This is a genomic window from Pseudomonas sp. B21128 (assembly GCF_044218865.1).
GTDB classification, from domain to species: domain Bacteria; phylum Pseudomonadota; class Gammaproteobacteria; order Pseudomonadales; family Pseudomonadaceae; genus Aquipseudomonas; species Aquipseudomonas iridis.
This window is the reverse complement of sequence record NZ_CP162590.1, coordinates 3,280,598-3,338,268: the sequence shown is the minus strand read 5'-3', so window position 1 is coordinate 3,338,268 and position 57,671 is coordinate 3,280,598. Positions and strand designations below refer to the sequence as shown.

The following is a 57,671-nucleotide window of genomic DNA, read 5'->3' as shown; positions in this document are numbered from 1 at the left end:
CACCCGTTGGGGCAAAGCGGCTTCTTTTTCCTTGAGCGTAGGTTCTGGCAATAGATCCAGAATGCCGTCAGACATCAGCGTCAGGCTGAACGTCGGCGGCAGCTCAAGCACGTGATCTTCGTAGGTGGCTTCATTGAAGAGGCCCACCGGCAGACCGCGCCCTTCGAGATATCGAACACTGTCAGGCGTGTACAACACAGGCAACGGCAGATGGCCGCCGATGCTATAGGTCAACAAACCGGTCTCCTCGTCGATGACTCCACCGACCATTGTGACGTGTTTACCCAGCTTACAGCTGATCAGCCCCCGGTTGATATGACCAAGGACTTGCGAAGGCTTGAATTCTGGCAAAGTGCCGTTGCGCCTGGATTCGAAGAGCAATCGCGTGGTCATGAACTTCAGCAGCACGGTGACGAAGGCTGAGGAGGCGCCATGACCCGATACATCCGCCAGATAAAACGCCACCCGGCGCTCGTCGACACGGAAATAGTCGACAAAATCACCCGACAGGTACAACGACGGGATGATCTGGTGAGCAAACTGGAACTCGTCGATGCTCCACGGACTTTCCGGCAGCATGTTCATCTGCACCTGGCGACCGGCGTTCTGGTCTTCCTGAAGCAGGTTCAGGCTGGCTTCGAGCTCGCGGTTGGCCTTTTCGAGCTTCTCGCGGTAGCGCTGGTTTTCCAGCAGCAGGCGCGCACGATCCAGGGCCCGGCGCACAGAGTGCTCGAGCACAGCCAGATCTTCGAGAGGCTTGATCAGGTAATCCGCCGCGCCCAGGCGCAGCGCTTCGACCGCGTCGTTCATCACACCCGCACCCGACACCACGATCACCGGCGTTTGCGGTGACAGCTCGGTGACCTGACGGATGAGTTCGAGACCGCCCATCTGCGGCATGCGCAGATCGCAGATGACCAAGTCGGGCTTGTCTTGCTCGAATACCTGAAGACCCTGTTGGCCGTTGCTGGCCTGCAGGACGCTGAAACCACTGTCTTCCAAATAGGCCGCGAGGCTCGCGCGCACTACTTCGTCATCATCGATTATCAGCAGCGTGGCACTGGTTTTTGGCATGTGGGCAAACGGCGCCAGAATTAGGTTGGCGTAGTTGGCGGGGCAACGGCCCTGCGCAGACTACTGGATTCGCTTTCTAGCCTCTCTGCTGCACCGCTTTCGCGCGTTAGCTGCGTACACGGTTGCACCAGAGGTGCCCTTCTAAGGCGCAGACGGTACTCCCATCCGCGGGGCGTTTCAAGCATGCGCCGATGGTCGCTCGACGACTTTGGTTGTCAAAGCACCGAGAGTTATAAGAACGGCTGAAACCGTAACTCGATGGAAGGTCCACGACGATCGTCGACAACGATGTGGCGCGAACAAAAAAGGCGACCCGCAGGTCGCCTTCTTCACACGATCGATCGAGATTTAAAAATCGTCTTCGACCTGACCGTCCTTCACCTTGAACTCGCGGTTTTGCAAGTAGGCGTTACGAATGAAGGTGTACTTGTCGCCGCTGATCAGCTTTTCGCTGGACAGCAGGCTGGCGCGGGTGTCGACGATGTTCAGGCCGAATATCGAGTTACGCACGGGCACATCGTTGATGTAGCGGTACATGCCGGTGAAGCCGTCGACATACTTGGACGGTGCGTCACGCAGGGTGCTCGGTCCCATCAGCGGCAGCATCACGTACGGGCCGCTGCCCACACCCCAATAACCCAGGGTCTGACCGAAGTCTTCGTCGCTGCGGGTCAGGCCCATGTGGGTGCCGACGTCGAAGAAGCCGAGCAGGCCGAACGTGGTGTTGAAGATCAGGCGCGCGGTGTCGACACCCGCCGCAGCGGGTTTGGCCTGCAGAATGTTGTTCGCCAGGTTGGTGACATCACCGACGTTGCGGAACATGTTGTGGATACCGTCTTCGACAAATTGCGGCGTCACGAACTCATAGCCCTGCGCCAAAGGCTTCAGCGCGTAGGTGTCGACGAAGTCGTTGAACTGGAAGATCGGACGGTTGACGCTTTCCCAAGGGTCTTCTTCCGTTGCCGCTTGAGTGGCGAACGGCGCCAGCACCAGGCCGGCATATACACAAAGCTGAGCGAGCGAAGGGCTCAAGCGCATAGAAAAACTCCTTGGATTGGTACTGGCACAGGCATCTCGACCTGGGCGGTAAGGCCGCTAGTATAAGCGCAAAAGGGCTTTTGAGCAGTGCGGGAATGCAGTGACTGGCAGGACCTTCTCGAGCCCTCCATTCACACGGTCGTCATGCAACTGTCATCGACAGGTTCTAGTCTCGTGAATATTTCAGGGACGTTGCCATGTCACACGCCGAAACCTTGCCCGTCGCCGCGCCCGGCCTGAACGCCATACTGTTCGGACTCAGTGGTTGCCTGGTGGATTTCGGTGCCCGCGCCCGACAACAGAGCGCCGCCCTGCCCGAACATGCCGAGACCACACCGGGCACGCTCGAAAGTCTGCAGAGCCTGCAGCGCCAGCAAATTCCTTGCGCATGGCTCGACGACCTGCCCCCTGCCCTTGCGCAACCGCTATCGGCTGCCTTACCGGAGTGGATCAAGCCTGCGCAACATTCGGCAACAATCAATCCCTGGCCCGCTCCCAACGCCTGCTGGCAAGCGCTGATGGACTTGAACGTTGGCAGCCTGGACGGTTGCGTACTGGTCAGCGGCGAGCCTCGACTGCTGCAATCGGGCCTCAATGCCGGCTTATGGACAATCGGCCTGGCATCCTGCGGTTCACTGTGCGGCCTGGCGCCGGGCGAGTGGCAAGCCTTGAGCCAAAAGGAACGGGAGCAGTTGCGCGGCAAAGCGACGATGCAGCTGTTCGGCCTCGGCGTGCATTCGGTGATCGATCATCTGGGCGAGCTGGAAACCTGCCTGGCGGACATCAGCCTGCGCCGCCTTAAAGGCGAAAAGCCCTGATCGGGATCATGCAGGGTAATCGAGAGTGGATTAATCTTAAGGTCAGCCATAGACCTTTGGCGCGTGGCTGCGGTCAATGCCAGTGCCTCTCGATAAAAAGGAAACCACCATGCCCGCTCAAGAACTTCAAAAACAGCTCGATACCCTGCGCGAGCAGCTGGATCAGAATCCGCCGCTGTCGGAAGCCGAACGGGAAGATCTGCGTGCTCTGATGGTGCAGGTTGAATCTCAAATCCAACTGGAGGCTGCAACCCAGGACGCCAGCATCGTCGATGGGGTGAATCTGGCAGTCGAACGTTTCGAAGTCGATCACCCGACCATCGCCGGTACCCTGCGCAACATCGTCAATACGTTGGGCAGCATGGGGATCTGATCCCCGCCAGACAAAAAAAGCCCTGCCAGCGATGGCAGGGCTTTTTCATTTCCGCGATTGGCGACGCGGTCACATGTGGGAGCGAGCTTGCTCGCGGATGCGGTCGATCATTCAACGATGATGGCGACTGACACGACGTCTTCGCGAGCAAGCTCGCTCCTACCGTGGTTATTCCACACCCTGGATCCTTATTGACGAACCAGACGATGGTTCGGCAACTGCACACTCTCAGTGCTGCGATACGGGTTGATATCCAGCCCACCGCGACGCACATACCGCGCAAACACGGTCAACTTCTCCGGTTTCAGCAACCGTTGCAGGTCGAGGAAAATCCGCTCGACGCACTGCTCATGGAAGTCCGAGTGCTGACGGAAGCTGACGATGTATTCCAGCAGACTGGCGTGATCCAGCGCCGCGCCGCGATACTCCACCACGACACTGCCCCAGTCCGGCTGACTGGTCACCGGGCAATTGGACTTGAGCAGGTGGCTGTGCACGCTCTCCTCGACGACGCGCGAATCATCGCAACGCAGCAGCTCTGGACGCGGGTGCTCATAGTTACTGACGCTGATTTCCAGGTCATCAATGCACACACCCGGCAACGCCACGACACCTTCGGCTTCAACCTCTTTGAGGCTGCGAACCCGCACGCCGACCGGTTTGCCGGCCGCTGCCGACAGATCCTTGACCAACGTCGCTTCCAGCGTAGCGCTATCGGCAAACGGTGTCTGGTTCAGCGAGTTCAGATACAGCTTGAAGGACTTGGATTCGATGATATTCGGCGAGTCCGCCGGAATGCTGAATTCACCGATGGCCACCACCGGTTTGCCGGAGGGCAACAGCCACGACAGTTCAAAGCAGTTCCAGAAATCCACGCCTTTATACGGCAGGGTTTCGGCGGTCAGGCCCAGCTCCGCCCATTTCGCGGTGCGCGGAATCGGGAACAGCAAGGACGGTGTGTAGGTGGCGATGTATTCGCTGGATTTGCCCAGCGGCGAGTGTTCGGCTGCGGGATGCATGGCGGAAACCTGACTGAAGAATCAGCGGATTCTACCAGTCTTTGTCCGCTCCTTTGAGTGCTTACTGACTGACAGTCAGTTTGCCGACCATACCAGCCTGATAATGCCCGGGGATGTTGCAGGCAAACTCCAGACCGGTAGCCTTGCTGAAGGTCCAGGTCAACTCAGCGGTTTTACCTGGCTCGACCATCACACTGTTCGGATCGTCATGCTTCATGCCATGGCCCATCGCCGCGTGATCCATGCCCGCCATGTCGTGGGACATTTCTTTCATGCCAGTAGGCGTGAGCATGCCGCTCTGCTGCATCTGCAACATTTCCTTCTGATGACTGGCATGCATCGCCGCGTTACCGAGGTTGAATTCATGCAGCAACTGGCCTCTATTCACCAGCACAAAGCGAACGGTCTCACCGGCCTCGACCTTGATAGCCTTCGGCTCGAACGACATATCGCCCATCACCACTTCAATACTTCGGGTGGCTTTGCTGGCCGCGGCCGGTTGACCGAATTCGTAGGTGTGCCCTGCCCCGGCCGACACTGACGCGCTCAATGCCAACAAACACGCGGTCAACACCAGGGATTTGCGCGAAAACATGGTCGTACTCCAACAAGATAAGGTTCAGCCTGTGGGAAACTCTAGCCGGCCTGCGCTGGCATCTACCTGACAGGCAGATTACAACTTTGTCAGGTTGGCGGATGCCGCCTGCTCTCGCGGTATAAAGCATCCGCTCCTACACATTGAATCAGCCCGAGTCGCCCATGAAACTGTTGATCGTTGAAGACCAAGCGAAAACCGGCCAATACCTGCGTCAGGGCCTGACCGAGGCCGGCTTCAACACTGAACTGGTGGCCGACGGCGACAGCGGCCAGCAACTGGCCTTGAGCGGTGATTACGCATTGCTGATCCTCGACGTGATGCTGCCCGGGCGCAATGGCTGGCAGATTCTGCAAACAGTGCGCAGCGCCGGCCTGGATACGCCGGTGCTTTTTCTGACAGCAAAAGACGCGGTGGAGGACAGGGTTCACGGCCTGGAGCTCGGCGCCGACGATTACCTGGTCAAACCGTTCGCCTTCTCCGAACTGCTGGCCAGGGTACGTAGCCTGTTGCGTCGAGGCAGTGCCACACCCCAGGAAACCAGCCTGCAATTGGCCGATCTGCGTCTGGACCTGATCCGCCGTCGAGTCGAACGCCAGGGCCAGCGCATCGACCTGACCGCCAAGGAATTCGCCCTGTTGGAAATGCTTCTGCGCCGCCAGGGGGAAGTCCTGCCCAAATCGCTGATCGCCTCGCAGGTCTGGGACATGAATTTCGACAGCGACACCAACGTCATCGAAGTGGCGATCCGGCGCCTGCGCCTGAAGGTCGACGACGAATTCCCCAACAAGCTGATCCACACCGTGCGCGGCATGGGTTATGTGCTTGAAGAGCGCCCAGCCTGATGCGCCGGTTGTCGTTGAGTTCACGCCTGGCCTTGTTGTTTGCGGCCTGCACCGCTGTGGTTTCACTGTTCGCCGGGGTGCTGTTCAACCGCGCCAGTGAGGCGCATTTCATTGAGCTCGACCAGCAATTGCTCGACGGCAAACTGATCGGCCTGCGCCGCGCCTTGCAGGATGTTAAGGGCAGTGAGGCTGAGACACGGCTGGCGGACGAGCTGAGCCGACAAGCCGATCTGTCGTTGCGCATCACTGGCGGTGACGGGCAGCGCTGGTATGACAGCTCGATCAAGGTGCCAGACGTCTTGCCGCAACAATCCGGCCTGTCGACCGTGAGCAATAACGACACCGAGTACCGCGTGCTGAACGCCCCGCTCTACCCGGACAAACCCGACTCGCCAACATTGACGCTGTTGCTGGACATCACCCATCACCAGCACTTTCTGCAACGCATGCAACATCTGATCTGGCTGACCGTCGGGCTTTCGGCGCTGGCTACCGCGTTACTCGGTGCCTGGGCAGCGCGCAGCGGCTTGCGTCCATTGCGGCGCATGAGTGCGGTGGCGCGTGGGATTTCGGCGCAATCGCTCAATGCCCGACTGTCGGAAGCGCAAATGCCTCTAGAGCTCGCGGAAATGGCCCACAGCTTCAACGCCATGCTCGCACGCCTCGACGACTCGTTTCAGCGGCTCTCGGCGTTTTCGGCCGACATCGCCCATGAACTGCGCACGCCACTGTCGAACCTGCTGACCCACACCCAGGTCACCCTCACCCGCCCGCGACCGATCGAGGATTACCGCGAAGCGCTGCACAGCAACCTCGAAGAACTGCAATGGATGGCGCAACTGGTCAATGACATGTTGTATCTGGCCAAGGCCGATCACGGTTTGCTGATGCCCAAGCGTGAACCACTAACGTTGGCGGATGAGGCGGATGCGCTGTTGGAGTTTTTTGCGCCGTTGGCCGAGGACGCCGCAGTGACGTTGAGCCGTGAAGGCACTGCGCAAATCGAAGGTGACCGCAGTATGTTGCGCCGAGCGCTGTCGAATCTGCTGGATAACGCGCTGCGTTTTACACCCGCCTCGGGGGAGGTTCGCTTGGCGATCCAGGACCTGCCGAATGCTGTGCGTGTATCGGTCGAGAACACCGGCGGTGAGATTTCAGCGCAGCTGTTGCCGCGATTGTTTGACCGTTTCTATCGGGCCGATCCGGCGCGGCAGGAAGGTAGCAGCGAACATGCGGGCTTGGGATTGGCGATTACTCAATCGATCGTTCGGGCCCATGGTGGGCAGATTCATTGCGAATCGGATCGGCGCTGGACGCGGTTTGTGATTGAGTTGCCCAAGGGGAATTGAGGCCAACATTTCTGGCCCCTTCGCGAGCAAGCTCGCTCCCACATTGGATCTGTGTCGTTCACAAATCCCCTGTGGGAGCGAGCTTGCTCGCGAAGGCGATATCGAAGGTTACGAATATCTCAGCGCATGCGCCGGCTCGATCTTCGCCGCCCGCCACGCCGGATACAGCGTCGCGAGGAAGCTCAAGACAAACCCGGCGGAGCAGATCAGCAACACATCACCACCCTGCAATTCAGACGGCAGATTGCTGACGAAATACACATCGGAGCTGAAGATATGCTGCCCGCTCACGCGCTCGAACCAGCCGACCAGTTCACTGACATTCAGCGCCGCGATCACGCCCAGCACACCACCAATCAGCGTGCCGACAATGCCGATCACCGTGCCCTGCACCATGAAGATCGCCATGATCTGCCGGGGCGTGGCGCCGATGGTGCGCAGGATCGCAATGTCCGCGCCCTTGTCGTTCACCACCATGATCAATGTGGCGATGATGTTGAACGCCGCCACCGCGACGATCATCAGCAGCAACAGGCCGATCATGGTTTTCTCCATCTTCATCGCACTGAACAGACTGCCCTGAGTGTGGGTCCAGTCGTCCGCCTTGAACTCGGCGCCAAGACCGGCGGCGATGTCTGCAGACACTTTCGGCGCGGCGTACAAGTCTTTGACTGCCAGACGCACGCTCTGCACCTGATTCGGCTCCCAGCGCTGCATGGTCGCGGCATCAGCTACGTGAATCAGGCCCATCGAACCGTCCAGCTCGGCCCCCACCTTGAACACGCCGACCACGTTGAGCCGCTGCATTCGCGGGGTAATCCCGCCCGGCGCGGTACTGACTTCCGGGACGATCAGGGTAATCTTGTCGCCGACATTCAGGCGGAAACGGCGAGCGGTAATTTCACCAATGACCACACCGAACTCACCTGGTTTCAGCGCGTCGAGACGGCCCTGCACAATGTGCTGGGCGACGATCGACACCTTGCCTTCCTGCGCCGGATCGACGCCGCTGATCTGGATCGGCTGCATCAAACCCTTGTAGGAGAGCATGCCTTCCATTTCGGTGAACGGCACGGCGGCAGTCACTTCGGGATTTTTCATGGCCGCGGCGGCTACCGGCTGCCAATCGTCAATCGGTTTGACGCCAACGATGGTGGCGTGCGGCACCATGCCGAGGATGCGCGAGCTCATTTCGCGCTGGAAGCCGTTCATCACCGACAACACCACGATCATCGCCAGCACGCCGAGGGCGAGGCCGATCATCGAGGTCATCGAAATGAACGAAACAAAGCGATTGCGGCGCTTGGCGCGGGTATAGCGCGTGCCGATAAAGATCGATAACGGTCTGAACATTCGCTGGGGCACCGTATAAAAATAAAAGACCCGACGCCTTTTCAGACGCCGGGTTTCAACGCATCAGATGGGCGTCAGGCAACCGTTTTGCAGGTGCAGGACGCGATCCATCTGGCGAGCCAGGTTCATGTCGTGGGTCACCACCAGGAACGCCGTGCGCATCGAGGTGCTGAGCTCCAGCATCAAGTCCTGAATGCCCTGGGCGGTGTGGGAGTCGAGGTTGCCGGTCGGCTCGTCGAGCATGACCAGCCCCGGCTTGTTCACCAGTGCGCGGGCAATCGCCACACGCTGGCGTTCACCGCCGGACAGCTCGGAGGGTTTGTGCTCCAGGCGATGGCCCAGCCCCACGCGCTCCAGCAGCGCCGTGGCGCGCTGACGCGCTTCCGGGATCGACGTCTTGCCGATCAGCAGCGGCATGCAGACGTTTTCCAGCGCGGTGAATTCCGGCAGCAAGTGGTGGAACTGATAGACGAAGCCCAGCGAGCGGTTACGCAGCAGACCGCGCTTCTTCTCGCTCAGCGCCGACAATTCTTCGCCATCGAGCCAGACACTGCCCTGGGTCGGCGTGTCGAGGCCGCCCAACAGGTTGAGCAAAGTACTTTTGCCCGAGCCCGAGGTGCCGACAATTGCCACACGTTCGCCCGGGTTCAACTCCAGTTGCAGACCGGCCAGCACTTCTACCGACTCCGGGCCTTCCTCGTAGGACTTGCCCAGGTTGCGGCAGCTCAAGATTGCTTTTTCACTCATGCCCGACTCACTCATAACGTAACGCCTCCGCCGGCTGGGTGCGCGCGGCACGCCAGGCGGGATACAGGGTGGCGAGGAAACTCAAAACCAACGCAGCGGCACAGACCATGACCACATCCTGGCTCTGCACCTGCGACGGAAGATAATCAATGAAATACACGTCAGCATTAAGGAACTTGTGCCCGAGCAGCCCTTCGAGGGCCGAGATCGCTGCGCTGACGTTGAGCGCGGCGAGAATACCGAGCACCGCGCCAATGGCGGTACCGACCACACCGATGACCGTGCCTTGCACCATGAACGTGCGCATGATCGTCCCCGGCGTAGCGCCGAGGGTGCGCAGAATGGCGATGTCGCCCTTCTTGTCGTTCACCACCATCACCAGCGTGGAAATGATGTTGAACGCCGCCACCGCAACGATCAGCAGCAACAGCAGACCGATCATGGCCTTTTCCATGCGGATCGCCTGATACAGATTTCCGTGGGTTCGGGTCCAGTCACGGGCGTAGAAACGGTCATCGCCAAGTTGCTGGGCGATGTTCCATGCCGCACGCGGTGCCTGAAACAGGTCGTCGAACTTCAGACGCAGGCCCTGCACCTGATCAGGCTTCCAGCGATGCATTTTCGCCAGATCCTGCAGGTTGGTGACGCCCAGGTAACCGTCGAGCTCGCCGGCGCCGACATGGAAAATGCCGACCACGGTGAAGCGCTTCATGCGCGGGAACATCCCGGCCGGGGTAACGCTGACCTCCGGGGCGACGAAGGTGACCTTGTCCCCCAGACCCACGCCGAGCTTGGTCGCGGCCTTGTCGCCGATGACGATGCCGAAGCTGCCGGGCGTCAGGTCGTCGAGTTTGCCCTGCTTCATGAAGTTGTCGATGATCGACACATTGCGTTCGAGCGCAGGGTCGATGGCGTTGAGCAACACCTTGGAGACCTGACCGTTATTGGTCAGCAGGCCCTGCATCTGGGTGAACGGCGCGACGGCCGCCACCTGCGGGTTCTGTTTGACCTGGGTGGCCAGGCTTTGCCAATCGTTGATCGGATCAGTGGATTCAATGGTCGCGTGGGGCACCATGCCCAGCACGCGGGTGCGCATCTCATGATCGAAGCCATTCATCACCGAGAGCACAACGATCATCACGACCACGCCAAGGGCGAGCCCGATCATCGAAGTCAGGGAAATGAATGACACAAAATGATTGCGACGCTTTGCACGGGTATAACGCGTGCCGATAAATACGAAGAGAGGTCTGAACATGTCGGGGCTTGTTCGGAGGGAAAAGGAACGTCCTTGTGGCGGGGGTCGATAACCAGCTTTACACTCAGACCACCGCCGCTACCATGGGTTCGCCATGTCGACATTAGATGAAGAAGATCGCCGCGAATACTACCGTATCGAGGACACGATCGCACTGGAAATTCGGCCCCTGTCCGCTCCCGAAGCCGCAGGCCAGGAAGTGTTGCAGGATGCTTCCCCTCTATTCAACCTGCTCAGCGAACTGCACCTGAGCGAATTCGAGTCGCAGCACCTGTTGCGCCAGATCAGCGAGCGCGATCGGGCCATCGCCGCGTTCCTGAAATCCCAGAACAAACGCATCGACCTGCTTAGCCAGGTGGTCGCCCTCACCGTGCTCGGCCACATCGGCGAGCCGCAACCGGTGGTCATCTCCGAGGGCGGGATCGACTTCCAGCACCCGACGCCCATCGCAGCCGGTGCACACCTGTCGATCAAACTGGTGCTGATGCCCCAGGCGCTCGGCCTGTTGCTGCGCGCCCGTGTCACCCATTGCGAGCGCAAGGGTGAGGGTTACGACGTCGGGACCGAGTTCGAACACCTGACCGATGCCCAGCGCCAGCTACTCGCTCGCTATATCTTGCAGAAGCAGGCTCAGGAACGGCGTCTGGCCCGCGAACAGAACGAATCAGGCATTTAAATTAAGGAAGAACCGTGACCCTCATCTACGGCCACCGCGGCGCCAAGGGCGAAGCACCGGAAAACACCCTGACCGGTTTTCAGGAATGTCTCAAGCACGGCGTGCGCCGCTGCGAACTGGATCTGCACCTGTCAAAGGACGGCGAGCTGATGGTCATCCACGACCCGACGCTCAAGCGCACCACCGACCGTCGCGGCAAGGTCGTCGAGCAGACGGCCGCCGACCTGGTGACATTTGATGCGCGTAAGGGCGGCCCGGGCTGGATCAAGCCGTGCCCGATTCCGACGCTGGAAGAGTTGTTCGAGAAGTGCGATTTCGAGCACTGGCAGCTTGAAGTCAAAAGTGCATCTCGCACCCGCGCTGCCACCACCGTGTTGGCGATTCGGGAAATGGCGCAACGCCACGGCTTGCTCGACAAGGTGACCATCACCTCGAGCTCGCGGGAAGTGCTGAAGGCGGCGCTGGATCTGGTGCCGGATGTGTCGCGCGGCCTGGTCGCCGAGTACGCCTGGCTCGACCCGTTGAAGGTCGCGCAAAGCTACGGCTGCGAGATTCTGGCGTTGAACTGGACGCTGTGTACGCCTGAACGCCTGCAAAAAGCGCAGCGTCAGGGCCTGCATGTGTCGGTGTGGACCGTCAACGAGCCTGCGCTGATGCGCAGACTCGCCGACTTCGGCGTTGACAGCCTGATTACAGACTTTCCCGGTTTGGCCACTGCCACCCTCGAGAATTGCTGAAATCGGTCTCCCCGGCCGGCTCAGGCCACCGGCCGGAGCCCGTCAAAAAAGCCGGTTGAGGCCGTCGTACGCCGCTACCCGATAGGCTTCGGCCATGGTCGGGTAGTTGAACGTGGTGTTGACGAAGTACTTCAGCGTGTTCAGCTCGCCCGGCTGGCTCATGATCGCCTGACCGATGTGAACGATCTCCGACGCCTGATAACCGAAGCAGTGAACGCCCAGCACTTCCAGGGTTTCACGGTGGAACAGGATCTTCAGCATGCCCTGCGGCTCGCCGGCAATCTGCGCCCGTGCCATGCTCTTGAAGAAGGCCTTGCCGACTTCGTATGGCACTTTGGCCTGAGTCAGCTCCTGCTCGTTCTTGCCGATCGAGCTGATCTCCGGAATGGTGTAGATGCCGGTCGGCACGTCGTTGACGAAGCGCCAGCTATTGTTATCAACAATGCTGCCAGCGGCCGAACGGCCCTGGTCGTGAGCAGCACTGGCCAGGCTCGGCCAGCCGATCACGTCGCCCGCGCCGTAGATGTTCGGCACGCAGGTGCGATAAGCCTCGTCGACTTCGATCTGGCCACGGCTGTTGACCTTGACGCCAATGTTTTCCAGACCCAACTGATCGGTGTTGCCGGTACGCCCGTTGCACCAGAGCAAGGCGTCGGCCTTGATCTTCTTGCCGGACTTCAGATGCAGGATCACGCCGTTGTCGACGCCTTCAACGCGATCGTAATCTTCGTTGTGGCGCACGGTGATGTTGTTGTTGCTGAAGTGGTAGCTCAACGCCTGGGAGATTTCCGAGTCGAGGAAGCTCAGCAACTGACCGCGGTTATCCACCAGCTCGACCAGCACGCCCAGACCACTGAAGATCGACGCGTATTCGCAGCCGATCACGCCGGCGCCGTAAACGATCAGTTTGCGCGGGGTGTGGCCGAGGCTGAGGATGGTGTCGCTATCGTAGATACGCGGGTGGTGGAAATCGATGTCCGCCGGGCGATACGGGCGCGAGCCGGTGGCGATGATGATGTGCTTGGCCACCAGTTTTTCGACCACGCCATTGGCGCAGACCACTTCAATGGTTTGCTCGTCGGCGAAGCTGCCGGTGCCGAAGAACACGTCGACACGGTTACGGGCGTAGTAGCCAGTGCGCGAGGCGACTTGTTTGGAAATGACTTTCTCGGCGCTTTTCAACACGTCCGGGAAGGAGAACCAGCGCGGCTCGCCGATGGCCCGGAACATAGGGTTGGTGTTGAACTGCATGATCTGCCGCACCGAGTGACGCAGTGCCTTGGACGGGATGGTGCCGAGGTGGGTGCAGTTACCGCCGACCTGACGACGGCTGTCGACCATCGCGACCTTGCGCCCTGCTTTGGCGGCGTTCATTGCCGCGCCTTCTCCTGCCGGGCCGGAACCCAGCACCACCACGTCGTAGTTGTAGACAGCCATGCGTACTCCTCAGAACAGGCCGCGGTGCCAGCAGCACCGGCGGCTAAATCACGCCGAACGGCGGCGTGAAGGAACAATTGGGGGTCAGTAAAGAACCCGGACACAGTCTATAGAAGCGTCAACGCCGCGCACATTAACCCTTGGTCGCGTCGTAGGCTACTTTTGCCTGCACTACAACGCCAGCTTTCGTATTGTTCTCAGTCAATTTTTTGCGCCAGCGAGTCGATCGAAAGCCTTGCTGGTGCGGATGACAAAACCTGTATCGGCACGAATGACAAAGAATGCACCAATGTCATGTTTTTCGGCATAGGCCCACGCCCTTTCAGGCCCGAGAATCAGCAACAGCGTCGATAGTCCATCGGCCATCAATGCTGAAGGATGAATGACCGTGACCGACGCCAGGTCGTGTAGGACGGGCGCGCCACTGCGGGCATCGAAGGTGTGGGAATAACGCCGACCGTCCTGCAGGAAATAGTTGCGGTAGTCACCCGAGGTGGACACGCCGTAGCCGTCGACGTTGATGATGCGCTCGGCGACCTGCTGATCGTCGCGAGGCGCTTCCAACGCAATGCGCCAGGGTGAACCGTCAGGTTTTTTGCCCTTGGCCTTGAGCTCGCCAGTGGCCTCTGCGAGGTAATTGTGGATGCCCATGGCGTCGAGCCTGGCGGCAATCGTGTCGACGGCATAACCGGCGGCGATACTGTTGAAGTCGACTTCGACGGCGCCGTCCTTGCACAGCTGCTCGCCATCGATGCGCAGATGCTGATGACCGACCCTCTGCAACACCTCCGCCAACGCAGCGGCGCTCGGGACCTTTTCTTCGCGACCTTGCGGGCCGAAACCCCACAGGTTCAGCAGCGGCTCAACGGTCAGGTCGTAGGAACCTTCGCTTTGCTCTGACAGCTGTTCGCCAACGCGGACCAATTCGAGGACAGGCGCGGGCATTTTCTGACACGTACGGGCGGGCAATGCGTTGAAGCGCTCGATATCCGAGTCACGGCGATACGTGGACATTTGCCGCTCGATTTCGCCGAGGATGCCCTCCACTTCGCTGCGCACGCGCGCAGCATCCACCTGACCTGCATGACGCACGTACTTGATCGAATACGTGCTGCCCATGGTCGTGCCGCCAAAGTTTTCCAGGCTGTCGCCGTTGCCGCAGCCCGACAAAATAGCGGCCAGCACCACAAGCCCTCTGCACCGTCCAGTTAACAAATCTTCATCTCCCTGCAAAACCGCGGCGGCCATTATGGACTACAGAGCGCGCTCGCTCCGAAACGGATGCAACGCCTTCATACAAATTCAATAGTGAGAATCTGCAAATGTCCTCGACCACGGGCAACGGCAAAGCGATTTTTCGCGTTGTCAGCGGCAATTTCCTCGAAATGTTCGACTTCATGGTCTACGGCTTCTACGCCACGGCCATCGCCAAAACCTTCTTCCCCGCTGACAGCGCCTTTGCATCCCTGATGCTGTCGCTGGCCACATTCGGCGCCGGCTTCCTGATGCGTCCATTAGGGGCGATTTTCCTCGGTGCCTACATCGACCGTCATGGCCGGCGCAAAGGCCTGATCATTACCTTGGCGATGATGGCCGCCGGCACTGTGCTGATTGCCTGCGTCCCCGGCTATGCAACGCTTGGCGTAGCCGCACCGTTGCTGGTGCTGTTCGGACGCCTGCTGCAAGGCTTCTCGGCCGGCGTGGAACTGGGCGGCGTGTCGGTGTATCTGGCGGAAATCTCTACCCCCGGCCGCAAGGGCTTCTTCGTCAGTTGGCAGTCCGCCAGCCAACAGGCGGCCGTGGTATTCGCCGGCCTGCTCGGTGTCGGCCTCAATCACTGGCTAAGCCCGGAGGAAATGGGCGAATGGGGCTGGCGCGTGCCGTTTCTGATCGGCTGCATGATCGTACCGGTGATCTTCGTCATCCGTCGTTCGCTGGAAGAAACCCCAGAATTCCAGGCGCGTAAACATCGCCCTACCCTGCGCGAAATCGTCCGTTCGATCGGTCAGAACTTTGGCATGGTCATCGCCGGCATGGCGCTGGTGGTGATGACCACCGTGTCGTTCTACCTGATCACCGCCTACACCCCGACTTTCGGCAAATCCGAACTGCATCTGTCGGACCTGGACGCCTTGCTGGTGACGGTCTGCATCGGTCTTTCGAACTTCTTCTGGTTGCCGGTGATGGGCGCGGTGTCCGACAAGGTCGGACGTAAACCCCTACTGCTCGCGGCGACAATTCTGGCGATTCTGACGGCTTATCCGGCGCTGTCGTGGCTGGTGGCAAACCCGAGCTTCAGCCATCTGCTGATCGTCGAGCTGTGGCTGTCGTTCCTGTACGGCTCTTATAATGGCGCGATGGTGGTGGCGCTCACGGAGATCATGCCGGTGGAAGTTCGTACGACCGGGTTCTCGTTGGCCTACAGCTTGGCGACGGCAACGTTTGGTGGTTTTACACCGGCAGCGTGCACTTATCTGATTCATGTGCTGGGCAACAAGGCTGCGCCGGGCATCTGGCTCAGTGGTGCGGCTGTATTGGGGTTGATAGCGACGCTGGTGTTGTTCCGTGGCAACAGGCATGAACTGAGCACTGCGCAAGCGGCTGTGGTTGGTCGCGTCTGACAGGACGCCATCGCTCCACAGGTTTCTTGAGCGATTGCACAATCGCATTCACGCCCGAACCCCCTGTGGGAGCTGACTTGCCAGCGATGAGGCCGGTACAGGCAAAAGAGATTTACAAGGCATAAAAAAACGCCCCGACCTAAGTCGGGGCGTTTTCATGTGCAGCTAAGGCTTAGCGCGGAAATGCTGGCGGGTTTACACCGGCCATGTCTTCCATCACGCGAACCACCTGGCAGCTGTAACCGAACTCGTTGTCGTACCAGACGTACAGAACAACGCGGTTATCCTGAGTGATGGTCGCTTCAGCGTCGACCACACCGGCGTGGCGCGAGCCAACGAAGTCGGTCGAAACCACTTCCTGCGAGTTGACGAAGTCGATTTGCTTATGCAGATCGGAGTGCAGCGCCATGTAGCGCAGGTACTCATTCATCTCTTCACGGGTGGCGGCTTTCTCAAGGTTGAGGTTGAGAATGGCCATCGACACGTTCGGCGTTGGAACACGGATCGCGTTACCGGTCAGCTTACCGGCCAGCTCAGGCAGAGCCTTGGCAGCAGCGGTGGCAGCACCGGTCTCGGTGATGACCATGTTCAGCGCGGCGCTGCGGCCACGGCGATCGCCCTTGTGGAAGTTGTCGATCAGGTTCTGGTCGTTGGTGTACGAGTGAACGGTTTCGACGTGACCGTTGATGATGCCGAACTTGTCATTCACAGCCTTGAGCACCGGCACGATGGCGTTGGTGGTGCAGGAAGCGGCAGACACGATCTTGTCGTCAGCGGTAATTTCACCGTGGTTGATGCCGTGAACGATGTTCTTCAGCTTGCCTTTGCCAGGCGCGGTCAGAACAACGCGGTCGATACCCGGGCACGCCAGGTGTTGACCCAGACCATCAGCGTCACGCCAAACACCGGTGTTGTCCACCAGCAGCGCGTCTTTGATGCCGTACTGGGTGTAATCCACTTCAGTCGGGTTCTTCGCGTAGATCACCTGGATCAGGTTACCGTTGGCGGTGATGGTGTTGTTTTCTTCGTCGATGGTGATGGTGCCGTTGAACGAACCATGGACCGAATCGCGACGCAGCAGGCTGGCGCGCTTGGTCAGGTCGTTGTCGGCGCCTTTACGCACGACGATGGCACGCAGACGCAGACCGTCGCCACCACCGGTTTTTTCGATCAGGATGCGCGCCAGCAGACGACCGATACGACCGAAGCCGTACAGCACAACGTCAGTGCCTTTGCGGGCCGAGGCGTTTTGCTGGCCAACCACATCAGCCATTTCTTCACGAACGAACTGCTCGGCGCTGCGGCCGTTGCCTTCGTTGCGGAATTTGAACGCCAACTTGCCCAGGTCTACCGAAGCCGCGCCGAGCTTGAGCTCGCTCATGGCTTTGAGCAGGGGGAATGTTTCGTGGACGGAGAGTTCGCTGTCGTCGGAAGAACGGTGGCGCGCAAAGCGGTGAGCTTTGAGAATCGCGATGACAGACTGGTTGATCAGGCTGCGGCCATAGATCGAGCTCACCACGTTGTTATTGCGGTAGAGCTGACCGATAAGCGGGATCATCGCTTCTGCGAGTGCTTCACGGTCGATCCATTCACCAAGACACTGGTCGGGCTTCTGAGTCACGGTAACCTTCCACATGTAGGGGCAGAAAAAAGGGGCTACATTATGCCGCTCAGAACCTCTCGTAGCAATGCGCGCTTGTCGCACAAACGCTAACAAATTTCCGTTCAAAAAAATTACGCCCTTCTCCAGCCCAGTAAATACGCGGCCTCCAGCACAGTCAATTTTTCGACGACTGTTAGACGATGTCTGTAACCCTCCGAAACACCACACGGTTTCGGCACTACATAACCGCTAAAAAAGTGCTGGTTTTTATGGTTACCACTACATTTCACCCAAACATCGAAGATAGACACAGTCTGCAACTGACAGGCAGCATCGGACGCCGCTACAATTACCGACTTTGTCGCAACGCCTGGAGCTCAACCTTCCGTGCCTGTTCTGCGTCTACCGCTTCTCCCTGCTGCGGCAGGTAAACAGCATTGGGGCAATTTGCCCGGTGCCGCCCTCAGCCTGGCGATTGCCGAGGCTGCCAGCGCTGCCAAGCGCTTCACCCTGCTCCTGACCGCCGACAGCCAAAGTGCCGAACGGCTGGAACAGGAGCTGAGTTTCTTCGCCCCGGATTTGCCCGTGCTGCATTTCCCCGACTGGGAAACCCTGCCCTACGACCTGTTCTCGCCGCATCAGGACATCATTTCCCAGCGCATTGCCGCCTTATACAGGTTGCCGGAACTGGCGCACGGCGTGCTGGTGGTGCCGATCACGACAGCACTGCATCGTCTGGCGCCGACCAAGTTCCTGCTCGGCAGCAGCCTGGTGCTGGATGTCGGCCAGAAGCTCGACGTCGAGCAAATGCGCTCGCGACTCGAAGCCAGCGGCTATCGCTATGTAGACACCGTCTACGAGCACGGCGAATTCACCGTGCGCGGCGCGTTGATCGATTTGTTCCCGATGGGCAGCAAACTGCCCTATCGCATCGACCTGTTCGACGACGAAATCGAAACCCTGCGCACCTTCGATCCGGAAAACCAGCGCTCCATCGACAAGGTCGATTCGGTCAAGCTGCTGCCGGCCCGTGAGTTCCCGCTGCAGAAAGATGCGGTCACCCGCTTCAAGGCGCGTTTCCGCGAACGCTTTGATGTTGATTTCCGGCGCTGCCCGATCTTTCAGGATTTGAGCAGCGGCATCACACCGGCCGGCATCGAGTACTACTTGCCGCTGTTCTTTGACGAAACCTCGACCCTGTTCGATTACCTGCCCCAAGACACGCAAGTGTTCTCGCTGCCGGGCATCGAGCAAGCGGCGGAGAATTTCTGGAACGACGTACGCAATCGTTATGAAGAACGCCGCGTCGATCCTGCTCGTCCTTTATTGCCACCGGCGGAATTGTTCCTGCCGGTGGAAGATTGCTTTGCCAGGCTCAAGAGCTGGCCGCGCGTGGTCGCCAGTCAACAGGACGTGGAAGTCGGTGCCGGTCGCGAGCGCTTCCCGGCGCAAACGCTGCCGAATCTGGCGATCGAAGCCAAGGCCACGCAACCGCTGGCAGCGCTGGCAGGTTTCCTCGATGAATTCCCCGGACGCGTGCTGTTCACGGCCGAATCGGCGGGCCGTCGCGAAGTCCTGCTGGAGTTGCTCGAACGCCTGAAACTGCGACCGAAAACGGTCGACAGCTGGCCGGATTTCGTCGCGAGCAAAGATCGTCTGGCGATCACCATTGCGCCGCTCGACGAAGGCCTCATGCTCGACGACCCGGCGCTGGCATTGGTCGCCGAAAGCCCGCTGTTCGGTCAGCGAGTCATGCAGCGCCGCCGTCGCGAGAAGCGCGCCGACGGCAACCACGACGCGGTGATCAAGAACCTCACCGAACTGCGCGAAGGCGCGCCGGTGGTGCACATCGATCACGGTGTCGGCCGCTACCTGGGGCTGACGATTCTGGAGATCGACGATCAGGCTGCCGAATTTCTCACCCTCGAATACGCCGAGAACGCCAAGCTCTACGTGCCGGTGGCCAACCTGCACTTGATCGCCCGCTACACCGGCAGCGACGATGCACTGGCCCCGCTGCACCGTCTCGGCTCCGAGACCTGGCAGAAAGCCAAACGCAAAGCGGCCGAACAGGTGCGCGACGTTGCCGCCGAACTGCTCGACATCTATGCCCGCCGCGCCGCTCGCGAAGGTTATGCGTTCGCCGATCCGAAAGCCGACTATGCGACATTCAGCGCCGGCTTCCCGTTCGAAGAAACGCCCGACCAGCAAACCACCATCGAAGCAGTACGCGCCGACATGCTCGCGCCGAAACCGATGGATCGCCTGGTCTGCGGTGACGTGGGTTTCGGCAAGACCGAAGTGGCCATGCGAGCAGCGTTCATCGCTGTGCACGGCGGCCGCCAGGTTGCGATTCTGGTGCCGACCACCCTGCTCGCCCAGCAGCATTACAACAGCTTCCGCGACCGCTTCGCCGACTGGCCAGTGAGCGTGGAAGTGATGAGCCGCTTCAAGTCCGCCAAGGAAGTGAACGCGGCGATTGCCGATCTGGCGGAAGGCAAGATCGACATCGTCATCGGCACGCACAAATTGCTGTCCGACGACGTGAAAATCAAAAACCTCGGGCTGGTAATCATCGACGAAGAGCACCGTTTTGGTGTGCGTCAGAAAGAACAGCTCAAGGCCTTGCGCAGCGAAGTCGACATTCTGACCCTGACGGCCACACCGATTCCGCGCACGCTGAACATGGCGGTGTCGGGCATGCGCGACCTGTCGATCATTGCCACACCGCCGGCGCGACGCCTGTCGGTGCGCACCTTCGTTATGGAGCAGAACAAGAGCACGGTCAAAGAGGCCCTGCTCCGCGAACTGCTGCGTGGCGGACAGGTTTATTACCTGCACAACGATGTGAAAACCATCGAGAAGTGCGCCGCCGATCTGGCCGAACTGGTGCCGGAAGCACGGATCGCCATCGGCCACGGGCAGATGCGCGAGCGCGAACTTGAACAGGTGATGAGCGACTTCTATCACAAGCGTTTCAACGTGCTGATTGCCTCGACCATCATCGAGACCGGTATCGACGTACCGAGCGCCAACACCATCATCATTGAGCGCGCCGACAAGTTCGGCCTGGCGCAACTGCACCAGCTGCGCGGCCGTGTCGGTCGCAGTCACCACCAGGCTTATGCTTATCTGCTGACGCCGCCGCGCCAGCAGATCACTTCGGACGCGGAAAAGCGTCTGGAGGCGATTGCCAACACCCAGGACCTCGGTGCCGGTTTCGTGCTGGCCACCAACGACCTGGAAATCCGTGGCGCCGGCGAACTGCTCGGCGATGGCCAGAGTGGCCAGATTCAAGCCGTGGGTTTCACGCTGTATATGGAAATGCTTGAGCGCGCGGTGAAATCGATCCGCAAGGGCGAGCAACCGAACCTCGATCAACCGCTTGGCGGTGGCCCGGAAGTCAATCTGCGGGTACCTGCATTGATTCCGGAAGACTATTTGCCGGACGTCCACGCCCGCCTGATCCTGTACAAGCGCATCGCGTCGGCCACCGACGAGGAAGGTTTGAAGGATCTGCAAGTCGAGATGATCGATCGTTTCGGCCTGCTGCCGGAGCCGACCAAGAATCTGGTGCGCATCACGGCGCTGAAGTTGCAGGCCGAAAAGCTGGGCATCAAGAAGGTCGACGGTGGACCGCAGGGTGGACGCATTGAGTTTGAAGCGCAGACCCCAGTCGATCCGATGACCCTGATCAAACTGATTCAGAGCCAGCCAAAACGCTACAAATTCGAAGGTGCCACGATGTTCAAGTTCCAGGTGCCGATGGAGCGCCCGGATGAGCGCTTTAATACTGTAGAGGCGCTGTTTGAGCGCCTTATCCCGAAAACTGCTTGAAGGACGCCGCATGCGCCTGTTTCGTTCACTGACTTTGCTACTCACCTTGGTAGCACCTTCGGCGTTTGCCGCTGACCTGTATCAGGTCGAAATGATTCTGGTGCGCCAGAACGCTGTGCCGGCGATTGTCAGCCGCGCCGCGCCGGAAGACTGGGCCGCGGGCGCCCAGCGTTTGGGCGACGACAGCAAACGTACGCCGGCGCTGAACGACGTCGTAACCAAACTCACCGCCAGCGGCGAGTACAGCGTGTTGATGCACAAGGCCTGGCAGCAAACCCTCGGTGAATCACCGGCAAAAGTCGCGGTCAGCGAAGGCAACGAGCAATTCGGTCAGTTCCCGATCGAGGGTACGCTTGAGATGAAACTCGGGCGCTTCACCGACGTGGCTGCGGATTTCTGGGTCAATCAGATCGACGCCAATGGCCTGGTCACTGCCAGTGAGCGCCTGAAACAGGACAGCCACACCAAAAACGGCCAGCTCAATTATCTCGATAACGGCCATCTGGCCCTGCTGATCAAGATCACTTCCCTGACCGCGCCTGCGCCACGGGAAGCGCCTGAAGTCGTTCCGGACTGATCGAAGTCCTTATGTCCCCGCCCCTGAGTAAACCGTTGGCACCCTCCTGGGTCAGCCGATTCAAGGAACAGAGCCTGGAGCGTGGTCGCCGCTACGCCCTGGAAAACCGGGTACGCATCGCCCAGGTCGGCGACGCGACCATTACCGCCAGTTGCGAAGGCTCTGGCGGTAACGTCTACCGTCAGACCATTCACCTGCGCGAGTCAGCCAAAGGCACTTTGCTGTTGGTCGATGCCGCGTGCACCTGCCCGGTTCGCAGCAACTGCAAGCATTGCGCTGCGGTGCTGCTGAAAATCCAGGAGACTCTCGAATACCCCGCTGCCGCAAAAGACGCCGAGCTGCTGGAAAAACTCCAGGCCGTGCTGGAAAACCGTGGCCCGAAGGCACCTCCGCAAGTGTTGGTCGACAACGTTCAACCAATGCCTCGCCTGTGGCTGGCCAGCGTCGAGTTCAGTGCATTTGAACCGCGTAACGGCAAGATGCAGCGCTACATTCAGCATCGCGCGGCGTTGTCGTTCAGCTATCTGGACGAATACGTCAGCGGGCAGAAAAACAGCGACATCCTGATCCGCCAGGAAAACCAGACGTTGCGGATAAAACGTCACCCGGAAGTCGAACAGTCCTACCGCGAACAGTTAAGAATCCTCGGCTTCCGTATCGCCACCCGGCAGAGCAAAGCCTTGCCGGAAAGCGCTGGCGAACTGTATGAAATGGTCAATGACAGCGCCTGGCTGACCTTTACCCTCAACGAACTGCCAAAGCTGCGCACCCAAGGCTGGGAATTGCAGATCGACGAAGAGTTCGGCTTCGACCTGACCGCCGTGGATGACTGGTACGCCACGGTTGAACAGGCGCCGGAGCGCGACTGGTTTGATCTCGAGCTGGGGATCATCGTCAATGGTGAGCGCCTCAGTTTGCTGCCAATCCTGCTCAACCTGATGCGCTCGCACGCGGAAATCCTCAATCCGGAGCGCCTCGCGCGGCGCCGTGACGACGAGCTGATTCTGGTCAACATTCCACAGCGCAACCTCGAGCATGGGCCGTTGCAGGTGGCGTTGCCGCTGGGCCGGCTGAAACCGGTGCTGGCCACGCTCGGCGAGTTTTATTTGCAGGAACCTGGCGAAACCACCCTGCGCCTGAGCAAGGCTGACGCCACGCGCCTTAATTCGCTGGAGGGCCTGCCGCTGCTGTGGGAGGGCGGCGAGCAGATCCGCACGTTTGCTCAACGCTTGCGCGACATTCGTGATTTCAGCATCGAGGCCCCCGCAGGCCTGAACGCCACATTGCGTCCTTACCAACTCGAAGGCTTAAGCTGGATGCAGTCGCTGCGGCAACTGGAAGTCGGCGGGATACTCGCGGACGACATGGGTTTGGGTAAAACCCTACAGACGCTGGCGCATATTCTCAGCGAGAAAATCGCCGGACGCCTGGATCGCCCGTGCATGGTAGTGATGCCTACCAGCCTGATCCCGAACTGGCTCGATGAGGCGGCGCATTTCACGCCGCAACTGAAAGTGCTCGCGCTTTATGGCGCCAGTCGCAAAAAGCACTTCGACAATCTGGCTGACTTCGACCTGATCCTCACTACCTACGCGCTGCTGCCCAAGGACATCGAACGTCTGGTGCAACAGCCTTTGCATGTCTTGGTGCTGGACGAGGCGCAGTACATCAAGAACCCCAACAGCAAAGCGGCGCAAGCGGCGCGTGAGTTGAATGCGCGTCAGCGCCTGTGCCTGAGCGGTACGCCGCTGGAAAACCACCTGGGCGAGCTGTGGTCGCTGTTCCATTTCCTGCTGCCGGGCTGGCTAGGCGACGTCAAAAGCTTCAACGCCGACTACCGTGTGCCGATCGAAAAACGCGGCAGCGAGGTCAGACTTCAGCACCTCAATGGTCGGATAAAACCGTTTCTGTTGCGCCGCACCAAGGAACAGGTGGCCACCGAGTTGCCGCCCAAAACTGAAATCATTCACTGGGTCGATCTCAACGAAGCGCAGCGCGACGTGTACGAAACCATGCGCTTGGCCATGGACAAAAAAGTCCGCGACGAGATCACCCGCAAAGGCGTGGCGCGCAGCCAGATCATCATTCTTGAAGCGTTGCTCAAGCTGCGTCAGGTTTGCTGTGATTTGCGCCTGGTCAATGGCGCCACCCTGCCCGCCCGCGGCAGCACTTCCGGCAAGCTCGACAGCCTGATGGAAATGCTCGAAGAGCTGTTCGAAGAAGGTCGGCGGATTTTGCTGTTTTCGCAGTTCACCTCGATGCTGTCACTGATCGAGGACGAACTGAAGAAACGTAAAATCTCCTACGCACTTCTGACCGGCCAGACCCGCGACCGGCGCACACCGGTGAAGGAATTCCAGAGCGGCAATCGTCAGATCTTTCTGATCAGCCTGAAGGCCGGTGGCGTTGGCCTGAACCTGACCGAAGCGGATACGGTGATTCACTACGACCCGTGGTGGAACCCCGCGACCGAAAATCAGGCGACCGACCGCGCCTATCGGATCGGCCAGGAGAAACCGGTGTTCGTCTACAAGATGATTGCCCGGGGCACGGTGGAAGAGAAGATTCAGCACTTGCAGAAAGAGAAGTCTGATCTAGCAGCGGGCGTGCTGGATGGGCGCAAGGCTGGGGACTGGAAGTTGCAGAATGACGATATTGAAGCGTTGTTTGCGCCGTTGCCGGACAAGCTCGACAAACGCTGAGACCTTTGTCGTCTGTTAGATCGCTATCGCTGGCAAGCCAGCTGCCACAGTGATTTGGGATTGAACACTATTTTGTGAACAATACAAAAACCTGTGGGAGCTGGCTTGCCAGCGATGGAGCCAACTCGGTACAGGCCTGATCAGCCCTTGAGCACCCGCGCCAACGTCGATTTCACCTTGCCCATGCCGGCATGCAACGCCTGTTCGATCTCGGCCATGGTGATCACTTGCGTGGTCTTGCCCGCCGCCGGGTTCACCACCAGCGCCAGACACGCGTAATCCAGATCCAGCTCACGTGCCAACGCCGCTTCCGGCATACCGGTCATGCCGACGATGTCGCAGCCATCACGCTCCAGACGCACGATTTCGGCCACGGTTTCCAGACGTGGTCCCTGCGTGCAGGCATAAACTCCCTGATCGCTGTACTCGCAACCCTCGGCAGCCACAGCCGCAATCAATTGCTGACGCAACGGCTCGCTGTATGGAAAGCTGAAATCGATATGAGTGACCTGTTCCAGGTCATCGGCGAAATAGGTGTGTTCGCGCCCGCTGGTGTAGTCGACGATTTGATGCGGCACGCAGAAATGCCCCGTCCCCATCGCAGGATGAATGCCACCCACGGCGTTGACCGCGATGATCGCCTCGGCACCGGCCTGCTTCAGCGCCCAAAGGTTGGCGCGGTAGTTGACCTTGTGCGGTGGAAAGCGATGCGGGTGCCCGTGACGCGCGAGGAACAGCACTTCCTTGCCGGCATATTCGCCAATCTGCACGTCGGCCGAAGGCGCTCCATAGGGCGTGTCCACTGCCAGAGACTGGCGAATACTCAAGCCCTCAAGCTGGGTCAGGCCGGTGCCACCGATGATTGCGTAAACCGTCATAACGAAAAATCCTTAGTCGATCAGTTGGGCGTCTTTGAGTGCCCCGATGGCTTGCAGCCAGCGTGGATCCTGACGGTAGTCGGTGCTGGCAGACGCCTGACCGCGCATACGTGCGATACGCGCAGACGGTTTAACCTTCATGCGCTGCGCAGCACTCAGGGCCAATTCGGCAGCGGCGCGGTCATTGCACACCAGGCCCATGTCGCACCCGGCAGAGAGTGCGGCTTCGATACGACTGGCCGCGTCGCCGACCACGTGGGCGCCGGCCATCGACAGATCGTCGCTGAAAATCACGCCGTCGAAATGCAACTCGCCTCGCAGGATGTCTTGCAACCAGCGCCGAGAGAAGCCGGCAGGCTGCGAATCGACTTGCGGATAAATGACGTGCGCCGGCATGACCGCGGCCAGTTGTTTGCTCAGTTTGGCAAAAGGCACGAGGTCGTTGGCGCGGATCTCGTCAAGGCTGCGCTCGTCGTTGGGAATCGCAAAGTGGGAGTCGGCTTCAGCCCAGCCGTGACCGGGGAAATGCTTGCCAGTGGCGGCCATTCCGGCGCTGTTCATGCCCCGGATGAAGGCGCCAGCGAGCAACGCGGCACGCTCGGGATCACCCTCAAACGAACGAGTGCCAACCACCGCGCTGCGCTGGTAATCGAGATCCAGTACTGGGGCGAAGCTCAGGTCGAGGCCGACGGCCAGCACTTCGGTCGCCATGATCCAGCCACATTGCTCAGCCAGGTATTCGGCATTCAGATTGTCGGCGATGGCGCGCATGGCCGGCAGACGCACGAAGCCTTGACGCAAACGCTGCACGCGACCGCCCTCCTGATCCACCGCCAGCAGCAAGTCCGGGCGAATCGCACGGATCGCCGCGCTGAGCTCACGCACCTGGCGCGGGTGCTCGATATTGCGGGCAAAAATGATCAGGCCACCCACTTCAGGCTGACGCAACAATTGGCGATCTTCAGCCGTCAGCCAGGTACCGGCGACGTCCACCATCAACGAGCCTTGCAGGCCAGCAGTCATAGAGATTCCTTGAAAACGAAAAACCCGATCCGCATGACATCGCCCCCGAGGGCAGTGCCCGGCGGGTCGGCGATATCGATGGAGAACGGATTCAGAACGAGAGTCGGCATGGGCGGCTAGCTTAGCGGATACAAGCTGCCGCGCCCACCCGTGCGCGGTTAAACCTTGGCGGCCACCGGCGTTGATTTGCTGCGCGGGCGCAATTGCGCAGTGGCCATGGCAGCGTCGGTGACGCCGGTATCAGCGCGCATACCCGCCGCGAGGAATGGCACCATCAGGCGCATGACCTGCTCGATGGAGGTATTGACGCCGAAATCCGTCTCGGCAATCGCGCGCAACGCCTTGATGCCGGACATGCTGAATGCAGCGGCACCGAGCATGAAGTGCACGCGCCAGAACAATTCAATCGGGGGAATGTTAGGTGCCGCTTCGTTGACCAGCAGCATGTAGCGACGGAACACCTTGCCGTACATGTCTTCCAGGTAACGGCGCAAGTGACCCTGGCTCTGGCTGAACGCGAGGCCGAGCAGACGCATGAAGATCGACAGGTCGTTACCGCTGCGAGGCTGCACCACGAGGGCTTGTTCGACGAGGATTTCCAGCAGCTCTTCGAGGGTCGGCTTGTTTTCAGGTTTGGCCTGACGGCGCTCCAGCTCTTTATCGAGACTGGCGCAGAAAGGCCCTAGGAAGCGCGAGAACACCGCCTGAATCAGCGCTTTCTTGGAGCCGAAATGATAGTTGACCGCAGCCAGGTTGACGCAAGCCTTGCTGGTGATCAAACGCAATGAGGTTTCAGCGAAACCTTTCTCCGCGAACAACTGCTCGGCAGCATCAAGAATGCGTTCAACGGTTTCCGACTGGGCCATGGCTACTCCGCCTGACAAACACTTGTTTGAAACATACGTTTCAGCCTGTGTCTTGTCAAGCCTGTCGGTTCGTTTTGGGAATGGTCAGTCAGCTATTTAACCACACAAGGACGACGCATTAATAAGCACGTCCACTGACCGTCTGGCGGCTTGCAAAAAAACGGGCATTGCCAAGACCGCTTCACTGTATATAATCCCAGTCACTGTATAAAAAAACAGAGCGATCAATATGCTAAAGCTGACGCCACGCCAAGCCGAGATTCTGGCCTTTATCAAACGTTGCCTCGAAGACAATGGCTATCCGCCAACCCGCGCGGAAATCGCTCAGGAATTAGGGTTCAAGTCGCCCAACGCGGCGGAAGAACACCTCAAGGCGCTAGCCCGCAAGGGCGCCATCGAGATGACGCCCGGCGCCTCTCGCGGTATTCGCATCCCTGGCTTCGAAGCCAAGGCCGACGACTCTACCCTGCCAATCATCGGCCGGGTGGCTGCCGGCGCGCCAATCCTTGCCCAGCAGCACATTGAAGAGTCCTGCAATATCAATCCAGCATTCTTCCACCCACGTGCGGACTATCTGCTGCGCGTGCATGGCATGAGCATGAAGGACATCGGTATTTTCGACGGTGACCTTCTGGCGGTTCACACCACCCGCGAAGCGCGTAATGGCCAAGTCGTGGTTGCTCGCATCGGCGATGAAGTGACCGTGAAACGCTTCAAGCGCGAAGGCAGCAAGGTCTGGCTGATGGCTGAAAACCCCGAGTTCGCCCCTATCGAAGTTGACCTGAAAGATCAGGACCTGGTGATCGAAGGCTTGAGTGTCGGCGTAATCCGCCGCTAAAGGAGGCTTTATGCAGTTCCCACACACACCTCAGCAAACACAACTGCCGTTATTCGAAGCGTTTATGGCGCAACCGATGGCGCCGACCCTCAAAGACGTGGTCGAGCGCCCCTGGAACACTGAACCCGAAGTATTCAGCGAGCTGTCACTGCGTGGTGCCGCCGGGAACTGCCTGAATCTGCTGGCGCCGATCCTTCGTGAGCTCAGCGACGATCTGGACGCACGCTGGCTGACGCTGATTGCGCCACCTGCCAGCCTGACCCAAACATGGCTGCGCGATGCTGGGCTGAATCGGGAACGCATTCTGCTGTTGCAACCGAGAGGCACTCAAAGTGCTCAACAACTCGCTTGCGAAGCCTTGCGTCTGGGCCGCAGCCACACAGTGGTCACCTGGCTCAACCCGCTGAACACAAGTTCACGGCAGCTGTTAATCAGCGCTGCACGCACGGGCGACGCTCAGAGTTTGAACATACGATTGGGGTGATTTACAAGCTATAAGCGCTGTGTGAAGCGCAGGGCTTCTCCAAGGATAGAGAAGCCGATCTGAAGCGGCAGTGACAAAACCCAAAAAGCCGTCGGGAATCAATGAAGAACCCGCGACCCCTCATCTTTATCAAACTCACCTTCGATCATTCGGCCTGCCATCTGCACGCCAACGCTCAACATCGCTTTCGCGATTTCCACGTGCTGACCCTGCAGGAATGTCTTGGCGTCCTCGGAGAAATCCAGAGTCACCAGAGAACCTTCGTCCTCAGCCCTGCGCAGTTCGATTCGGCCGTCGGGTAACTCGACAATTTCTAGAAAGGACGTTGGCATATAGGTCTGTTCTCCACGAAAGGCAGGCATTATATAGACATCATTCAGGCTTCGCTTGTGATCTTGACCAGCAGCATGTTTCAGATTGCCACCGTGTCAATCATCGTCAGCATTCGTTCAAACCTTCGCGAAAACGAATAGCCAGACTCTTGAGGTTCTGCCGCCAACTCTCAAGTTCTTCACGGCTCAACTCTTGCGGAGCCTCTTCTTCATCCAGATTAACCGCCTGAATCAACGGCTGCGTCACATCGCCCTTGGGCTTGTGTGGCACGCGAGGCGGCTGGAACAATGCCGAATGCGCTGCCAGCAGTTCAGCCAGCCAGGTCTCCGGATTGGCTGCCAGTTCAACCATTTCCGCCAGTTCTGGAATCGCGATCGACTCGAGCACTTCACGTGTCAACAGCATCTCGGCCCGTGGTGCACTCGCCTGAGGCAGGCGATAGAACCCGGCAATTTCATGGCACAGCCCCAATAGCGCGCCATAGAGGTGGAACAACGCTGATTCACGTCCAGCCTGAATCAGCGCCAGAGAATTCATCGCCCGCCCCTCTTCAGCTCGAGCCAAGGCTTCCAGCGACAGGCCGGCGAAATAGATTTTCTGATTGGTGCGGGTATAGAGTTCGTGGGCCATGACGGCAGCCTCCACAACGAAATAATTGCTTCACACAGACCGGACAGTGTCGTGGATCAACGGATCACACCGCAAGCACAAAACAAAAAGGCCGCATGAAAACCCGAGGGTTCTCATGCGGCTTTTCAGTATCAGACTAACGCTTACTCAGCCTTGGCCTTTGAGCGCTTGTCTTCAACAGTCCACTTGCCACCGTCGAAGTACGCCTTCCAGCCAGTTGGCTTGCCGTCGACTTCGGTCTGCACGTATTGCTCCTTGGTCTTGCGGCTGTAGCGGATCACCGCTGGCAGACCATCAGGATCCTTCTGCGGTGCTTCGCACAGGAAGTGATACTTCGGATCGATTTCATCCTTGTGCGGAAGTATCTCGATCACCAGCGGAGCACGGGTCTCGCGGTTTTTCGGGAACTGACTGGCCGCCAGGAACAGGCCGGACGCACCATCGCGCAGGATATAGGTGTCGTTGACCTTTTCGCATTTCAGCTCAGGCATCTTCACCGGATCCATCTTCGGCGGCGCCGCGTCACCGCTCTTCAGCAGTTTGCGGGTGTTTTTGCAGGTCGGATTGGTGCAGCCGAAGAACTTGCCGAAACGGCCGGTCTTGAGTTGCATCTCGCTGCCGCACTTGTCGCATTCCAGGCTCGGACCTTCGTAGCCCTTGATGCGATAACTGCCCTCTTCGATTTCGTAGCCGGCGCAATCCGGGTTGTTACCGCAAATGTGCAGCTTGCGCTTCTCGTCGAGCAGGTAAGCGTCCATCGCCGTGCTGCAGATCGGGCAGCGATGCTTGCCACGCAACACCAGCGACTCCGACTCACCCTCGTCGTCCGCAGCGATTTCGTCGCCCGGCACCAGGTTGACGGTGGCCTTGCAGCGCTCTTTCGGTGGCAGGCTGTAACCTGAGCAACCGAGGAACACGCCGGTCGATGCGGTACGGATCTGCATCGGACGGCCGCAAGTGGTGCACGGAATGTCGGTCATGACCGGCTGGTTGGCACGCATGCCGCTTTCCGGATTCTCGGCTACTTCGAGTTTCTTTTTGAAATCGCCGTAGAACTCGTCCAGCACGTTCTTCCAGTCACGCTCGCCCTGGGCCACGTCATCGAGGTTCTCTTCCATGCCGGCGGTGAAGCCGTAGTCCATGAGGTTCGAGAAGCTCTCCGACAGACGTTCGGTAACGATGTCGCCCATCTTTTCCGAATAGAAACGACGGTTGTGCAGAGTCACGTAGCCGCGATCCTGGATGGTCGAAATGATCGCAGCGTAAGTCGAAGGGCGACCGATACCGCGTTTTTCCATTTCTTTAACCAGGCTGGCTTCCGAATAACGCGCCGGCGGCTTGGTGAAGTGCTGGGTCGGATCAAGTTTGATCAGCTTCATCACGTCGCCCTGCGCCATATCGGGCAGAACGTCGTCATCGCCAGGTTTGGCAATCTGCGGCATTACGCGGGTGTAACCGTCAAACTTCAGGATGCGACCCTTGGCGCGCAGCTCGAAATCACCCGCGCCGACGCTGACCGTCGTCGACAGGTACTGCGCCGGTAGCATCTGGCAAGCCAGGAACTGACGCCAGATCAGCTCATAGAGACGCTCGGCATCACGCTCCATACCCGCCAGCTTGCTCGGAATGGTGTTGGCGTCGGAGGGACGAATGGCTTCGTGAGCCTCTTGTGCGCCTTCCTTGCTGCTGTAGACGTTCGGCGTTTCCGGCAGATACTTCTTGCCGAATTCGTCTTCGATGTAAGCACGTGCCATCGTCACGGCGTCTGCCGAGAGGTTGGTCGAGTCGGTACGCATATAAGTGATGTAGCCGGCTTCGTACAGACGCTGGGCCATCATCATGGTTTTCTTCACGCCGAAGCCCAGACGGTTACTCGCCGCCTGCTGCAGGGTGGACGTGATGAACGGCGCCGACGGCTTGCTGCTGGTCGGCTTGTCTTCGCGCTTGACGATGCTGTAGCTGGAAGACTTGAGCTTCTCCAGCGCGGCCATGGCCTGAGCTTCGTTGAGCGGCTTGAAGGCTTCGCCCTTTTCACGCGCTACTTCGAAACGTACGGTCGAGCCTTTGGCGCTGCCGAGATCGGCATGCACTTCCCAGTACTCTTCCGGGTTGAACGCGCGAATTTCACGCTCACGCTCAACCACCAGTTTCACGGCGACCGATTGCACACGACCGGCGGACAGACCGCGGGCGATCTTCGCCCACAACAGCGGCGAGACCATGTAGCCCACAACGCGGTCGAGGAACCGACGCGCCTGCTGAGCGTTGACACGATCGATGTCCAGCTCGCCTGGCTTGGAGAAGGCCTCCTGAATCGCCTTCTTGGTGATTTCGTTAAACACCACGCGCTTGTAGCGGCTGTCGTCACCACCGATGGCTTCGCGCAGGTGCCATGCAATGGCTTCCCCCTCGCGATCCAAGTCGGTTGCGAGATAGATGGTGTCAGCATCCTTGGCGAGCCGGCGCAGCTCTTCGATGACCTTCTCTTTGCCCGGGAGGATCTCGTACTTGGCTTTCCAGCCATGATCGGGATCGACACCCATACGCGAGACCAGCTGCTTGCGCGCTTTCTCTTTCGGCGTGAGCACCGGACCTTCGCCTGCGGCAGCCTTGCCGCGCTTGGCGGCTGGCTCTTTGCTGGCGCTAGCCGAACCGCTGGTGGGCAGGTCTCGGATATGGCCGATACTCGACTTCACCACGTATTGGTTGCCCAGATACTTGTTGATGGTCTTGGCCTTAGCCGGGGATTCCACAATGACCAGCGATTTGCCCATGGATCAGAAAATTCCTGAATTCTAGAAGTGAAAGGCGGTTGGCGCCTGACGCGGCACCGCTATATATAGTTGATACAAGGTGAGGTCAAGCGCAGGGTATTGCGCGCACTCCCCTTACGCCTTGGAAAACAGGCTCGGTTCGGCTTGCACCAAAGCAAAGCGTGGGACCTGCTCGCCGTCAACCTCGACGGACTCCAGAAACATGCTCAGGGGACGCACCCAAAAGCCGTAATCGCCATACAGGGCTTGGTAAAACACCACTTCTTCTTCCGTCTCGGAATGCCGCGCGACATTGAAAACGCGGTACTGCGGACCTTTGTAATGCTGGTAGAGCCCAGGTTGTATCGGCATGGTTTGGCCCTCCCTCAATTTTTTTCAAAATAAAAACAAAATAAATCCACAAAAACAAAAACCGGGGCACTTGGCCCCGGCTTCCATCGACGAGACGCTTAAACGCGTTCGAAGACGGTGGAGATGCCTTGGCCGAGACCAATGCACATAGTGGCCACCCCGAAGGTGCCGCTATTCTGCTTCATCACGTTCAGCAAAGTGCCGGAAATTCGGGCACCGGAGCAACCGAACGGGTGACCCAGGGCGATCGCGCCGCCGTGCAGGTTAACCTTCTCGTTCATCTTGTCGAGTACTTTCAGATCTTTCAGCACTGGCAGAGCCTGTGCGGCGAAAGCTTCGTTGAGCTCGAAGAAGTCGATATCGTTGATGCCAAGGCCCGCACGCTTCAGGGCTTTTTGTGTTGCCGGAACTGGACCATAGCCCATGATTGCCGGATCCACACCCGCCACTGCCATCGAACGGATCACCGCCATCGGCTGGATACCCAGGTCCTGTGCACGCTGAGCCGACATCACGATCATGCACGAGGCACCATCGGTGATCTGCGACGAAGTACCGGCCGTCACGGTCCCGCCCTTTGGATTGAACGCCGGCTTGAGGGCCGCCAGACTTTCCAGGGTAGTTTCCGGACGAATGGTTTCGTCGTAGTCGAACAGTTTCAGGAAACCGTTCTCGTCGTAACCCTGCATCGGGATGATTTCGTCTTTGAACTTGCCTTCCAGAGTCGCCTTGTGGGCGAGCTGGTGGGAGCGCACGCCAAAGGCGTCCTGCTGTTCGCGAGTGATGCCGTGCATTTTGCCGAGCATTTCAGCGGTCAGGCCCATCATGCCCGAGGCTTTCGCCGCGTAGAGCGACATGTGCGGGTTCGGATCGACACCGTGCATCATGCTCACGTGGCCCATATGCTCGACGCCGCCGACGACGAACACGTCACCGTTACCGGTCATGATCGCTTGCGCAGCCGTGTGCAGCGCGCTCATCGACGAGCCACACAGGCGGCTGACAGTCTGACCGGCAGCCGTGTGCGGGATCTGGGTCATCAGCGACGCCATGCGCGCGATGTTCCAGCCCTGCTCCAGGGTCTGGTTGACGCAGCCCCAGATCACGTCTTCGACTTCGTTTGGATCAACCTTGACGTTGCGTTCCAGCAATTTGCTGATCAGGTGCGCCGACATGTCTTCGGCGCGGGTGTTGCGGTGCATGCCGCCCTTGGAGCGGCCCATCGGAGTACGACCGAAGTCGACAATCACGACGTCTCTTGGATTCAAGCTCATAAAATTTCACTCTCGCTCAAAAGTTGGGACGCTTAACCGAAGAACCGTTGGCCGGTTTTGGCCATTTCACGCAGTTTCGCGGTCGGGTGGTACAGCGCGCCCAAATCAGCGTACTGGTCAGCCAGGGCAACGAACTCGGCAACACCGATCGAATCGATGTAGCGCAGCGCACCGCCACGGAATGGAGGGAAACCGATACCGTAGACCAGACCCATGTCGGCTTCAGCGGCGGTTTCAACGATGCCGTCTTCCAGGCAACGCACGGTTTCCAGGCAGAGCGGGATCATCATCCAGTTGATGATGTCTTCGTCAGTGACTTCGCGCTGCTCGTAAACGATCGGCTTGAGCACTTCCAGTACCGACGGGTCGGCAACTTTCTTCTGCTTGCCCTTCTTGTCGGTCTCGTAGGCGTAGAAGCCCTTGCCGTTTTTCTGACCCAGACGCTTGGCTTCGTAAAGCACGTCAATGGCCGAGCGACGGTCATCTTTCATGCGATCCGGGAAGCCTTCCGCCATAACGTCGCGACCGTGGTGACCGGTGTCGATGCCGACCACGTCCATCAGGTAGGCCGGGCCCATCGGCCAGCCGAATTTTTCCATGACCTTGTCGATCCGGACGAAGTCCACACCGGCGCTGACCAGTTTGGCGAAACCACCGAAGTACGGGAACAGCACACGGTTGACGAGGAAGCCCGGGCAGTCGTTGACGACGATCGGGTTCTTGCCCATTTTCTTGGCGTAGGCAACGGTGGTGGCAACAGCCAGCTCGCTGGACTTCTCGCCACGGATCACTTCCACCAGCGGCATCATGTGCACCGGGTTGAAGAAGTGCATGCCGACGAAGTTTTCCGGACGCTTGAGGGCCTTGGCCAACAGGCTGATGGAAATGGTCGAGGTGTTGGACGCGAGGATGGTGTCCTCTTTGACCTTGTCTTCAACTTCAGCCAATACTGCTTGCTTGACCTTCGGGTTCTCGACCACGGCCTCAACGACCAGATCGACGTGACCGAAATCACCGTAGGACAGGGTCGGACGAATGCCGTTGAGCACTTCAGCCATTTTCGCAGGGGTCATGCGACCTTTATCAACGCGGCCAACCAGCAGTTTGGCGGCTTCAGCCAGACCCTGCTCGATACCGTGCTCGTTGATGTCCTTCATCAGGATCGGCGTGCCTTTGGAGGCCGACTGATAAGCGATACCGCCACCCATGATGCCGGCGCCCAATACAGCGGCCTGCTTCACGTCTTTGGCGATTTCGTCGTAGGCCTTGGCCTTTTTCTTCAATTCCTGATCGTTCAGGAACAGACCGATCAAGCTCTGCGCGGCAGAGGTCTTGGCCAGTTTGACGAAACCGGCGGCTTCAACTTCCAGCGCCTTGTCGCGACCGAAGTTCGCAGCTTTCTGAATGGTCTTGATCGCTTCAACCGGCGCCGGATAGTTCGGGCCAGCCTGACCGGCCACAAAACCTTTGGCGGTTTCGAAAGCCATCATTTGTTCGATAGCGTTCAGCTTGAGCTTTTCCAGCTTCGGCTGGCGCTTGGCCTTGTAGTCGAACTCGCCGGAAATGGCGCGCTTGATCAGCTCAAGGGCAGCTTCCTGCAGCTTCTCTGGAGCAACCACGGCATCGACTGCGCTAACTTTCAGCGCATCTTCCGGACGGTTTTCCTTGCCAGAGGCAATCCACTCGATGGCGTTGTCGGCACCGATCAGGCGCGGCAGACGCACAGTCCCGCCGAAGCCTGGGTAGATGCCCAGTTTGACTTCCGGCAGACCGATCTTGGCCTTGGTGGACATGACGCGATAGTCAGCCGCCAGGCACATCTCCAGACCGCCACCCAGGGCGATGCCATTGATCGCGGCGACAGTCGGGACGTTGAGGTCTTCGAAATCGCTGAAGATCTTGTTGGCTTCGAGATTGCCAGCAACCAGCTCCGCATCCGGCAGCTTGAAGTTCTCGACAAATTCGGTGATGTCGGCGCCGACGATGAACACGTCCTTGCCACTGCTGACGATCACGCCCTTGATCGAAGCATCTGCCTTGATGGTGTCTACGGCCTGACGCAGTTCGTTCAGGGTTAGACGGTTGAACTTGTTGACGGACTCACCCTTGAGGTCGAATTTCAATTCGACGATGCCACTTTCAAGAGCTTTAACCGTGATGGCTTTACCTTCGTAAATCATCAACTGATCTCCACGATATGGAAGCTGAACAGTACACGTCGGACGCAGGCGAATGGCTAGGCAGGACGCTTTTTCGTCGATGCTGACACCAATCCACCCGGCACACCCGCCAACGCGATAGTCGGGATTCTGTAGGAGCAGTCTGTAAGACAAACGCTCAATTCATACGCCCGTTTGATTTGGGTACGTCACCTTCACGGAATTTCCAACAATTGTCAATCGCCCAAAATGCGGGTTGGAATGCGACTTTGCGGTCATTTCCGTACCACACAGATCCACAACATGCGCCTGCATGTGAAGCCATTCATAGGATCAATAGTTAGAAAAGTCGCCCTAATTCGCAGCGAGCCCTGTTTAAAAGTCTACGCTCACGGGACGATAGGTAAATGCGCTGCCCGTTTGAAGCCGGGATCAGTGGTAAAAAAGTTTCCGGCCTGCCTGGCCAACCCCGCCCGATGAATCATGTCGGGCTTTTTATCGCTTGTCTGCCGGACGTTTCGCACCGTTGCAGTGCGAAAAATCCGTCAGTTACGCCAGCGCTTTCAGAGTGGCGTCGATATCCAGCAAAACCGTGGCTTCGCCCTTCTCGCCCCAGTACAAGGCGATCATCTGCTTATCCGCTTCAATCTTGAAGACGTTGCCTGGCAACTTTTCGAAATGATTGAGCAGCGCCCGATCCTCACAGACTTCCTGCCACTGATTGACCCACACGCCTGGCGATTTTTGCCAGTAGATCCAGCATGCCGGTTGATTACCGCGACGCGGCCGATGGTATTGCGCGCACGGATTCGGCGGCTCTTGCGACAGCCAGTGCGGCCACTCCTGAGGCGCCAGTTGCATGGCCAGGCCAATACGACGCGCCTCCATGCGCAGAGCGATTCGACCGCTCTGCGCGCGCGATGGACGCAACCATGCCAGTGGGCTCAATACCACCAACAGGATTGACACCACTATCCAGACCGTCATATCTGTACTCCCGTTTTCTGATGAGCCCATTGCTTCAGTTCGGAACCAATGCGCTTGAAACCAGCCATACTTACCAATATTGAACCCTCACGAGGAGCGCCTCATGCCCTACCACCACATCCTGGTCGCCGTAGATCTGACTGAAGAGTGCGACCCCGTCATCCACCGCGCCCGCGAGCTGTCGGTGAGCAACGGCGCCAAGCTCTCGCTGGTGCATATCGTCGAACCGATGGCCATGGCTTTTGGCGGCGACGTGCCGATGGACCTGTCACAACTGCAACAGCAGCAGTTCGATCAGGCCAAGGAACGCCTTGAGCGCCTGAAGCTCAAGTACACCGAACTTGAAGGCGCCAACTGCCACTTGACCTACGGCCAGCCGCGTCAGGAAATCCATCACTTCGCCAAGGAACAGCAATGCGACCTGATCGTGGTCGGCAGCCATGGCCGTCATGGTCTGGCGCTATTGCTGGGCTCGACAGCCAATGATGTGCTGCACGGCGCGCCTTGCGATGTGCTGGCGGTGCATCTGGTCAAACGCTAGAACAGCACAGCCCTGTGGAAGCGAGCTTGCTCGCGAAGGCGTCAGCACATTCAACATCGAGGTGACCTGACAATGGCTTTCGCGAGCAAGCTCGCTTCCACATTGGTTCACCGCCCTCATATGAAAAGCCCGGCCTCACGCGAATGAGGCCGGGCTTTTTAATGGCTCAGGCAATCAGGCATCCAGCTCGGCCCAACGCTCCACCAACGCTTCCAGTTCCGCCTGCAATTGCTCGAGCGAGGCGATGACCTTGGCAGTCTCTGCCGCAGGACGCTGATAGAAACCGCTGTCGGCCATTTCAGCCTCAACGGCAGCGATCTGCTGCTCCTTGGCATCGATATCGCCCGGCAACGCTTCCAGCTCGCGCTGCAGCTTGTAGCTCAGCTTCTTCTTCGCAGCCGGAGCAGCAACGGGCGCAGCGGCGGCCGGCTCAGCAGTAACCACTGCCGAGTTCAGGTCAGCTTTGCCCGACTTGCTCTCGGTCACGCCCAACAGACGCGGCGAGCCGCCCTGACGGATCCAGTCCTGATAACCGCCGACGTATTCCCGCACCTTGCCTTCACCTTCAAAGACCAGGGTGCTGGTGACCACGTTGTCGAGGAATGCCCGGTCGTGGCTGACCATCAGCACAGTGCCGTTGAACGTCAGCAGCACTTCTTCAAGCAGCTCGAGGGTTTCCACGTCGAGGTCGTTGGTCGGTTCGTCGAGCACCAAAAGGTTCGCTGGCTTGCTGAACAGCTTGGCCAGCAACAGACGCGCACGCTCACCACCCGACAGCGCCTTGACCGGCGTGCGAGCACGCTGCGGGCTGAACAGGAAGTCACCGAGGTAGCTCAGTACGTGACGGCTCTGACCGTCGATATCGATAAAGTCACGACCTTCGGCGACGTTGTCGATTACGGTTTTTTCCAGATCCAGCTGATGGCGCAACTGGTCGAAGTACGCCACGTCGATCCGCGTACCCTCTTCCACTTTGCCGCTGGTTGGTTGCAAGCCGTTGAGCATCAGCTTCAACAGGGTGGTCTTGCCGGTACCGTTGGCGCCAAGCAGACCGATACGGTCGCCGCGCTGCAGAACCATCGAGAAATCCTTGATCAGGAACGGGCCGCCCGGATGAGCAAAGCTCACGTTCTCGAGCACCATCACCTGCTTGCCGGACTTGTCGGCGGTGTCCAGCTGAATGTTGGCCTTGCCGGTACGCTCACGACGCTCGCTGCGCTCAACGCGCAGGGCTTTCAGGGCGCGCACGCGACCTTCGTTACGGGTACGACGGGCCTTGATGCCCTGACGGATCCACACTTCTTCCTGGGCCAGTCGCTTGTCGAACAGCGCGTTGGCAGTGGCTTCGGCAGCGAGCTCGGCTTCTTTGTGCACAAGGAAGCTGGCGTAGTCGCCGTTCCAGTCGATCAGGCCGCCGCGATCCAGTTCCAGGATACGCGTGGCGAGGTTTTGCAAGAAGGAACGGTCGTGCGTGATGAACAACACGGCGCCCTGGAAATCTTTCAGCGCTTCTTCAAGCCAGGCAATCGCACCAATGTCCAGATGGTTGGTTGGCTCGTCGAGCAGCAGCAGATCCGGCTCGGACACCAGCGCCTGCGCCAGCAGCACGCGACGACGCCAGCCACCGGACAACTCGGCGAGGGTCTTGTCGGCCGGCAGTTGCAGGCGGCTGAGAGTGCTGTCGACCAGGGTCTGCAAGCGCCAGCCATCACGGGCTTCGAGGTCGTGCTGAACGTGCATGAGCTTGTCCAGATCGGCATCGGTAACGATGTTCTGGCTCAAGTGATGGTATTCGGCGAGCAACGCGCCAACGCCGTCGAGGCCTTCAGCCACCACGTCGAATACTGTCCGCTCGTCGGCCACGGGCAATTCTTGCGGCAGTTCGCCGATTTTCAGACCGGGGGCACGCCACACCGAGCCGTCATCAGGCTTCTGGTCGCCCTTGACCAGTTTCATCATGCTGGACTTGCCAGTGCCGTTGCGGCCGATGATGCACACCCGCTCACCACGGGCGATCTGCCAGCACACCTTGTCCAACAACGGCATAGCGCCGAACGCAAGGGACACATCGCTGAATTTGAGCAGGGTCATGAGCTTCTCCAAAAACCGGGGGCGCATTCTACCTGACTTGAGGCTTCAGCAGGCCGGCAATTTGTCTGTCGAAGCACTCTGCACAACATTTGTTGCGAACTTGTGCTGCAAGGCCCGCAAAGCTTTCGCCGCTCGCCGGCAAAAGGCTAAGCTACAGATAATTCAGTGCTGATCGATGTCGGCACTTGTCATGATTTCTCTGCCCGGATGTCTCATGCGCAGTCGCCTCTTCAGTGTTTTGTCCTGTTTGCTACTCTCCGCCGCTGCCGTTCAATCCGCCCAGGCGGTGGACCTGTCCACCCAGCGTCAGTATTACGATGAAGCCAAACGCGCGTTGGCCAAGGGCGATACCGGCCCGTATATGCGCTATAGCCAGGCGCTGGCCGATTACCCCCTCGAGCCGTATCTGGCTTACGACGAACTGACCGCACGCCTGAAAAGCGCCAGCAATGCGGAAATAGAGAAATTCCTCGCCGAACACGGTGACCTGCCCCAGGCCAACTGGATGAAGCTGCGTTGGTTGCGCTGGCTGGCCGATCGCGGTGACTGGGCGACCTTCGTCAAGTATTACGATCCCAAGCTCAATTTCACCGAACTGGACTGCCTGAACGCGCAGTATCAGATCAGCCACAACAAAAAGACCGAAGGTTACGCCGCCACCGAAAAGCTCTGGCTGACCGGCAAGTCGCAACCCGCCGCGTGCGATGCACTGTTCGGCATGTGGGCCGCCGAGGGGCAACTGACCGAACAGAAGCGCTGGGAGCGCACCAAGCTCGCCGCCCAGGCGCGCAACTATCCGCTGGCCAACAGCCTGATCAATGGCCTGACCACCCTCTCCCCCCGTGGTCGCCTGTTGGTGGATGTGGCGCAGAAACCCGAACTGCTCAACCAGCCGTCGCGTTTTACTCCGGCCGATGAGCCAATGTCCGATGTGGTCAGCCTCGGCCTGCGCCGCCTCGCCCGCCAGGATCCGGACAAAGCCATGGCGCTGCTCGACGGTTACGCCAGCAGCATGCACTTCTCCCGTGATGAGAAAGTCGCGATCGCCCGGGAAATCGGCCTGACGCTGGCCCGCCGCTTCGACAGCCGCGCACTGGACGTGATGACCAAATATGACCCGGAACTGCGCGACAACACGGTCTCCGAATGGCGCCTGCGCCTGCTTCTTCGTCTGGCGCGCTGGGACGATGCTTATCAATTGACCCGTCGTCTGCCGCAGGATCTGGCCACCACTAACCGCTGGCGCTATTGGCAGGCGCGCAGTCTCGAGCTGGCGCAACCGCAGAACCCGGAAGCGCAGACCCTGTACAAAAATCTTTCGCGCGAGCGTGATTTTTACGGCTTCCTTGCCGCTGACCGTTCGCAATCTCCTTACTCGTTGAACAATAAACCGCTGGTGCTTAGCCAGGCGCTGATCAACAAGGTACGCAACACGCCGGGCGTGCGCCGCGCACTTGAATTCCATGCACGCGGGCAGATCGTCGACGGACGCCGCGAGTGGTACCACGTCAGCCGTCACTTCAACCGTGACGAAATGGTTGCCCAGGCCAAGCTCGCCTACGACCTGAAGTGGTATTTCCCGGCGATCCGCACCATCAGTCAGGCGCAGTATTGGGACGATCTGGACATCCGTTTCCCGATGGCCCACCGCGATACCCTTGTGCGTGAAGCCAAGGTTCGCGGTCTGCATTCGAGCTGGGTGTTCGCCATCACCCGTCAGGAAAGCGCATTCATGGACGACGCCCGCTCCGGCGTTGGCGCCAGCGGCCTGATGCAACTGATGCCCGGCACCGCCAAGGAAACTTCGCGCAAGTTCAACATCCCCCTGGCCTCGCCGCAGCAAGTGCTGAACCCGGACAAGAACATCCAGCTCGGCGCCGCGTACCTGAGCCAGGTGCACAGCCAGTTCAATGGCAACCGTGTCCTCGCCTCCGCCGCCTATAACGCCGGCCCCGGACGCGTGCGCCAATGGCTGCGCGGCGCCGATCACCTGAGCTTCGACGTGTGGGTGGAAAGCATCCCGTTCGACGAAACCCGCCAGTACGTACAGAACGTGCTGTCCTATTCGGTAATCTACGGCCAGAAGCTCAACTCACCGCAACCGCTGGTGGATTGGCATGAACGCTACTTCGATGATCAGTGATCAAGAGGCTACCGCCGAGTAATAAAAAATGCCCGTATCGCGAGATACGGGCATTTTTTGTAACGTGCAAAGATCAACAGATCGCAGCCTGCCGCAGTTCCTACACGACGACCGCGTGCCCATCGCTGAACTGCAACGCCGCCAGCCGCGCATACAACGGATTGCTCGCAATCAATTCCTGATGTGTACCCACCGCGACCAGTTTGCCTTGATCCATCACCGCAATCCGGTCGGCGTTTTTCACAGTGGCCAAGCGATGGGCGATCACCAGTGTGGTGCGGTTTTGCATCAGGTTCGGCAAGGCTTGCTGGATCAGGTGTTCGCTTTGCGCATCGAGGGCGCTGGTGGCTTCGTCCAGCAACAGGATCGGCGCGTCGACCAGCAACGCCCGGGCGATGGCCAGACGCTGGCGTTGGCCGCCGGAAAGTCCAAGCCCGCCGTCACCCAAATGTGTCTGGTAGCCGTCAGGCATTTGCTCGATGAAGTCGTGGGCGTGGGCGATTCTCGCCGCTTCCTTGACCTGCTCAAGCGTGGCCGTTGGGCAGCCATAGCGAATGTTCTCCTCCACGCTGCCGAAGAACAGTGCTGGCGTTTGTGAAACCAGGGCAAAACAACGGCGCAGATCCAGCGGGTCGAGGCTGGTCAGCGGCACGCCATCCAGCAGAATACGGCCCTCGCGAGGATCGTAAAAGCGCAGCAGCAAGTCATACACCGTGGATTTACCCGCGCCGGACGGTCCTACCAGCGCCAGGGTTTCGCCGGCCCTGACCGTGAGATTCAAGCCATCGACGGCGAAGCTTTCTGAACGCGAGGGGTAGGAAAAGCGCACATCCTGCAATTCCAGTTCACCGCGCACGCGCGCAGGCAATGTCACCAATCCAGTCTTCGGTGGCTGGATGATATTTTCCGAACGCAGCAATTCAGCAATCCGCTCGGCGGCACCCGCAGCGCGCTGAAGCTCGCCGATCACCTCACTCAACGTACCAAACGCGCTGCCGACGATCAGGCTGTAGAACACAAAGGCCGCCAGTTCACCGGCAGAAATCCGCCCGGCGATCACGTCCATACCACCGACCCACAACATCACCGCTACAGCGCCAAGCACCAGCACGATCACCAATGTAATCAGCCAGGCACGCTGGAAGATCCGTTTGCGTGCGGTCTCGAAAGCCTGCTCGACCGTTGAGGCAAAACGTTGCTCGTCCTGTATCTGATGGTTGTACGCCTGCACGGTTTTGATCTGGCCGAGGGTTTCGGACACATAGCTGCCAATGTCGGCGATCCGGTCCTGACTCTGTCGCGACAGATTGCGCACACGTCGACCAAAAATCAGGATCGGTGCAATCACCAGCGGTAGCGCGATCACCACGATGCTGGTGAGTTTGGGATTGGTGATGAACAGCAGAACGATGCCGCCGATCACCATCAACAGATTGCGTAGAAACAGCGAAAGCGACGAGCCGATCACCGATTGCAGCAACGTCGTATCTGCTGTCAGGCGCGACTGGATTTCCGAGCTGCGGTTGTCTTCGTAAAACCCGGGATGCAGGTACACCAGGTGGTTGAACACCTGTCGGCGGATGTCGGCGACGACACGTTCGCCGATCCAGGAGACCAGATAAAACCGGGCGAAGGTGCCGACCGCGAGGCCCAGGACCAACAGCATGAACAGTCCGATGGAGTGGTTGAGCAAATCTGCCGACTGGGTCATGAAGCCCTGATCAACCAACAACTTGATGCCCTGCCCCATCGATAAGGTGATGCCAGCGGTGACGATCAATGCGAGCAGCGCACCGAAGGCCTGCCAGCGATAAGGCACGAGGAAATGACTGGTCAGGCGCAAGGCGCGCCGGTGCCGCGAGGAAAGCATCGAGATCATTCGGGTTCACACGTGTGCTGATGGATAGGGCCAGCCTACACACTCAGATGGGGTGGAACTCTGTAAATCACAATGAGTCAGTTTAAATATGCCCCCAAAGACTAGGCCATAGTTGCTATTGGTCTAAAGTCCCGATTGAGGCGAGCGGTCATTTCTGTTTGAGTAGAGATGCCGCCGCCGACGGACCGCAGGGAGCTGTCACAGCCCGGTCACGTGGGGGTTTTAACCTAGGCGCACAACCTGATGAGGAGACAGGCCATGTCCTTGCAACACAGCAGCGAAGACAAGATTGAAGTGATCCGTACCAAACCCGGCCAGACTCTGGGTTGCTCGATTATTGATGAAAAAGGCCGTGAAGTACCGATCACTGAAGACATGATCCAGGACGCTTGCCGCGAACTGGAGAAGCGATTGGTCAAGCCTGCCGAACAAGAGTGATATAGCCTCCGTCTTCCTGACCCGGCCCATCTGGCCGGGTTTTTTATGCCTGCTTCCCCACTGCAACTCCTACAGGGGGAATGGGTTAGATAGCCACTGCTCCGAGCGCTGTCACGATCTGGCGCAACGTTGGCGAATGCCCCTCGATCCGTACTTTCAACCCTTCAATTTCGCGCCGAACCGGATACTGCTTGCGCAACACATCGAACGCCGCACGCTGCTCGCCGACATTGCCTACAAGGCTGCGGCGAAAATCCGCGTCATCCCGGCGTGGGTCGTACACGCCACGGCACAACATCGCCAACGCCCAGGCCGGATCACTGTCGGCATGCAAGGTTACTTCCGACAACCACGGCGCCGGCAGCAGGTCACTGAGCTGGATGCGCGCAGGCTGATCGATGAACTCGCAGTACGCCTGATAAATCTGCGCCGTGCCGCGTTGCTTGCCGTCGAGGCTGTAACCGGCAATGTGCGGTGTGGCCAGCACGCAGAGCTCGGCCAGGGCCACATCGACCTCGGGTTCGGCCTCCCAGACATCGAGCACCGCTTGCAGGTCTTCGCGCTCCAGGAGCACTTCGCGCAGTGCGGCATTATCCACCACCGGCCCCCGCGCTGCGTTGATCAGCCAGGCGCCGGGTTTGAGTTGCTGCAAGCGTTGTTGATCGAACAGATGCCAGGTCGCACCGTCACCGCTGCGGGTCAATGGTGTGTGCAGGCTGATCACATCGCACTGTTCGATGATTTGCTCGAGGCTGAGGTAATCACCGCCCTCTGCACTTTGGCGTGGCGGATCGCAGACTTTCACGTTCCAGCCCAAGCCCTTCAGAACCGTGATGAGGCGCCCACCGACCTCTCCGGCGCCGACGACACCATAAGTCCGCTGAGTCAGATCAACGCCCTCTATTTCGGCAAGGGTCATCAGGCTGCCGAGTACGTAGTCGACCACACCACGGGCATTGCAGCCGGGCGCGCTCGACCAGGTGATGCCGGCCTCGTTGAAATACTCCAGATCCAGATGATCGGTGCCAATGGTGCAGGTGCCGACAAAGCGAACCTTGCTGCCCTCGAGCAGCGCGCGGTTGACGTTGGTCACCGAACGCACCAGTAACACGTCGGCCTGCTCGACCGTCGCACGGTCGATGGAACGGCCGGGCACTCGGCGGATCTCGCCAAAACCGGCAAAGAAGGCATCGAGCAGCGGGATATTTTCGTCAGCAACAATCAGCATGGCGGGCTCCTTGGGCGGATCGGCAGTTTAGGTGCAGATACGCGGTTGGGCCAGCGGGGTTTGGTTCCAACCCCGACAATGACATGCCCCTGTGGCGAGGGCGGCGCAAAGCCATGAGTGATTACAAATCCGCAACACAGGATTTTTCCTGACCAACACGTCAGCGGCGTAGAATGCGCCGCCTTGCGCATCAACATCTGTGGACGCTTTGCCTGTGAATCCTGTAACTGACCCACCTGTCGCCGTCTCCCTCACCCGCCCCGCGCGGATTCGCCTGGAGTTCAAGACTCTGCTTGCCCTGGCGGTGCCGATCATCATCGCGCAACTGGCAACCACGGCCATGGGCTTTGTCGATGCGGTGATGGCCGGGCGCGTCGGCCCTAAGGATCTGGCGGCAGTAGCACTGGGCAACTCGATCTGGGTGCCGGTATTTCTGTTGATGACCGGCACTCTGCTGGCGACCACCCCCAAAGTCGCCCAGCGTTACGGCGCCGGAACTCACAGCGAGATCGGTCCGATCGTGCGCCAGGCATTGTGGCTGGCGCTGGTAGTGGGTTTGATCGCTACCGCGATGCTGGTGGCCGCCGAGCCGATTCTGCACCTGATGAAGGTCGATCCCGAGCTGATCGGCCCGTGCATGCAGTACTTGCATGGCATCGCCAGCGGTTTACCGGCGGTGGCGTTCTATCATGTGCTGCGCTGCTTCAGTGACGGCCTCGGTCGTACCCGCCCGGCGATGGTGCTGGGCCTGTGCGGGCTGGCGCTGAATATCCCACTGAACTACATCTTCATCTATGGCCACTTTGGCGTGCCGGCCATGGGCGGCGTCGGTTGCGGCTGGGCCACGGCGATCGTGATGTGGGTGATGGCGCTGGGTCTGGCCGGCTATGAGCGCTGGGCCCCGGCGTATCGTTCGAGCGAGTTGTTCAGCCGTTTCGATTGGCCGCAGTGGGCGGTGATCAAACGTCTGCTGGCCATCGGTTTGCCGATCGGCATTGCGGTGTTTGCCGAGTCGAGCATCTTCGCAGTGATCGCGCTGTTGATCGGCAGCCTTGGCGCGACCGTGGTCGCCGGGCACCAGATTGCGCTGAACGTCAGCTCACTGGTGTTCATGATTCCTTATTCGCTGGGCATGGCCGTGACCGTGCGCGTCGGTCAGGCCCTGGGCCGTGAGGAACCACGCGAGGCGCGTTTCGCCGCCGGCGTCGGCATGGGGACTGCGCTGGCCTACGCGTGTCTGTCTGCGAGCATGATGTTGCTGCTGCGCGAGCCGATTGCGGCGATTTACACGGCTGACCCGACGGTGATTCATATCGCGGCGATGCTGATTGTGTATTCGGCGCTGTTCCAGTTCTCCGACGCGATCCAGGTCACCGCTGCCGGCGCGCTGCGCGGTTATCAGGACACGCGAGTAACGATGATCCTGACGCTGTTCGCCTATTGGGGCATCGGCCTGCCAGTGGGTTACGCCCTCGGCCTGACCGACTGGCTCGGCGAGCCGCGTGGCCCGAGCGGGCTGTGGCAGGGTCTGATCGTCGGCCTGAGCTGCGCCGCGCTGATGCTGTCGATCCGCTTGACTCGCAGCGCGCGCAAGCGCATTCGGATCAGTCGTTCGCTGGGCTGAGTCCTTTTACGCGAGACAAAAAATGTGGGAGCCAGCCTGCTGGTGATGATGGAGAGTCGGTCAACATAGACGTTGAATTGACTACCACATCGCCAGCAGGCTGGCTCCCACATTTGCTTTAGCGTTGGCCTGAGGCTCAGGCTTGTTTTTTGCGGATCCAGTACAGATAAGTCCCGGCGTCCTCGTGCTGCCCGACCAGTTCATGGTCGAGAAACACGCAAAACTTGGGAATGTCGCGGCGGGTCGAGGGGTCCGTAGCGATCACCTTGAGCAGGCCACCGGGGGCCAGATCACGGATGTGCTGGTGCAGCATCATTACCGGCTCCGGGCAATTGAGGCCGATAGCGTCGAGGGTGCCGTCGACCGGGGTATCGATCATTTCACTCATGATTAACTCCTGAAACTGGCCGGCATTGTCGCGCATTGCCGGGTGCTCGGTCACCTGTGGCTTCGCATTAATCCCCTGTGAACTGCCGAAGGCTGCGATCTTTGCTTTTTGAAAGATCAAAAGATCACAGCCTGCGGGGGATCCTACCGGGGGGGCGTGCGCTATTAGCGGGATTTGGTTTTCTTCACGTCGTGCCGGCGCAGATGGCAGGTCACTTCCTCGCGGTCGTGATACAGCTGCTTGCAGCCGATATCGACCTTGATCCCGCGCGCTTTGAAACCATCGGCAATGCGCTCAAGCAAACGCTTCACTTCGGCATAACGCTGCTTCATCGGCAGTTTCAAGTTGACCACCGCCTCACGGCAATGCCCTTCGCCGATCCACTCTTCGAGCATTGCCGCGTTACGCGCCGGTTTCTCGACGATGTCACAGACCATCCAGTCCACCGGCTGCTTGGGCTTGAAGGTGAAACCGTCCGCCATCAAGTGCTGCACCAGGCCGGTCTCCATCAGGCTTTCGGCCATCGGGCCGTTGTCGATAGCGGTCACCAGCATGCCGCGGTTGACCAGTTGCCAGGTCCAGCCACCGGGCGCTGCACCCAGGTCAACGCCAGTCATGTCACTGTGCAAACGATCTTCCCACTGATCACGCGGGATGAAATGGTGCCAGGCTTCTTCCAGCTTCAACGTCGAACGGCTTGGAGCCTCACGCGGAAACTTCAGGCGCGGAATGCCCATCGGCCACATCGCCGAGTTACCGGCATCAGCCATACCCAGAAACACTTCACGGCCACTTTTGAATGTCAGCAACAGACGCGGCTTGTTTGCGTCCTCAACCAGTTTGCCGGCACCCGTCAGCGCCTTGCGCAGCGGGCCTTCGAATTTCTTGCAGAAGTTCGACAGCTCTTTGCCATCGTTGGTATCGACGACCTCCAGCCACAGACTGCCGCACACCGGGAACTCGGCCATGTGCGCGAGGATCACGCTGATGCGGTCGGTTTCCGGCAGATCAATGAAAACGCCGCGCGCCCATTGGCGCGGGAAGATCAGCTCGGCGAAACGCTGACCGCGCATCAGACGCTCGGCGCCGTCTTCTTCGGTGCAGACAAACTCCGCGTACGCAGTGGCGGTTTTCGCCTTGGCGTAACCGGACACGTTCAACTGGGCAGCGAGGTCGGAAATCTCCGAGCAGACTTCGCCTTCGAATCCTGGCCGGCAATGCATGAATAGGGTGTTCATTCTTACTCCTGAGCAGCGGGCGAACATTCGGCCCCTGCGCGATGCTCAGGCCTTGCGTTGAAGCAAAGCCTGTCACGAAAACCGGCGCATGATAGCCGATGTCGGAACCTTGGTTCTCTTCATAGAGTCCAGTTATTAGCCAGCTAATGAAAACAGGGCTACGTTGATAGCTCTGCCCGTCCCCTCAATCCGTAGCAGTGCGGATTCAAAGGAGTGATTGCAATGCCGTCCCTAGATAGCCTGAAGACCCTTAAAACACTAAAAATCGACGACAAAACCTACCACTATTTCAGTTTGCCGGATGCTGCCAAAAGCTTGGGTAATATCGACAAACTGCCAATGTCGCTGAAAGTCCTGCTGGAAAACCTGCTGCGCTGGGAAGATGAAAAAACTGTCACCGGCGCCGACCTCAAGGCAATTGCTGCGTGGCTCAAGGAGCGTCGCTCCGACCGGGAAATCCAGTACCGTCCTGCCCGCGTATTGATGCAGGATTTTACCGGCGTCCCTGCCGTGGTCGATCTTGCGGCGATGCGCGCCGCCATGGCCAAGGCCGGTGGCGATCCGCAGCGAATCAATCCGCTATCCCCGGTGGATCTGGTGATCGACCACTCGGTGATGGTCGACAAGTTCGCCACGCCCGGCGCATTTGAGCAGAACGTCGACATCGAAATGCAGCGCAACGGCGAACGCTATGCTTTCCTGCGCTGGGGGCAAAGTGCTTTTGATAACTTCAGCGTAGTGCCGCCGGGCACCGGGATCTGCCACCAGGTCAACCTCGAATACCTCGGCCGCACCGTGTGGACCAAGGATGAAGACGGCCGCACCTACGCCTTTCCCGACACGCTGGTTGGCACCGACTCCCACACCACCATGATCAACGGCCTCGGCGTGCTCGGCTGGGGCGTCGGCGGGATCGAGGCGGAAGCGGCAATGCTCGGGCAACCGGTGTCGATGCTGATTCCAGAAGTGATCGGCTTCAAACTCACCGGCAAACTCAAAGAAGGCATCACCGCCACCGACCTGGTGCTGACCGTGACGCAGATGCTGCGCAAGAAAGGCGTGGTCGGCAAATTTGTCGAATTTTACGGTGATGGCCTCGCTGACCTGCCGCTGGCTGACCGTGCGACCATCGCCAACATGGCCCCGGAATACGGTGCGACATGCGGCTTCTTCCCGGTCGATGACGTGACGCTGGAGTACCTGCGTCTGTCCGGACGGCCAACGGAAGTGGTGAAACTGGTGGAGGCGTATACCAAGGCCCAGGGGTTGTGGCGTCTGCCCGGTCAGGAGCCGGTTTTTACTGACAGTCTGGCGCTGGACATGGGCAGCGTCGAGGCCAGCCTGGCAGGGCCGAAACGCCCGCAAGATCGCGTCTCGCTGCCAAATGTCGCACAAGCCTTCAGCGACTTCCTTGACCTGCAATTCAAACCGACGAGCAAAGAAGAAGGACGCCTGGAAAGCGAGGGCGGTGGCGGCGTCGCGGTGGGCAATGCCGATCTGGTCGGCGAAACGGAATATGAATACGACGGCCACACCTATCGCCTGAAAAACGGTGCGGTGGTCATCGCTGCGATCACGTCGTGTACCAACACTTCCAACCCCAGCGTAATGATGGCTGCTGGGCTCTTGGCGAAAAAAGCCGTGGAGAAAGGGCTGACGCGCAAACCGTGGGTAAAGAGTTCGCTGGCGCCAGGTTCGAAAGTGGTCACTGACTACTATAAGGCGGCGGGGCTGACGCAATACCTCGACCAGCTTGGTTTTTCGCTGGTCGGCTATGGCTGCACCACCTGCATCGGTAACTCCGGGCCATTGCCGGAACCGATCGAAAAAGCCATCCAGAAAGCTGACCTCGCCGTCGCCTCGGTGCTGTCCGGCAACCGCAACTTTGAAGGCCGCGTGCACCCACTGGTGAAAACCAACTGGCTGGCCTCGCCACCCCTGGTGGTGGCTTACGCCTTGGCTGGCACGGTTCGTACCGACATCAGTAGCGAACCGCTGGGCAATGACCAACAGGGCAATCCGGTTTACCTGCGTGACATCTGGCCAAGTAGCCGGGAAGTCGCCGACGCGGTGAGTCAGGTCAGCACTGCCATGTTCCACAAGGAATACGCCGAAGTGTTTGCCGGTGACGAACAGTGGCAGGCCATCGAGGTGCCACAAGCCGCCACCTATGTGTGGCAGGACGATTCGACTTACATCCAGCATCCACCGTTCTTCGACGACATTTCCGGCCCGTTGCCAGAGATCAAGGATGTGAAAGGGGCGCGGGTGTTGGCGCTGCTCGGCGACTCGGTGACCACTGATCACATCTCCCCTGCCGGCAACATCAAGGCTGACAGTCCGGCCGGGCGTTATCTGCGCGAAAAAGGCGTCGAGCCACGGGACTTCAATTCTTACGGTTCACGTCGCGGCAACCACGAAGTAATGATGCGCGGTACCTTCGCTAACATTCGTATACGCAATGAGATGCTCAGCGGCGAAGAAGGTGGCAACACGATCTACATTCCAACCGGTGAGAAACTGCCGATCTACGATGCCGCCATGCGCTATCAGGCGTCTGGAACACCGCTGGTGGTGATTGCCGGGCAAGAATACGGCACCGGCTCCAGCCGCGATTGGGCGGCCAAAGGAACCAACTTGCTGGGCGTCAAAGCCGTGATCGCCGAAAGCTTCGAGCGCATTCACCGTTCCAACCTGGTGGGCATGGGCGTCTTGCCGCTGCAATTCAAACTCGATCAGAACCGCAAAAGTCTGAACCTGACCGGCAAGGAAACCTTCGAGATTCAAGGCCTGACAGGCGTATCCCTGACACCACGCATGAACCTGCCTCTGGTGATCACTCGTGAAGACGGGCGACAGGAGAAAATCGAAGTGCTGTGCCGCATCGACACCCTGAACGAAGTGGAGTACTTCAAGTCGGGAGGGATTCTGCATTATGTGCTGCGGCAGCTAATCGCTTCATAAACGCATGACCCCTGTAGGAACTGCCGTGAACTCGGTAGCTCCTACAGGCTTCCGCACTTTTCTTGGGGCGAAAAAAAACCCGCCGAAGCGGGTTTTTCCCAAGACCATTATCGACTCCCTGTCGGCAGCGATCCTTGCAATGGTCGATCATCCTTGATCCTGAAGTACTCCCTGTGCTTCAGTTGATGGGTGTAGATTACGTGGTGGATCCAATCGACAATAGTCGTAATAGCTACCATCGCGTGTAAGACATTCGCCATAGGAGCACTTCCGAAAACCCTTAGAAGGGTCAGGCGTTGAGCATGTCCGCCGCGATTTGCGCGACTTTCAACTGCCCAGAGGCCTGCGCCTGCGGGTCAACCTGCAGAGCCTATCAGCCCCGATCAAGCTCACGTGCCCTGGCGCTTTCCGCGAGAAACTGCTCAAGCCTGCTCAACTGTTCCTCCCAGCCACGACTGTCCATGTAATAGGCCTCTTTCTGGCGGATGTCTGGAATGTGTGCGAAACCGGACTCAGACACCTTGAGCAACGTACCACCCTCGAAATCTTCCAGCTCGAACCTGACCAGCGTTGTCGGTTCCTGGGAATAATCGATCTTCGGATTGACCGCATACGGATGCCAACGGAACGAGAACAATTGCTGCGGCTCGACCCGTTCGATCAATACGTTCCACAACACATGTTCATAACCGGGATACGTGACCTGCCCTTGCGTCCATTCTCCGGCAATAAAACGCCTGCCCTCCAGCGCCACACCAAACCACTGGCCAAACGCCTCGGCATCAACCAATGCACGCCAGACATGTGAACGCGACGCCTTGAGCGTGATTTTGCGTTCGAAACTATTGGGTACTGGTTTCATACGTCACCTCCTGTTCTGAACAGTAGGCTTGTATGACCACATGTCCAAGGTGAAGTTGTATCAAAGCGGTTCAGCTGTGCAAAAGGCAGGAAACATCCGGCTGCATTTTCCACGGGTGAATCGAACAATTTTCACCACAACCCAGTGGATGAAGCTGATACCTTTTCCATCGATGCTGAACCGGACAAGGACGAATCATGCAGCCATCCCTCCCCGAACGTTATCGCGGCACCCTGCTAGGCTTGGCTTGCGGCGACGCGGTCGGCACCACGGTAGAGTTCAAGCCACGCCATTCATTCCAACCATTGACTGACATGGTCGGCGGCGGTCCTTTCCACCTCAAGCCTGGACAGTGGACGGATGACACCTCGATGGCGCTCTGCCTGGCGGAAAGCCTATTGATCAAGAACGGCTTCGACTCCACTGATCAAATGGGGCGCTATCTCAATTGGTGGAAATGGGGTTACCTGAGTTCGACCGGCGAATGCTTTGATATCGGCATGACTGTCAGTCAGGCGCTTTCGCACTACCAGCAAACAGGAGAGGCCTTTGCGGGGTCGACCGAGCCCAATAGCGCTGGCAACGGCTCTCTGATGCGACTGGCACCGGTGGTGCTGTTTTACTTCCCGGACGACCGGAAAGTCAGAAAATTCTCCAGCGAAAGTTCGCGAACCACCCACGCAGCACCCGAGGCAATCGAATGCTGCCAACTGTTGGCTGAGCTGATCAACAAAGCTCTGCTTGGAGCGTCCAAAACAGAACTGCGCTTATTGCCAGCCTCAACCTTCAGCCAACCGAAAGTCGCGGAGATTGCTCGAGGTAACTATTTCACGAAATCAATAGACGAAATCTGCGGTAGCGGCTACTGCGTCCAGTCGCTGGAAGCAGCGCTTTGGTGTTTTCAGCACACCGACAGTTTTGCGGCGGCAATCCTGCAAGCCGCCAACCTGGGTGATGACGCCGATACCACGGCAGCGATCGTTGGCCAGTTGGCCGGTGCCCACTACGGCGTTCGAGCCATTCCCGCCAATTGGCTGGATCTGCTGCATGACGGTGAGGAGATTGCGGCTACAGCGGATCGCTTGCTGGAGGCCTCAAGACAACAAGTACCTGAATAGATCCCGTGCAGTCACTACACTGTTCTGCACTTACATTCGACACAGCGAGAATCTCCATGTCCCCACGTCAGCTCCTGGCCCTGACGCCTTTGCTATTCACCACCCTCACCCACGCCGCCGTTGACTGCGCCAATGCCAGCGACCAGGCGACGATGAATCAGTGCGCAGGGCAGGATTACAAGGCTGCCGACAAAGAATTGAACGCTGTGTATCAGCAGATCACCGGGCGTTTGAAGGACAACCCTGACGGCAAAAAGCTGTTAGTCAGTGCGCAACGCGCATGGATCGGTTTTCGTGATGCCGAGTGCAAGTTTTCGTCTTCGGGCGTGACGGGGGGAAGTGTGTATCCGCTGATCTATAGCAATTGCATGACCGCTGTGACCAAGGTGCGGGTTGAAGCGTTGAAGCAGTACTTGAAATGTGAAGAAGGTGACATGAGTTGCCCGGTGCCAGGGGCCTGATTGTTCAAGGCCATATCGCTGGCTTGCCAACGATGGCGGCAGTACGGTCGCTGCATGAAACTGTGACGTTCAACAACTTCAGGAACGCTCAGCCTCCCGTAAACGTGCTGTGAAGCTGTTATCGGTTACACGTGCGGATCACCCGGCGCTTTGGACGGCGCCGCGTACTGCGGCTTGAGATGGCCGTCCTGATCAAGTAACCAGGCATCCATGATCTGCCGCACCACCGGTCCGGCGACACGACCACCAGCCTCACCGTTTTCAATCATCACCGAAATCGCAATCTTCGGTTGCTCCGCCGGGGCGAAGCCGACGAACAAAGCATTATCGCGGTGGCGCTCAAGCGTCTTCGCGCGGTTATAGCGCTCACCCTGCTTGATTGCTACCACTTGTGCCGTACCACTTTTACCAGCGATACGGTATTGCGCACCCGCCGCTGCCGCACGAGCAATGCCGCGGGCATCGTGCATTACCATCTGCATGCCGTGGTTGACCTGCTCCCAATCGCGCGGATCCTTAAGCAGAATGTTCGGCATCGGATTCTCGTCGACCGGCGCCACACCATCGACAGTCTTGGCCAGGTGTGGGCGGTTCCACACGCCTTTGCTGGCGATCAGCGCGGTGGCTTGGGCCAGTTGCAGCGGCGTGACCTGCATGTAACCCTGACCAATGCCGAGAATCACCGTTTCCCCCGGGTACCATGCTTGTCGACGAGTAGTGCGTTTCCAGGCTTGGGATGGCATCAGACCGGGAGACTCTTCAAACATGTCCAGCGAGACTTTTTCGCCAAGACCGAACATGGCCATGTAGTCGTGCAGCCGATCAATGCCGAGCTTGTGCGCCAGGTCATAGAAGTAGGTGTCATTGGAGCGCATGATCGCAGCGTCCATGTCTACCCAGCCGTCGCCGCTGTGGTTCCAGTTGCGGTACTTGTGATCGAAGTCCGGAAGTTGGTAGTAACCTGGATCGAAGACTCGGGTCTGCGGTGTGACAACGCCTGCGTCGAGTCCCGCGATCGCCACTTCTGGTTTGATGGTCGAGCCCGGTGCGTACAAGCCGCGCAACACGCGGTTGAACAGTGGTCGGTCAATAGAATCACGCAGCGCCGAATACTCTTTGGAGCTGATACCCGTGACGAACAGGTTGGGATCGAAACTCGGGTTGCTGACCATGGCCAGCACTTCCCCGGTGGACGGATCCAGCGCCACGACCGAACCACGACGCCCACCCAAGGCGGCTTCGGCGGCTTCTTGCAGTTTCACGTCAAGGCTCAGGACGATGTTTTTTCCGGGTACAGGGTCAGTGTGTTTGAGCACACGTAACACCCTGCCCTGGGCATTGGTTTCAACCTCCTCATAACCGACGTGCCCGTGCAACTGCGCTTCGTAGAAACGTTCGATGCCAGTCTTGCCGACGGACTGAGTGCCACGGTATTCCACCGAGTCGAGGGTTTTGGATTCTTTTTCGTTAATCCGGCCGACATAGCCGATCGAGTGAGCGAAGTGCATGCCGAGCGGGTAATGTCGAACGAACTGTGGCTCGACATCGAGCCCAGGCAGACGGAACTCGTTGACCGCCAAAATGGCAATCTGCTCTTCGGTCAGTTCATAAAACAGCGTCACCGGCGTGAATGGATGACGGGACTGTTTCATGGCTTTGTCGAACACCGCACGGTCTTCGACGGGGAGGTGCAGGAGATCAATGACCTCGTCCAACTCCTGATTGACGTCGATGGTACGCTCGCGGGTGATGGTCAGATTGTAGCTGGGACGGTTATCTGCCAGCAGCACGCCGTTGCGGTCGTAGATCAGCCCGCGTGTTGGCGGGATCGGCAGGACATGGACACGGTTGTTTTCGGAAATGGTCGAGTGATAGTCGAACTCCACGACTTGCAGGATGTACAGACGCACTACCAGAGCGCAGCTGACTGCGAAGACAAAAAGGGCGCAGGCGATCAACCGCTTGTTGACCAGACGCGTCTCTTTTGCGTGATCCTTGATCGGTATGGGTTCAGGCATTTCTACAGCAACTCTTTGGCATAAGTGAGCGCCTGTCCTTTAGCGAAAAATCAGTCCATGAAAAAATCGAGTTGCACCATACCAAAAACTGCCCGGCCACTTAAGAAGGTTTTTCCCTATGGCAACTCTTGCGAAAAAAGCAGGGGTCCGGCTGACCTGAGACCTTTCCTGCGGACAAAACAAAACCCCAACTGCTTTCGCAATTGGGGTTTCGGAATTTAATCTTGACGATGACCTACTCTCACATGGGGAAACCCCACACTACCATCGGCGATGCATCGTTTCACTGCTGAGTTCGGGATGGGATCAGGTGGTTCCAACGCTCTATGGTCGTCAAGAAATTCGGGTACTGAGTCGCGACCAGTTGGTCTCGCTTCAGCAAATTGGGTATGTGACAGCTTTCGGTGTTTTGTGAACATCGAACTTTCGGTTCGTTTCGTCTTCACACACCGCAATCTGGCCTTTCGACGCAAATTGCTTGGGTGTTATATGGTCAAGCCTCACGGGCAATTAGTATTGGTTAGCTCAACGCCTCACAGCGCTTACACACCCAACCTATCAACGTCGTAGTCTTCGACGGCCCTTCAGGGAACTCAAGGTTCCAGTGAGATCTCATCTTGAGGCAAGTTTCCCGCTTAGATGCTTTCAGCGGTTATCTTTCCCGAACATAGCTACCCGGCAATGCCACTGGCGTGACAACCGGAACACCAGAGGTTCGTCCACTCCGGTCCTCTCGTACTAGGAGCAGCCCCTCTCAAATCTCAAACGTCCACGGCAGATAGGGACCGAACTGTCTCACGACGTTCTAAACCCAGCTCGCGTACCACTTTAAATGGCGAACAGCCATACCCTTGGGACCGGCTTCAGCCCCAGGATGTGATGAGCCGACATCGAGGTGCCAAACACCGCCGTCGATATGAACTCTTGGGCGGTATCAGCCTGTTATCCCCGGAGTACCTTTTATCCGTTGAGCGATGGCCCTTCCATACAGAACCACCGGATCACTAAGACCTACTTTCGTACCTGCTCGACGTGTCTGTCTCGCAGTCAAGCGCGCTTTTGCCTTTATACTCTACGACCGATTTCCGACCGGTCTGAGCGCACCTTCGTACTCCTCCGTTACTCTTTAGGAGGAGACCGCCCCAGTCAAACTACCCACCATACACTGTCCTCGATCCGGATAACGGACCTGAGTTAGAACCTCAAAGTTGCCAGGGTGGTATTTCAAGGTTGGCTCCACGCGAACTGGCGTCCACGCTTCAAAGCCTCCCACCTATCCTACACAAGCAAATTCAAAGTCCAGTGCAAAGCTATAGTAAAGGTTCACGGGGTCTTTCCGTCTAGCCGCGGATACACTGCATCTTCACAGCGATTTCAATTTCACTGAGTCTCGGGTGGAGACAGCGCCGCCATCGTTACGCC

Annotated in this window: 46 protein-coding genes and 2 rRNA genes (2 of these 48 running past the window's edge); 19 read left to right on the top strand and 29 right to left on the bottom strand. The window is 58.9% G+C overall.

Translation table 11 applies throughout. The features are described from left to right. Together rssB and AB4P91_RS14870 are read right to left on the bottom strand one after the other, a co-directional pair. Positions 1–1,074 carry the 5' portion of a two-component system response regulator RssB gene (gene rssB / locus AB4P91_RS14875; protein ID WP_150592514.1) on the bottom strand. 108 nt of this gene lie to the left of the window's left edge, so only the first 1,074 of its 1,182 coding nucleotides appear in the window; its start codon is at positions 1,072–1,074; its stop codon lies off the left edge, out of view. A gap of 348 nt (positions 1,075–1,422) precedes the next feature. Further along, complete coding sequence (locus tag AB4P91_RS14870; protein WP_042560143.1) at positions 1,423–2,112, bottom strand: VacJ family lipoprotein; 690 nt, start codon at positions 2,110–2,112, stop codon at positions 1,423–1,425. A 197-nt stretch (positions 2,113–2,309) separates the two neighbouring features. On the opposite strand from AB4P91_RS14870, the gene AB4P91_RS14865 reads away from it, so the two are divergent. Then, positions 2,310–2,930 (top strand): HAD family phosphatase, encoded by a 621-nt coding sequence (locus AB4P91_RS14865; RefSeq protein ID WP_395603078.1) that lies wholly within the window; start codon positions 2,310–2,312, stop codon positions 2,928–2,930. A gap of 109 nt (positions 2,931–3,039) precedes the next feature. Continuing rightward, positions 3,040–3,303, top strand: a complete 264-nt coding sequence (locus tag AB4P91_RS14860) for a DUF4404 family protein (protein WP_150592516.1) — start codon at positions 3,040–3,042, stop codon at positions 3,301–3,303. 188 nt (positions 3,304–3,491) lie between these two features. Here AB4P91_RS14860 and queF read toward each other — a convergent pair whose 3' ends face one another. Both queF and AB4P91_RS14850 read right to left on the bottom strand, forming a co-directional pair. Next, positions 3,492–4,322: an NADPH-dependent 7-cyano-7-deazaguanine reductase QueF gene (gene queF, locus AB4P91_RS14855; protein ID WP_339477327.1), complete on the bottom strand. Its 831-nt coding sequence runs from the start codon at positions 4,320–4,322 to the stop codon at positions 3,492–3,494. A gap of 61 nt (positions 4,323–4,383) precedes the next feature. Further along, on the bottom strand, positions 4,384–4,917 hold the full coding sequence (locus AB4P91_RS14850) for a plastocyanin/azurin family copper-binding protein (protein ID WP_150688843.1): 534 nt from the start codon (positions 4,915–4,917) through the stop codon (positions 4,384–4,386). A gap of 164 nt (positions 4,918–5,081) precedes the next feature. Between AB4P91_RS14850 and AB4P91_RS14845 the strand changes: the two genes are divergently transcribed. Together AB4P91_RS14845 and AB4P91_RS14840 are read left to right on the top strand one after the other, a co-directional pair. Further along, entirely contained in the window at positions 5,082–5,762 is a 681-nt protein-coding gene (locus tag AB4P91_RS14845) for a heavy metal response regulator transcription factor (protein ID WP_042560148.1), read from the top strand. Further along, complete coding sequence (locus AB4P91_RS14840; RefSeq protein WP_395603077.1) at positions 5,762–7,111, top strand: heavy metal sensor histidine kinase; 1,350 nt, start codon at positions 5,762–5,764, stop codon at positions 7,109–7,111. The genes AB4P91_RS14845 and AB4P91_RS14840 overlap by 1 nt, the downstream gene beginning before the upstream one ends. Positions 7,112–7,219: 108 nt before the next feature. Here the strand turns inward: AB4P91_RS14840 and AB4P91_RS14835 are convergent, their stop codons facing one another. The 3 genes from AB4P91_RS14835 to AB4P91_RS14825 all read right to left on the bottom strand — a co-directional run bounded on the left by AB4P91_RS14835 (position 7,220) and on the right by AB4P91_RS14825 (position 10,469). Continuing rightward, positions 7,220–8,464, bottom strand: a complete 1,245-nt coding sequence (locus tag AB4P91_RS14835) for a lipoprotein-releasing ABC transporter permease subunit (RefSeq protein WP_150592522.1) — start codon at positions 8,462–8,464, stop codon at positions 7,220–7,222. A gap of 63 nt (positions 8,465–8,527) precedes the next feature. Next, positions 8,528–9,211: a lipoprotein-releasing ABC transporter ATP-binding protein LolD gene (gene lolD / locus AB4P91_RS14830; protein ID WP_164488114.1), complete on the bottom strand. Its 684-nt coding sequence runs from the start codon at positions 9,209–9,211 to the stop codon at positions 8,528–8,530. A 7-nt stretch (positions 9,212–9,218) separates the two neighbouring features. After that, complete coding sequence (locus tag AB4P91_RS14825) at positions 9,219–10,469, bottom strand: lipoprotein-releasing ABC transporter permease subunit (RefSeq protein ID WP_395603076.1); 1,251 nt, start codon at positions 10,467–10,469, stop codon at positions 9,219–9,221. 94 nt (positions 10,470–10,563) lie between these two features. Between AB4P91_RS14825 and AB4P91_RS14820 the strand changes: the two genes are divergently transcribed. Next, positions 10,564–11,145: a PilZ domain-containing protein gene (locus AB4P91_RS14820; protein ID WP_150592524.1), complete on the top strand. Its 582-nt coding sequence runs from the start codon at positions 10,564–10,566 to the stop codon at positions 11,143–11,145. Positions 11,146–11,159: 14 nt separating this feature from the next. Next, positions 11,160–11,882 carry a glycerophosphodiester phosphodiesterase gene (locus AB4P91_RS14815; protein WP_150592525.1) on the top strand — a complete coding sequence of 241 codons (723 nt, stop codon included), beginning with the start codon at positions 11,160–11,162 and terminating at the stop codon, positions 11,880–11,882. 42 nt (positions 11,883–11,924) lie between these two features. Here AB4P91_RS14815 and sthA read toward each other — a convergent pair whose 3' ends face one another. Continuing rightward, on the bottom strand, positions 11,925–13,319 hold the full coding sequence (gene sthA / locus AB4P91_RS14810) for a Si-specific NAD(P)(+) transhydrogenase (protein ID WP_007907752.1): 1,395 nt from the start codon (positions 13,317–13,319) through the stop codon (positions 11,925–11,927). Positions 13,320–13,520: 201 nt separating this feature from the next. Continuing rightward, on the bottom strand, positions 13,521–14,567 hold the full coding sequence (locus tag AB4P91_RS14805; RefSeq protein ID WP_395603075.1) for an FAD:protein FMN transferase: 1,047 nt from the start codon (positions 14,565–14,567) through the stop codon (positions 13,521–13,523). Positions 14,568–14,641: 74 nt separating this feature from the next. On the opposite strand from AB4P91_RS14805, the gene AB4P91_RS14800 reads away from it, so the two are divergent. Beyond that, the gene (locus tag AB4P91_RS14800; RefSeq protein WP_395603074.1) at positions 14,642–15,940 is read left to right on the top strand and encodes an MFS transporter; all 1,299 of its coding nucleotides are present in this window, start codon (positions 14,642–14,644) and stop codon (positions 15,938–15,940) included. Between the two features lie 172 nt (positions 15,941–16,112). Here AB4P91_RS14800 and AB4P91_RS14795 read toward each other — a convergent pair whose 3' ends face one another. Further along, the gene (locus tag AB4P91_RS14795) at positions 16,113–17,576 is read right to left on the bottom strand and encodes a glyceraldehyde-3-phosphate dehydrogenase (RefSeq protein WP_042560158.1); all 1,464 of its coding nucleotides are present in this window, start codon (positions 17,574–17,576) and stop codon (positions 16,113–16,115) included. A gap of 354 nt (positions 17,577–17,930) precedes the next feature. Here AB4P91_RS14795 and mfd point away from each other — a divergent pair, with 354 nt between their 5' ends. The 3 genes from mfd to AB4P91_RS14780 are packed head-to-tail and all read left to right on the top strand — an operon-like array spanning position 17,931 to position 24,659. Beyond that, on the top strand, positions 17,931–21,380 hold the full coding sequence (gene mfd, locus AB4P91_RS14790; RefSeq protein WP_150598236.1) for a transcription-repair coupling factor: 3,450 nt from the start codon (positions 17,931–17,933) through the stop codon (positions 21,378–21,380). Between the two features lie 10 nt (positions 21,381–21,390). Further along, on the top strand, positions 21,391–21,957 hold the full coding sequence (locus AB4P91_RS14785) for a CsiV family protein (RefSeq protein WP_395603073.1): 567 nt from the start codon (positions 21,391–21,393) through the stop codon (positions 21,955–21,957). Positions 21,958–21,968: 11 nt separating this feature from the next. After that, on the top strand, positions 21,969–24,659 hold the full coding sequence (locus AB4P91_RS14780) for a DEAD/DEAH box helicase (RefSeq protein ID WP_395603072.1): 2,691 nt from the start codon (positions 21,969–21,971) through the stop codon (positions 24,657–24,659). 140 nt (positions 24,660–24,799) lie between these two features. Here the strand turns inward: AB4P91_RS14780 and AB4P91_RS14775 are convergent, their stop codons facing one another. From AB4P91_RS14775 to AB4P91_RS14765, 3 genes are all read right to left on the bottom strand, one after another. Further along, entirely contained in the window at positions 24,800–25,537 is a 738-nt protein-coding gene (locus AB4P91_RS14775) for an S-methyl-5'-thioinosine phosphorylase (RefSeq protein ID WP_261736050.1), read from the bottom strand. A 12-nt stretch (positions 25,538–25,549) separates the two neighbouring features. Further along, positions 25,550–26,560 (bottom strand): beta-N-acetylhexosaminidase, encoded by a 1,011-nt coding sequence (gene nagZ / locus AB4P91_RS14770; protein ID WP_395603071.1) that lies wholly within the window; start codon positions 26,558–26,560, stop codon positions 25,550–25,552. A gap of 158 nt (positions 26,561–26,718) precedes the next feature. After that, entirely contained in the window at positions 26,719–27,426 is a 708-nt protein-coding gene (locus AB4P91_RS14765) for a TetR/AcrR family transcriptional regulator (protein WP_042560164.1), read from the bottom strand. Positions 27,427–27,655: 229 nt separating this feature from the next. On the opposite strand from AB4P91_RS14765, the gene lexA reads away from it, so the two are divergent. Next, positions 27,656–28,264 (top strand): transcriptional repressor LexA, encoded by a 609-nt coding sequence (lexA, locus tag AB4P91_RS14760; protein ID WP_395603070.1) that lies wholly within the window; start codon positions 27,656–27,658, stop codon positions 28,262–28,264. A 10-nt stretch (positions 28,265–28,274) separates the two neighbouring features. Next, a complete protein-coding gene (sulA, locus tag AB4P91_RS14755) occupies positions 28,275–28,748 on the top strand; it encodes an SOS-induced cell division inhibitor SulA (RefSeq protein ID WP_150592533.1) in 474 nt (157 codons plus the stop codon). Between the two features lie 98 nt (positions 28,749–28,846). Here the strand turns inward: sulA and AB4P91_RS14750 are convergent, their stop codons facing one another. From AB4P91_RS14750 to AB4P91_RS14720, 7 genes are all read right to left on the bottom strand, one after another. Further along, positions 28,847–29,080, bottom strand: coding sequence for a hypothetical protein (locus tag AB4P91_RS14750; RefSeq protein ID WP_150592597.1), 234 nt, complete (start codon positions 29,078–29,080; stop codon positions 28,847–28,849). A 106-nt stretch (positions 29,081–29,186) separates the two neighbouring features. Beyond that, positions 29,187–29,711, bottom strand: coding sequence for a DUF6586 family protein (locus AB4P91_RS14745; protein WP_150592534.1), 525 nt, complete (start codon positions 29,709–29,711; stop codon positions 29,187–29,189). 143 nt (positions 29,712–29,854) lie between these two features. After that, positions 29,855–32,485 carry a type I DNA topoisomerase gene (gene topA / locus AB4P91_RS14740; protein WP_042560168.1) on the bottom strand — a complete coding sequence of 877 codons (2,631 nt, stop codon included), beginning with the start codon at positions 32,483–32,485 and terminating at the stop codon, positions 29,855–29,857. Between the two features lie 114 nt (positions 32,486–32,599). Next, positions 32,600–32,836: a DUF1653 domain-containing protein gene (locus tag AB4P91_RS14735; RefSeq protein ID WP_042560169.1), complete on the bottom strand. Its 237-nt coding sequence runs from the start codon at positions 32,834–32,836 to the stop codon at positions 32,600–32,602. 98 nt (positions 32,837–32,934) lie between these two features. Then, on the bottom strand, positions 32,935–34,110 hold the full coding sequence (gene fadA / locus AB4P91_RS14730) for an acetyl-CoA C-acyltransferase FadA (protein ID WP_042560170.1): 1,176 nt from the start codon (positions 34,108–34,110) through the stop codon (positions 32,935–32,937). A gap of 32 nt (positions 34,111–34,142) precedes the next feature. Then, complete coding sequence (fadB, locus tag AB4P91_RS14725) at positions 34,143–36,290, bottom strand: fatty acid oxidation complex subunit alpha FadB (protein WP_150598230.1); 2,148 nt, start codon at positions 36,288–36,290, stop codon at positions 34,143–34,145. A 528-nt stretch (positions 36,291–36,818) separates the two neighbouring features. After that, a complete protein-coding gene (locus AB4P91_RS14720) occupies positions 36,819–37,256 on the bottom strand; it encodes a hypothetical protein (protein WP_150592538.1) in 438 nt (145 codons plus the stop codon). 103 nt (positions 37,257–37,359) lie between these two features. Here AB4P91_RS14720 and AB4P91_RS14715 point away from each other — a divergent pair, with 103 nt between their 5' ends. Beyond that, on the top strand, positions 37,360–37,797 hold the full coding sequence (locus AB4P91_RS14715; protein ID WP_042560173.1) for a universal stress protein: 438 nt from the start codon (positions 37,360–37,362) through the stop codon (positions 37,795–37,797). A 174-nt stretch (positions 37,798–37,971) separates the two neighbouring features. On the opposite strand, the gene AB4P91_RS14710 is transcribed toward AB4P91_RS14715, so the two are convergent. After that, the gene (locus AB4P91_RS14710; protein ID WP_395603069.1) at positions 37,972–39,888 is read right to left on the bottom strand and encodes an ATP-binding cassette domain-containing protein; all 1,917 of its coding nucleotides are present in this window, start codon (positions 39,886–39,888) and stop codon (positions 37,972–37,974) included. 214 nt (positions 39,889–40,102) lie between these two features. On the opposite strand from AB4P91_RS14710, the gene AB4P91_RS14705 reads away from it, so the two are divergent. Further along, positions 40,103–42,031, top strand: coding sequence for a transglycosylase SLT domain-containing protein (locus AB4P91_RS14705; RefSeq protein WP_395603068.1), 1,929 nt, complete (start codon positions 40,103–40,105; stop codon positions 42,029–42,031). 100 nt (positions 42,032–42,131) lie between these two features. Here the strand turns inward: AB4P91_RS14705 and AB4P91_RS14700 are convergent, their stop codons facing one another. Next, on the bottom strand, positions 42,132–43,910 hold the full coding sequence (locus tag AB4P91_RS14700; RefSeq protein WP_395603067.1) for an ABC transporter transmembrane domain-containing protein: 1,779 nt from the start codon (positions 43,908–43,910) through the stop codon (positions 42,132–42,134). Positions 43,911–44,168: 258 nt separating this feature from the next. Here AB4P91_RS14700 and AB4P91_RS14695 point away from each other — a divergent pair, with 258 nt between their 5' ends. After that, complete coding sequence (locus AB4P91_RS14695; RefSeq protein WP_150592541.1) at positions 44,169–44,348, top strand: PA1571 family protein; 180 nt, start codon at positions 44,169–44,171, stop codon at positions 44,346–44,348. Between the two features lie 85 nt (positions 44,349–44,433). On the opposite strand, the gene pdxB is transcribed toward AB4P91_RS14695, so the two are convergent. Further along, the gene (pdxB, locus tag AB4P91_RS14690) at positions 44,434–45,576 is read right to left on the bottom strand and encodes a 4-phosphoerythronate dehydrogenase PdxB (protein WP_395603066.1); all 1,143 of its coding nucleotides are present in this window, start codon (positions 45,574–45,576) and stop codon (positions 44,434–44,436) included. Positions 45,577–45,790: 214 nt separating this feature from the next. Between pdxB and AB4P91_RS14685 the strand changes: the two genes are divergently transcribed. Next, the gene (locus tag AB4P91_RS14685) at positions 45,791–47,200 is read left to right on the top strand and encodes an MATE family efflux transporter (protein ID WP_150592543.1); all 1,410 of its coding nucleotides are present in this window, start codon (positions 45,791–45,793) and stop codon (positions 47,198–47,200) included. Between the two features lie 136 nt (positions 47,201–47,336). Here the strand turns inward: AB4P91_RS14685 and tusA are convergent, their stop codons facing one another. After that, positions 47,337–47,588, bottom strand: coding sequence for a sulfurtransferase TusA (gene tusA / locus AB4P91_RS14680; protein WP_395603065.1), 252 nt, complete (start codon positions 47,586–47,588; stop codon positions 47,337–47,339). 164 nt (positions 47,589–47,752) lie between these two features. Beyond that, positions 47,753–48,826, bottom strand: coding sequence for a 23S rRNA (cytidine(2498)-2'-O)-methyltransferase RlmM (rlmM, locus tag AB4P91_RS14675; RefSeq protein WP_042560180.1), 1,074 nt, complete (start codon positions 48,824–48,826; stop codon positions 47,753–47,755). 222 nt (positions 48,827–49,048) lie between these two features. On the opposite strand from rlmM, the gene acnA reads away from it, so the two are divergent. Next, positions 49,049–51,790, top strand: a complete 2,742-nt coding sequence (acnA, locus tag AB4P91_RS14670; protein WP_395603064.1) for an aconitate hydratase AcnA — start codon at positions 49,049–49,051, stop codon at positions 51,788–51,790. A 373-nt stretch (positions 51,791–52,163) separates the two neighbouring features. On the opposite strand, the gene AB4P91_RS14665 is transcribed toward acnA, so the two are convergent. Beyond that, entirely contained in the window at positions 52,164–52,652 is a 489-nt protein-coding gene (locus AB4P91_RS14665; protein WP_150592545.1) for an SRPBCC family protein, read from the bottom strand. A 197-nt stretch (positions 52,653–52,849) separates the two neighbouring features. Between AB4P91_RS14665 and AB4P91_RS14660 the strand changes: the two genes are divergently transcribed. Together AB4P91_RS14660 and AB4P91_RS14655 are read left to right on the top strand one after the other, a co-directional pair. After that, positions 52,850–53,770 carry an ADP-ribosylglycohydrolase family protein gene (locus AB4P91_RS14660; RefSeq protein WP_395603063.1) on the top strand — a complete coding sequence of 307 codons (921 nt, stop codon included), beginning with the start codon at positions 52,850–52,852 and terminating at the stop codon, positions 53,768–53,770. Between the two features lie 56 nt (positions 53,771–53,826). Next, a complete protein-coding gene (locus AB4P91_RS14655; protein WP_042560184.1) occupies positions 53,827–54,231 on the top strand; it encodes a lysozyme inhibitor LprI family protein in 405 nt (134 codons plus the stop codon). 125 nt (positions 54,232–54,356) lie between these two features. On the opposite strand, the gene mrdA is transcribed toward AB4P91_RS14655, so the two are convergent. The 3 genes from mrdA to AB4P91_RS14640 all read right to left on the bottom strand — a co-directional run. Beyond that, complete coding sequence (gene mrdA / locus AB4P91_RS14650; RefSeq protein WP_395603062.1) at positions 54,357–56,249, bottom strand: penicillin-binding protein 2; 1,893 nt, start codon at positions 56,247–56,249, stop codon at positions 54,357–54,359. A 222-nt stretch (positions 56,250–56,471) separates the two neighbouring features. Continuing rightward, positions 56,472–56,587, bottom strand: a 5S ribosomal RNA gene (gene rrf, locus AB4P91_RS14645). 151 nt (positions 56,588–56,738) lie between these two features. Further along, positions 56,739–57,671, bottom strand: a 23S ribosomal RNA gene (locus AB4P91_RS14640) (it continues 1,961 nt past the right edge of the window).

Coding starts and splice junctions, on each gene's coding strand:
- AB4P91_RS14795 (WP_042560158.1), bottom strand. CDS start 17,576: ATGTGGAAGGTTACCGTGACTCAGAAGCCCGACCAGTGTCTTGGTGAA.
- AB4P91_RS14825 (WP_395603076.1), bottom strand. CDS start 10,469: ATGTTCAGACCTCTCTTCGTATTTATCGGCACGCGTTATACCCGTGCA.
- AB4P91_RS14665 (WP_150592545.1), bottom strand. CDS start 52,652: ATGAAACCAGTACCCAATAGTTTCGAACGCAAAATCACGCTCAAGGCG.
- AB4P91_RS14800 (WP_395603074.1), top strand. CDS start 14,642: ATGTCCTCGACCACGGGCAACGGCAAAGCGATTTTTCGCGTTGTCAGC.
- AB4P91_RS14845 (WP_042560148.1), top strand. CDS start 5,082: ATGAAACTGTTGATCGTTGAAGACCAAGCGAAAACCGGCCAATACCTG.
- mrdA (WP_395603062.1), bottom strand. CDS start 56,249: ATGCCTGAACCCATACCGATCAAGGATCACGCAAAAGAGACGCGTCTG.
- sulA (WP_150592533.1), top strand. CDS start 28,275: ATGCAGTTCCCACACACACCTCAGCAAACACAACTGCCGTTATTCGAA.
- AB4P91_RS14720 (WP_150592538.1), bottom strand. CDS start 37,256: ATGACGGTCTGGATAGTGGTGTCAATCCTGTTGGTGGTATTGAGCCCA.
- AB4P91_RS14715 (WP_042560173.1), top strand. CDS start 37,360: ATGCCCTACCACCACATCCTGGTCGCCGTAGATCTGACTGAAGAGTGC.
- tusA (WP_395603065.1), bottom strand. CDS start 47,588: ATGAGTGAAATGATCGATACCCCGGTCGACGGCACCCTCGACGCTATC.
- AB4P91_RS14765 (WP_042560164.1), bottom strand. CDS start 27,426: ATGGCCCAGTCGGAAACCGTTGAACGCATTCTTGATGCTGCCGAGCAG.
- queF (WP_339477327.1), bottom strand. CDS start 4,322: ATGCATCCCGCAGCCGAACACTCGCCGCTGGGCAAATCCAGCGAATAC.
- AB4P91_RS14735 (WP_042560169.1), bottom strand. CDS start 32,836: ATGCCGATACAACCTGGGCTCTACCAGCATTACAAAGGTCCGCAGTAC.
- AB4P91_RS14840 (WP_395603077.1), top strand. CDS start 5,762: ATGCGCCGGTTGTCGTTGAGTTCACGCCTGGCCTTGTTGTTTGCGGCC.
- pdxB (WP_395603066.1), bottom strand. CDS start 45,576: ATGCTGATTGTTGCTGACGAAAATATCCCGCTGCTCGATGCCTTCTTT.
- AB4P91_RS14870 (WP_042560143.1), bottom strand. CDS start 2,112: ATGCGCTTGAGCCCTTCGCTCGCTCAGCTTTGTGTATATGCCGGCCTG.
- acnA (WP_395603064.1), top strand. CDS start 49,049: ATGCCGTCCCTAGATAGCCTGAAGACCCTTAAAACACTAAAAATCGAC.
- lexA (WP_395603070.1), top strand. CDS start 27,656: ATGCTAAAGCTGACGCCACGCCAAGCCGAGATTCTGGCCTTTATCAAA.
- AB4P91_RS14655 (WP_042560184.1), top strand. CDS start 53,827: ATGTCCCCACGTCAGCTCCTGGCCCTGACGCCTTTGCTATTCACCACC.
- rlmM (WP_042560180.1), bottom strand. CDS start 48,826: ATGAACACCCTATTCATGCATTGCCGGCCAGGATTCGAAGGCGAAGTC.
- topA (WP_042560168.1), bottom strand. CDS start 32,485: ATGGGCAAATCGCTGGTCATTGTGGAATCCCCGGCTAAGGCCAAGACC.
- AB4P91_RS14750 (WP_150592597.1), bottom strand. CDS start 29,080: ATGCCAACGTCCTTTCTAGAAATTGTCGAGTTACCCGACGGCCGAATC.
- AB4P91_RS14695 (WP_150592541.1), top strand. CDS start 44,169: ATGTCCTTGCAACACAGCAGCGAAGACAAGATTGAAGTGATCCGTACC.
- AB4P91_RS14705 (WP_395603068.1), top strand. CDS start 40,103: ATGCGCAGTCGCCTCTTCAGTGTTTTGTCCTGTTTGCTACTCTCCGCC.
- AB4P91_RS14865 (WP_395603078.1), top strand. CDS start 2,310: ATGTCACACGCCGAAACCTTGCCCGTCGCCGCGCCCGGCCTGAACGCC.
- lolD (WP_164488114.1), bottom strand. CDS start 9,211: ATGAGTGAAAAAGCAATCTTGAGCTGCCGCAACCTGGGCAAGTCCTAC.
- AB4P91_RS14745 (WP_150592534.1), bottom strand. CDS start 29,711: ATGGCCCACGAACTCTATACCCGCACCAATCAGAAAATCTATTTCGCC.
- fadB (WP_150598230.1), bottom strand. CDS start 36,290: ATGATTTACGAAGGTAAAGCCATCACGGTTAAAGCTCTTGAAAGTGGC.
- AB4P91_RS14835 (WP_150592522.1), bottom strand. CDS start 8,464: ATGTTCAGACCGTTATCGATCTTTATCGGCACGCGCTATACCCGCGCC.
- AB4P91_RS14785 (WP_395603073.1), top strand. CDS start 21,391: ATGCGCCTGTTTCGTTCACTGACTTTGCTACTCACCTTGGTAGCACCT.
- AB4P91_RS14850 (WP_150688843.1), bottom strand. CDS start 4,917: ATGTTTTCGCGCAAATCCCTGGTGTTGACCGCGTGTTTGTTGGCATTG.
- sthA (WP_007907752.1), bottom strand. CDS start 13,319: ATGGCTGTCTACAACTACGACGTGGTGGTGCTGGGTTCCGGCCCGGCA.
- AB4P91_RS14710 (WP_395603069.1), bottom strand. CDS start 39,888: ATGACCCTGCTCAAATTCAGCGATGTGTCCCTTGCGTTCGGCGCTATG.
- AB4P91_RS14805 (WP_395603075.1), bottom strand. CDS start 14,567: ATGGCCGCCGCGGTTTTGCAGGGAGATGAAGATTTGTTAACTGGACGG.
- AB4P91_RS14860 (WP_150592516.1), top strand. CDS start 3,040: ATGCCCGCTCAAGAACTTCAAAAACAGCTCGATACCCTGCGCGAGCAG.
- fadA (WP_042560170.1), bottom strand. CDS start 34,110: ATGAGCTTGAATCCAAGAGACGTCGTGATTGTCGACTTCGGTCGTACT.
- nagZ (WP_395603071.1), bottom strand. CDS start 26,560: ATGACTGCTGGCCTGCAAGGCTCGTTGATGGTGGACGTCGCCGGTACC.
- AB4P91_RS14700 (WP_395603067.1), bottom strand. CDS start 43,910: ATGATCTCGATGCTTTCCTCGCGGCACCGGCGCGCCTTGCGCCTGACC.
- AB4P91_RS14660 (WP_395603063.1), top strand. CDS start 52,850: ATGCAGCCATCCCTCCCCGAACGTTATCGCGGCACCCTGCTAGGCTTG.
- AB4P91_RS14775 (WP_261736050.1), bottom strand. CDS start 25,537: ATGACGGTTTACGCAATCATCGGTGGCACCGGCCTGACCCAGCTTGAG.
- AB4P91_RS14780 (WP_395603072.1), top strand. CDS start 21,969: ATGTCCCCGCCCCTGAGTAAACCGTTGGCACCCTCCTGGGTCAGCCGA.
- AB4P91_RS14820 (WP_150592524.1), top strand. CDS start 10,564: ATGTCGACATTAGATGAAGAAGATCGCCGCGAATACTACCGTATCGAG.